Genomic DNA, 56,550 nt, shown 5'->3' with positions numbered 1-56,550 from the left:
AGTGAGTCAGCCGTGTGCGGTAAAAATCACTATCGCCGAGATTCAGAATTTGGGTCTTGCCCTGAAGGCGACGAAATGAGCCGGAGTGGATAACGCGCGCGTAATCAATGTCGCCGGGTGTGCGAGCGTCTTGTGGCTTCTTGGTCCAACCGGACTTGCGTTCTTGCCATATCATTCTCACGCCCCCAGACGTTGGCAGAGGCTGCGTCGTAGAAGGCGACCTCAAGCGGTGATTTGTGATGCCGTGCAGCGGCCAACGCGTTTGCCCTTGCCATGATCCGCTGGTTATCCGGCGCAAGTGGATCGCCGTAGATGCCAACGTACAGCTTCGGAAATCTGCCGCGAGCCAATCGGTTCAGGATATGGTCGTCGTTCTCGGCGAGCGAGTGGCCGAAGATGAAAAAGCAGTGCCTTCCCTGTTTCACGTTTGCTGTCAGCTGTTTGAAGCCTTGGTAGAGATAGGCGTTGTGGCGGATTTTCGCCTTCTTCTTCGCGCTCGTCCCTTCCGCAACGAATAGCGGATAGGCATCGGCGGCAATCGCGGCACGGGCCTGTTCGACCAGCGGAACACCTTTCCTGATCCAGGTGTATTTCTTCAGCTCGGCCCCAGAATCGAAGAGGTGAAGTGCGCCGTGCAGGAAGTGCACTCTGGCATCATGTGCGCCGGTTTCGCCCTGCCAGACAACGTAGTCGGCGTCCGGATCGTCCTCATCATTTCCGAAGCCGTCGTTCGTCGCCAAGGGGATCGGCTCATCGAACGGCATGTCGTCATGCATCAGCGTCCAGTAGAGCAGCAGGTCGTAGTTGAGCGTGAAAACCTGTCCGTCGCTCGCCAAGAAATGCGACAGGAACTGCCGACACGCCCAGAACTTCTGATCGGGAATGTCCGGTGGGATGTGCGGGTGGTTGCCTGCGATGGTCTCGACCAAGATTTCCTTCAGGGCAGTCGCGTGCTCAAGCATCTTGGCGATGGCGGCGGCTCCGTGTGGAACATAGGCAGGCAGAATTCGTGCGGCATTTTCCAACGCACGGATTGCCGCTTCGAAATCCTGGGTCCCGAGGGCTTCAAAAACGGCGACGACTTCCGGCACCTGGCTGAAGTCAGCTTGAGCGAACAGAGAGCCATAGTGGAATATATCGGCCCGGCAGGCGATGCTGAAGCCGTTGCCAAGTAGCAGGTGCCGCTTTGAAAACTGGTTCGAGTCGGCAATCGCCTGAGCGAAGGTCATCAATGGCATCAGGCCACCTCGCTTTCCGGGAGTTTGACCCGCCGTTTGCCGGTGAGCAGTTGCTGCATCAGCGCGGCCTTTTCCTGGCGGAGGGCGGTGAGTTGGGCTTGGTAGGATTGCTCTTCGGCCTCTGCTGCGTTGATGACTTTCGCGATGGCGGCTTGCTCGTCCGGCTGCGGGATGTGGAGCGAGGTCTCGAAGAACTCTACGACGCTGACGTTGAGCAAGCCATGGTTGCGCGCGCCTTCCTGCGCGATTGCCGCGATCTCGCGGTTGAAGAGGCCTGCTTCGAAATAGTGCCGGAAGAAATCGTGATCGCAACCACGCCGGGTCAGACGAAAGCAGATATAGAGGCTGGAAACGATGCCGCTGTCGTAGCGGTCGAGCGGCTTGATCGCGCCCATCGGATAGCCGTCGGAATAGCTTTTGTTGTAGGCGAAGTCGCCGCGCTGGAGCAGCGTGTAGCCCCGGACATCATCGCTCGCGACGCTCTTGTTGAAGTACTCCACCTGGCTGATGAGGCCATGCTGGGCCGAGATGGTGAGCACGTTCGTATTGCCTTCGGCGTTCTTGGTTTTCACCCGGTCGAACACATCCGCGAAGGCAGCCCATGCCCACGGCTCGGAGAAGCCGGGCAAGCGTCTTTTGCCACTCAGAAGCTGCTGCATCAGAGCCTGCTTTTGCGCGCGGGCGTTGGCGATCAGCGCCTCGACCGTGTCGATGGCCCGGTCCCAGGTTTGCAACGTTTCGGCAATGCGTTTTTGTTCCGAAATTGGTGGCAGCAAGACCGGCGCTTTTCGCAGCGTCGCGATGGAAATCTCCTGAAGTGCCGATCCGTTGGCCTGCCGATTGATCAAACTCTTGAACTCAGGGCCATTCAGGGATTGGAGAAGGAAATCTGAAGTGACAGTACCTGCCTTGGGAGAGATTCTCGCGATGCCCCTCGTCAGGTTGCATCCTTCAAGCTCCCGCGTCGCTTGTGCCGTCTGGCCGATAATGCCTCGTAGTGCGATCATTAGATCGCCTGTTTTCAAGACTGTTCGGCTGTATGCAGCGCTAATTTCGTGGCTAGTAGTGATCATCGAATCCCGTTTGAGATCACGACTGGCAATATCGACCACGCGCACGCACGGGACGCCGCCTTCAACTGGATCGCCCGTCTGCACCACACCATAAGAAACCGGGACCGAAGACACCCCGGCTATTGTCGTGCGGATCCACCCCTCAGGCATCATTTCGCACCGCTCTTGCCCTTGACGGGCTTGTCAGCGGCGAGCTTCTTCACCTTGGCGGTGGCCTCGATGAAATGCTGCTCGACCGCGCTCGGCGCATTGATCGCGCGGCTGTGCCAGCGGTCATATTCGGCATCGACATGGCGCTGCGCCTGTTTGGCGGTAACCCGGCCTGCGCCATCGAGCAGCGGGTGATCGCCCAGCTTGAGGAAGTCGTCCAGCTTGGCGATCCAGTCGGCCATATGCATCGGCTTGCGGTTCTTCGCCATCGCCTCGGCAAATTCCAGGAAGGCGACGGTGATGCGGTTCAGCGTCTCCATCTCCTCATCCTGCAGATAATTCTTGGCAATCTGCGCGTCCTGCTTGGTGGGCAGGCGCCCCCGCTTCTCGCCGGGCCAGCTGGTCAGCCCCATCATCGGTTTGGCGGCATCAGCCCGCGCCAGCTTGGTTTCCGCCGCCGTCTGGCCGTGGGCGGCATGGTGCATCTTGTTCTGCACCGTCTGGAAGAACTGCTGGCTCGCCTCTGCCCTGGGGTCATAGTCCACGGCGGTGGCGTAGATATCGAGCACCTTCTTGTAGAACAGCTTTTCCGACGCGCGGATATCGCGGATGCGGGCGAGCAGCTCTTCGAAATAGTCGTTGTCCGGCTCCTTCAGCCGGGCGTCGTCCATGACGAAGCCCTTGACCAGATATTCGCTCAGCGCCTCCGAAGCCCAGCGCCGGAACTGCATGCCCCGCAGCGACCGCACGCGGAAGCCCACCGCGAGGATCATTTGCAGGTTGTACAGCAAAATCTGGCGGGAAACCTTGCGTTTCCCTTCGGTTTGAACTGTCAAGTTTTCTTTGACAGTTGCCGCTTCCTCCAGCTCGCCCTCCTCCAGAATGTTCCGGACGTGAAGGCTGATGCTCTGCTTTGTGGTCTGGAACAGCTCGGCCATTTCGGCCTGGCTCAGCCAAACGCTGCCGTCGCTCGCCTGAAGGCGGATGACGGTGACACCGTCTTCCGTCTGGTACTGGATGATCTCGCCCGCCATCAGTAGCCAAGCTCCTTCAGGTAGCCGTCCATCTTCACCTCCAGCGCGGCAAGTTCAGCCTTCAGCTTCAGCCGCTCGGCGCGGACCGCGACCAGGTCGATTTCTTCCTCGTCCTCGAAGGTGTCGACATAGCGCGGGATGTTGAGGTTGTAGTCGTTCTCGGCCAGTTCATCGGGCGTGGCGAGATAGGCGTATTTATCGACGCTCTCGCGTTTGCGATAGGTTTCGACGATCTTCGCCAGATGGTTTGCATCAAGCTGGTTCTGGTTCTTGCCCGCTTTGAACTCGCGGCTGGCATCGATGAACAACACCTTGTCGTCCGTCTTGGTCTTGCGGAAGATGAGGACGCAAGCCGGGATGCCGGTGCCGTAAAACAGCTTTTCCGGCAGGCCGATCACGGCTTCGAGCAGGTTTTCCTCGATCAGCTTCCGCCGGATCGTGCCCTCGCTCGATCCCCGGAACAGCACGCCGTGCGGCGCGACCACGGCCATGCGCCCGGTCCTCGGCTTCATCGTCTCGATCATGTGGAGGATGAACGCATAGTCACCCTTGGTCTTGGGCGGCAGTCCGCGACGGAAGCGCCCGAACCGGTCGTTCTCCGCCGTGTCGATGCCCCACTTGTCCAAGCTGAAGGGCGGGTTGGCGACGACCACGTCAAAGTGCTTCAGCCGATCATCGGCATCCAGCAGCTTGGGGTTGCGGATGGTGTCGCCCCATTCGATGCGGTGGTTGTCCTCGCCGTGGAGGAACATGTTCATCTTGGCGAGGGCCCAGGTGCTGCCGATCGACTCCTGCCCATATAGTGCATAGCGCTTCGATCCGCCGAACTTGGCCTGCACGCGGCGTCCGCACTTCATGAGAAGCGAGCCGGAACCGCAGGTGGGGTCACAGGCTTCCTCGCCTTCGGCCATGTCCATGATCTCGGCCATCAGCTCGGAGACTTCCGGCGGCGTATAGAATTCGCCCGCCTTGCGGCCTGCATCGGCAGCGAAGTTCTTGATAAGGAATTCGTAGGCGTTGCCGATCACGTCGAGATTGCCGATGCGCGACGGGCGCATGTTCAACTCGGGACGCGAGAAGTCTTCCAGCAGGTGGCGCAGAATGTCGTTCTTCTGCTTCTCCTCACCCAGCTTGTTGGAGTTGAAGCTGATGTCCTGGAACACGTCGCGCAACTTACCGACGTTCGCCTCTTCAATGGCGTGGAGCGCCTTGTCGATCCGCTCACCGTTTCCCGGCTCGTGCCGCGCCTTGTATAGCGTGGTGAAGTTGGCGGATTCCGGCAGGACGAAGCGTTCGTTCGTCATCAGCTCCGCAATCAGCTCGGGCGTGTCACCATACTGCTTCTTGTATTCGTCGTAGTGGTCCTGCCACACGTCCGACAGGTACTTGAGGAACAGCATGGTGAGGACATAGTCCTTGTAGACGTCAGCCGAGACCGTCCCGCGGAAGGTGTCGCAGGCAGCCCAAACAGCCTTGTTCACTTCGTCCTGTTTGATCTGGTCGTTCATGATGCTCTCTGTTCGTGTCGGATTGACGAAGCTGCCAGCAAACGTTTTGCAATGGCGGCCATTTCGGCCGTTCTATTTTCAATAAGCCGAGTAAGGGTCGCGCGTTCAGCCTTCGCTGCTGCGTCCAGTTCGACAATGCGCTGCTGCTCGGCCAGCGGCGGAACCACTATCGGCAACTGCTCGACAACTTCACGCTTCAGATTCAGGATGTAGGAGCCAGTAGCACCAGCAGCGAAGTGGTCCTGGGCTGGCTTCTGGTTCAACTGCCAGGCAAGGAAATCCGGCAGGATTGCTTGCCGCTTGGTCCGAATGACAAAGAAGTGGGGAGAGCAAACAACCTGTTCCTGCCGTCCCTCCAGGCAGTACGCGGTATAGCGCCCGCCTCGCGTCGAAAGGATTACGTCCCCGTCGGCGAGAAACGCCTTTGCGCTGACGCGAGGTAGCGCCACTCGCGAAAGGTTGGGCCAGTCAATGCCATTAGCAGGGTCAGCGTTGCGCATCTGGATGACAGCAACCTCACCGTCGGGCAGCTCGTCAACCTTGCCACGAAACGGGTATCCCGCCGAGATCGTGGCAATCCTGGCCAACCAATTCGAATCATTTGCATCAACGGCTTTCATGCGCGTCATATCGCCCGCGTCGGCATTGGTGTCAACCCATCATATGCATCAATCTCTTTGCTGCAAAAGGCCGGGCCTCATCTTCTCTTCGTGTCCCATCTTTCCGTGTCGATGTTTTGCGCGATTCGCGCGCAATAAGTCGTCATACTTGGCACGAAATGCCGCCTCTTTCGCGCAAAGTATCGGCCCGGACACAAATAACAGCGTAGCTCGGAACATTTTCCGCCGCCCACAGCGCGATTACCCTGGCGTCCAAATCCGTCTCTAGCCTTTCGTAGCCGTCTCTATCCTTGGCTTTGTCTTTATAGTCGCCTGTTCGATGGCCTTCGCTGACCACGAATTGGCCTTGCATCCGGCGGTTGGGCAAACAAATCTTGCACTCAGAGGGTGCCAGAAACGACCAGCGAATGAAAATCTGTACCATGTCCGGCACCGACAAAATCATCCGCCTAAAAACCGTTCTCGCCCGCACCGGGCTGTCCCGCTCCACCATGTATCGCAAGATCGCCGAGGGAACTTTTCCATCCCAAGTGAAGATCAGCATTCACGGCGCAGGCTGGCGAGAGTCTGCGGTCAACCGTTGGATCGACGATCCGGTCTCGTGTCGCAACGAAGGTGCAGGGCAGTGACAGCGCCGGTTGCCGAACCAATCTGCATGAGGGTCAACGAGGCCGCACGCGTGATCGGCGTCGGGCGAACCAAGCTGTATGCGCTGACCGCTACCGGTGATGTCGAAGCGGTAAAGCTCGGCAAATCGACACGCATAGTTACCGCCAGCCTTCACCGCCTGATTATGCGGCAGCGCGAACCGGAATAGGTTCGCCTGCCGCCTCGGCTGTGTCGATGCTGGCAATAGCCTTTCCGGCGTCAAGGAACTCAGCCCAACGCGCCATCAGATCGCGCCGCTTGTCGAAAAAGTCTGTCCGCCGATAGGCGGCTTCGACCTGATTGCTCAGCTTGTGCGCCAATGCCTTGTCGGCAACCTCCTTCGGGAAATCCGTCTTCTCCGCTGCCCAAGCTGTGACGGAAGAGCGGAAGCCGTGAACCGTTGCTCCGGTGATCCCGTCGTTGCGGAGCAATTTGGTCATGGTCATGTCGCTGATCGGCTTTTCGCCGTCTGCCGAAAACACCAACCCGTCATCGCTGGTCCGTTCATCCCACCGCTTGCGCAGCAACGCGACGGCGGGCGGCGACAGCGGCACGACATGGGTTTCACGCGCTTTCATGCGCTCGCCGGGGATTGTCCAAATGGCCTTGTCGAGGTCGGATTCGTTCCAAACCGCGAAGCGCGTCTCGTTAGAGCGCACAGCGTTGTAGATCGTGGAGCGAAGTGCATCTCTGCCGGTCGTAGGCGAAGCTGCTGCCAATTAGGCCAAAAGTGCTCGCACCTCGACAAACGGCATCGCTTCAAGGTGCACCGCTTTCGCTGTCTGGCGCGGAAGGCCCTTTCGCACCGAACGCAGGGAAACCTCCTCGGCTCGCCAGCCCTTGATATGGGCGAAGTCAAGCACCGCGACTATGCGTTGTAGCAGGCGACGTGCCGTTTCCGGTATTTCCAGCCAAATGGGTGACAGCACGGTGACAACGCAGGCGCTGAGCGACGGTCGCTGACCGCGCACGGGATGTAACAATTCGCCGACAACCGTCGGCGTTGTCCGCTAAGCCGAGGCGTTGCGTGGGCCGTCCTAGGCGCGCGATAGCGCCCTATGGGCGCTGCGCATGGGGGCGTGGCCCTCGCCAGCGCAATCAGTCTGACATACCCGCCGCCTTGGACATGACCCGCAAGCATTTGGAGCCTGGATCGCCGACCACCTCAGTGGGGATCAGCGATCCAGGCGCAGATATCGCTCTCCCGCCACACGACCATGGTCTTCGACACGGGGATCTGCCGCGGAAATGTCCCCGCGCTGATCTTGGCGTAGATCGTCGACCGGCTGAGCCCGGTGCGGGCCATGACTTCCGGCAGGCGCAGCAGGGTCTCGGGACGCGATGCCCCGTGGCGTTCGGACGCCATCTGCGTCAGGACGGCTGCCACCGCCTGCCGGAGGACGTGCTCGTCAAGCAAGCTGTTGATGTTGTCAGCCAGACCTGACTGCCTTGCCGACGGAGTCGATCGGTCGGAAGCGGCGGTCCTGGCTGGGGCGGTGTGATGATTTCGGCGCATACCCCGTGTTACCCCGATTCTTCGGCTTCGCAGGGGGGGCGCACTTTTCGGCTCTTTCCGACGCGCGACAAGAAAGTCGGGCAGACAGTCGAACCGCTGTGCGGCGACCAGCTTATCATCATTGCGGCACTTGATGACCGGACGGCGGAAAGGCGGCTCGTTCCGCTTCATCGGCCGACGCACCTCCTTGACCACCGTGTCCAGCCCGACCGGATCACCATTTGCCGTCGCATCGTCCCACGCAGCGGCGATATCGACGGGCGTGGCGCCGCCCGGCCAGTCGAAGATGTTCTCGTAGGCAAAGGCCAGCTTCAAGACACTCGAGTCCTTGAACGGTGGCAGGATCTTGAAATTCTTCATCCACAGAATGCCACGCTTGGGTTTCCCGTCTGCAAGCTGTCCCGCAATATGCCTCTGCAACCCGACGAGACGGGTGCAAGCAAAAAGCAACGCCTGCTTCTTCGTGACATCGTAAACCGATGTCGTAAAACTCCTGCGGTCATATGTTTGAGCGCTTTCGAGCGCCCATTTCATCAGTTTGTCAATCTCTTCAGGGTGGGATTCGAAAAAGAATCTTTTAGCGCTTTCAATAAAACCCTGCTGATCCTGGATGTTGCTGGCGATCTGACTTGTCAATTCGACGAGCGGCTTCATGTCCGGATGCGGCTCAAAGTTTTCAGCACCGGACTTGAGGTGTTCAAGGCAGCGGGCGAGCTCCTTGCTCAGGAAGCTCACATTCTTGTCGAACTGCCCCTTGGTCAGCTCGCCCGCACCCGGAAGCAGCCGATCATCGCTGCGGCTCAGCGCCGTGAAGTTCGCGGCAATAATCTGCAGCTGCAGGCAGCAGTGATAGAGCAACATCCGTGCGACGATCGCACTCGTCTGATTGTCCCATTGCCGTTTCCTGCGAAGCCACGCAATCAGGTCACGCAGCCGCGAGAAATTCCCCCTGATGCAGAAATCAAATGTCTGCTTGGACCTCTCGCGCAGATCAAGCAGATGCCGAGCATCCGCGATCGGGTCGAGATTGAGTGCGGAGGTAATCAGATCGAGCGCGCCTCTGCTGGCGGTCGTGTCAACCATTTTCTGCAGACGTTCAACCGTAAGCGAGAGCATAACGTCATAGCTGGCGCCCGAGGGAAACCTGACTGGCGGCAAAACAACGCGATGATCCGACAGGTGCTGGGGTGGGAGCTTGCTGATATCATCCTTCGTCAGCAATGCTCGTGAGAATGCGATGCGGCTCATATTGCCGAGCAGCGCATTGCGCTCCCGTTCAGCGACAAACTCTTCGATCGGGATACCATCGAGTCGATATGGGGGACGAATCAACGGAAGAATTGGTTGCACGTCTTTCTCCAATGGCTGGGTGACGCAGCGGTTTATGAGGCCGTCTCGTAACCATCAGATCAACGCAACCATATGAATATATACGATATTTGAAAAACACTCGAGCAACGTTATATGGCTGCGCTCTCGCCGGTTGAACGCAAAAGTGCGCCCCCCCTCCACGATCCAGCGAATCATGCAAAAACCCTGCTCGTCAGCGAGGTGCTGACAGAGCAGGAGTATCCATATGGACAGTGAAGAACTCGGGAGGCTTGTGGCGTCAGCGACTGCTTTGATCCACGCGCAGCAGCGCATCAAATCGGTGCCGCGCGACGTTGCGAATAAATTTGTTTCGCCGATCTTTGATGTTTGTCCGACCATCAAGCTTCCGGCCTTGCTGGCGCTCGATGAAACACAGCAGGTGATGGCGGCAGCGAGCATCACCAAATCAATGCTCGCTGATGAACTGAAGCGTGCACGCAAGGCCCGCAAAGAGCAGATCAGCAAAGAACAGGTTGTCGTGCCGAAGCGCACGCGAAAGCGTCCCAAATCGCAGGCGGTTTACACCGCGCCGTCATCGCCAGGTCCCTATCGTCCTGCCGGGCAACTGCCCATGCCGGGGCTGGTCCCGAACGGCCCGATCTCGGATCTCTGATCCCCAGGCCGAACACTCCAAAACAATCAGGAAACAGTCATGACAGACGACCGCAAACCGCCTCTCGGCGGTGGCGCCGACGCGCGCCTTGAACACGGCAAATGCCGTGGCCCGCCCGGCTTTCTGCCGCCACCCCATCTTCTCAGCACAAAGGGCGCATAACCAAATGACGCAGTCCTATCATTACCATAATGGTTCGGAGGTCGCTGGCTGCATCGTCCTTGTCGATGGCGACAAGGGCGGGGTCGGCAAGAGCTTCACGGCCAGGTCGATCACCGGCCACCTGCTGAGCAGCGGAACCCGGGTCCATTGCTTTGACGGCGACTATCGCAATGGCTCGCTCGAGAGGCATTACCGCAACCACTGTGCGGTGCAGCGGCTCGACCTCCGGTCCGAAGACGGTTTCTCCGACTTCTACGACACGCTCGACATGATCGAGCCGCGCACGGTCGTCCTCTGCGACCTGCCGGCTGGTGCCGGGGCGCGTGTCGAAAGCGAGGCGGAGCGCCTGCGGCTCAACCGCCAGTTCGGCCGCGAAATCATCCATGTCTGGGTCGCCGACCCGGGCGAGGACTCGGTCAGGCAGTTCAAGGAACTGCAGTTTGTTGCCGATCCGACCCGCACCGTGTTCATCATTAACATGCGCGGCAGGAGCGAACCCGAACGGTTCACGATCTGGCTGCGGTCACAGGTGCGTGCGTCGTTCATCGCGGCGGGCGGTCATGAGCTCAAGCTGCCGCACATGCCGGTGCGACTGCACGACCGGATCGCGCTCGCCCAGGCCCCGTTCCTCGTCGATCCGGTGCCGAGCGGCCTGTGCCGTTCCGACATCCTGTCGCTGCGGATCTTCAACCAGCAGGTCGCGACCGAACTCGCGCCCCTCTTCAACCTCATCCTCGGAGCCTCTTCATGAAAAGTATCAAAGCCACCTTTGTCGATGTCGTCGGCCGCGAGCCGGAGCAGTTCGAAATCGAGAGCATCGAGGCGATGCTTGCCCGCGCGCCCGATGCACTCAAGGAAGATCCGGCCTTCCTCGTCGAACAGGTGCTGAGGGGGCACCATCTGGGCGAGATCAACCGCAGCATCGACAAGCTCATGATCACCTCGCGCGAATATGCGACGTCGCAGGGCGAAACCTATGCGATGGCGGTCGCAGACAAGGTCTGGCGACGGGTCATGGACAATCTGCCCTGGCACGCGCAGACCGATGCGGCGAGCCGCTTCCAGCGCTATTCGGTGATCCTCGCGATCCTCTTCCTGCTCGGCTTCATCTCCGGCTGGTCCTGTCTGCGCTTCGCCTATGCATATGACCGGCAGAGCAATCAGGTTCTCTCTGAAACCGCCTTCGCGGCGTGCATCGACGGCGCGGTCGGTGCATCGGTGACCGCTTCCGGGAAGGCCGCGAGGACCGGCGCGATCCGCAGCGATGTGTTCGTGAACCGCGCCCGCCTGTGCGCTGCGGACTATGCGGACCGGCGCGCAACCGGTCTCTGATCGCCAGCCGGTCGTTGAGTGCCCGGCCACAATCCGTGGCCGGGCCTCCCCCTGAAACACCCGCTAATCCGAATAAGGAGGAAAGGAGCAAGGGCTGGCCAACGACTACCGCGCCGCCGAGCGCGGCGCATGGCCCAGGCTCTGTCGCTCCGCTCTGTCGCCTGGCCTGCGTTGGCCCGACCTTGCCGGGGAGGGTTTTTCCCTCCCCGGACCCCTCCCGCCGCCCCCGGACAATCAGCAGATGCAGAGGGAAGAAACATGCCCGGCAAATCCGGATCCGAGACCCGGCAGCGCCAGATCGTTCGCTCCACCCGCTGGAGCGCTGCCGAGTTTGCCCGCCTTGCCGAACTGGCGCGCTATTCCGGCTGCAGCGAGGCCGAGCTGCTGCGCCGCCTCGTCAACCGCGCGTCACGCCAGATCATCCCGTCCCGCGAGCTCGTGACCGAGATCCGCCGCCTGGGCGGGAACATCAACCAGATCGCCCGTCGCCTCAATGGCGGCGGCCAGGTGACGGCAGCCGAACTGCGCGCCGTCTATGATGACCTCCTCGCCGCAGCGCGGATCGCCCGGTCATGATCCCCAACATCACCCGGGGTGCGAACTTTGCCGGCCTGGTCGATTATCTCGTCGACAACCGCGATCATGAACTGCTCGATCTCGACGGCGTGTCGAGCATCGATGCAGCCGCCGGCGAGATGGCCGCGATCGCCTCACTCAGCGCACGGGTGCGCAGCCCGCTCATGCATCTGTCGCTGTCGGCGGCGCACGAGGATGGTCAGCTGTCGAGGGACGAGTGGATGCTCGCGGTCGACAAGGTCGGCCGGGAACTGTGCCTTGCCGGGCATCCGCGCGTTGTGGTGCGCCACCGCGACAAGCAGCATGACCATGTGCATGTGTTCTGGTGCACGGTCGATCCCGACACCGGCAAGACACCGCCCAAGCGCTGGTTCCTGCGCAAGGGTGCCCGCACCACCGGCTTTGGGGCACACCCGATCCCCGAGGACCGGGTGCGCGACGTGCCCGAGCGCGAGCGTGCACGCCGCACCTATGACTTCCGCGCGCTGATGCGCGTGCAGGCGCTGTGCCGCAGGCTTGAAGATGAGCTTGGCCTGCGCCGGCTCATGACGCCGCAGGAGGCGGCCAGACACCGTGCTCTGCGCGGACCGGCACCCGTTCGCGCGCCCGCCGAACGCCGGCAGCAACGCATCGGGTCGGTCGCGCTGCTCGACCGCGCCGATGACATTCGCGCCGCACTCGACCAGCCCAACTGGCCCGCCAAACGGCGCGTGCTTGCCGGTCTGGGGCTCGATCTGGAGCCGGTGTTCCGTGACACAAAGGCCGGCCCCGAACTGCGCGGTCTGGTGATTGTCGACGTCTGGGACCGTGGCAACCGGATCAGGGCGTCCGACCTTGATCGCGCCGATCGGCGTTACGGCCTGCGCCAGATCGAGGCACGTCATGGGCCCGGCGTCGAGCGCCTGATGGACTGGTGGCCGAAACGTGCAGCAGAGGTGCCGGCGCGGCCAGACGTGAAGGATGCCGCACTGCGCGCCCAGTATCGGCAGATGCTCGCCGAACATCGTGTCGACGCGTTGCACCGCGCCGCCGAACGCAAGGCGCTGCGCGCGCGGCAGAAGCTTGAATTGGACCGCGCGCGCAATGCGCTCAACCGGGAGCGCAAGGCGCGCGCGCAGGCGCTGCCGGTCCATGAGCGCAGGGCCTTTTACAGCCGGTTCAAGCTGGAGCGGGCCGAGGCGCTGGGCGCGATCATCAGCCGCCACCGGAGCGAGGCGCGGCCGCTTGCGCGGGTGGCAAAGCCGAGCTGGGACGCGTTTCTTGCTACAGTGCGGCCTGACCTCGCACGACCAAAGCCACGGCCTGTGGCTGCGCCCGTGCGGCGGCGGGCACCCGTCTCGCAGGCGCAGGAGCGGCCCCGCGCGATCCAGCCACCTGTACCGTCCGTCGCGGTCGCGCGCGTGCGATCGCAGCCGGTGCGCGCTGCGCCGGTCGCGGACCAGCACGTCGAGAGGGTTCGCAGCATGCGGGCTGAAGTGGATCCCGAGGCGGCGCGCAAGGCACGGGCCGAGCAGGAGGCCGAGGCAGCCCGCAAGGCGCAGGCCGAAGCGCAGGCCAAGGCCCGGGCCGAGGCCGAAGCACAGGCCAAACTGCTCCAGCTGCAGATGGCCTGGGCGCACCGCAACCAGCGCGGGCGGTGATCCCTCGGGGCGAGGTGGGTGAGGTCGAAGGGGAAGAGGTCGGGAAGTGAGGAAAAGCGCTTCGCGACAGCCACACCCCGGAGCCGAGCGTGCCGAAGAAAAACACCAATGCGCGTTATCGAACAGAAGCGTTCGAGCGTCAGAATGGCCGCTGCATCTACTGCGATGCCCAGATGTGGCTTGGCGGCGCGCTGGCCCAGCGGGCGTTTGGCGAGGCGCATGGCATCCGCCCCCGCGCTGCCAGAGCCTTCAAGGCCACGGCCGAGCACCTGGTGCCGCGGCAGAACGGCGGCCGCACCGATCGCGACAACATCGCCGCCGCCTGTCGCCTCTGCAACATGCGACGCCACCGCCGCAAATGGCAGCTCACCCCCGAACAGTTCCGCGCCCATGTCCAGCGCCGCCTCGCCGCAGGCAGGTGGCGATAGGGGGCAGGTCAACAGCTCTCCACTGGCCTGTCATGGATTGCATGATGCACCGCGTCGGGTTTGCCGGACCTTGATTGGTTTGAGGTAACCGGCGGGAGACATCTCGTCTGGGCGTCTGGCATGGCCGGATCGAAGCGACCGCTGGAAGGGGGCAGGTGCGCAAAGCGAGCAGCGCCTGGCCAGGATCAGCCATGGACCTATGACCGCGCTTCGATGATGCGGCCAGGACCGGCCAGGTGATCGACAGCTTCGCGTGTTTCTCTCATTCGGTCATCGGGCCACCGCTCGCCGGAACCCGCATCCCGGAAATGAATGACCCATTTCCCTTACGCTCAGCCATTCTCAAACTGCCCCTCAAGGGCTGGAGCCGCTCGCAGCCCCGGCGCGGTCGAGACGGGCGGATTGGTCGACGGATGAATGCGACGACCTTATCCAACGCGATGGCTGAATATCCCGTTCACTCTGGATTGATTCCCATCTGGTCTATGGGGCTAGATCGTGCAAATCATGTCGCAAAGGGCGCAGTTTATGAACCGACGACTTCTTCCACTGGCCCCGATTGTTGCGCTCATGGCGAGCTGCAGCGATCTTGGGTCGGTTAACTTCAGATATACGGTCGAGGTGAACACTCCGGACGGCCTGCGTTCCGGCTCATCTGTCATGAATATTCATGGTTACAATATTCCTATGCCTGAAAACATCGGCGGTGGCCAGAAGATAGATTTAACCGGAGACGTCCCCTTCGTGGATCTCCCGAATGGGATAACCTTGTTTGCGCTTGTTTCTCGTCGGTCTGGCGGCAGAGGGCCTCTATACACACTGATCTGGTCTCAGCGACGGCCTCATTCGCAAGGCGATCCGAAAACGGCGATTTCGGACCTCAAAGACAGGCCGGTCTGCAAGATCGTTGAAAAGGAGTACCAACCCGATCTTATATATTTTTCCAACATAAACAATATAAAGTCTGCAAGGAGAATGAGATCCGATGAATTGAAAACAAAGTTCGGCGAAAAATACAGCCTACGCCGCGCCTATGTTTGCACAACATCCGCACAGCCACAACGAACTCTTGATAACAAGATACCTTGGATTAATGATGTTGGTCTTTTGGACTTCGATTTGATAGAGATATCTGGTCTAAGGCACGGAGTTTAGGTATCATGGATGACCTACTGCTTGCCGTATTGGCAATGGACGCATATAATCGCGGTAATAGCCCGACACTATCTATGGGGTCCGCGCATATCGGGGATGCAACATATATAGACACAATAGTCCAAGACAATATCTCTTTTTCGGCTTCGGTGTACATTATAAGTTCCGAAAATAATAATCTCGCGAATTCCGATCGCGTCATATCATACAGAGGGACAGACAGCTTTCTTTATGACCCAATTGCTGGTTGGCCCACTCAACTTGGGGGACTATCCGCACAGGCAGTTGAGGCGTTACGCGTTTACAATGACTATGGAAGAGGGTTCGCGGGTTCGACGATTATTACAGGGCATTCACTAGGAGGAGGACTTGCCGGATATGTGGCTGCGCTGCATGGCTTGCCTGCGACCCTGATAGCCAACATGGCGTTTGAGGCCGCGGCGGCGACGGTCCGACAGACCGCAATCGCCCAAGATGAACTCGGACTTAGCGAACTCCGAAATGCTATCTACGGAGACGGTCCGATAACGGATCTGAATACGTCGCGAATAAAGACATTATTTGTTGATGGAGAAGTTAATCAGATTCTGAGAATCGCGCAGACAACGCCGCAGGTCGCTCTGCCGTTTCAGTCTCCATATCTATACCCCAACCAGTCCATAAATCTACATAGTAGCGCGCTGCACGCTCTACTCACGTATGCAAGACATCAAGATATTGGATTCTCGAGTTGGGAGTCCGCCGCGCAAATCGTTCTTGATTCATTCTTTTCCAACGAGATTGCGAATAGGATTGGGTTCTCGGATCTCCTTGGCACCGGAAGTGCCTCAACTAAGATGAATATGGCAATCGCATATTCGGTGGTCGATGGACCTGATTCGCGGAAGCCCTGGGGCGACACTGCAGCCAGATCATTCTTTAATGATGCGCAGGACTTGGCCGTTGCGCAAAGTTCCTCGTCCGCGCCATCCGTATACACTGTGTCGGCTCCGTTGCTTGCCAACACTGCCATTGAGTATGCCGGTTTATTGGCCAAGAACTCGATCCTTATATCTCAGGACCAGGAGAGATCTCTCGGAGCGTTAAGGGTTTCAGATAATCAAGCCAGCATAACTGTCGACTTTCGCGAAAGAATGTGGACATTTGGAAACTCAGCCGTCGACCCATCCGAGCGGTCAAACTTGATTGATCAGGCATTGTCAAGCTCAGGGGTTGAAGATGGGCTGGACCAGGCCTTTTCGTGGTTCAGCTGGCTGAGCAGAAACGACATCAAGCAGATTACATATCAAATTGCCCCCGCAGCAACTGCCAATTCATCTCTTATACTCGAGACCTCAAGCGAAATATCGATGCTTGTACTGGCCCCGTATTATCAAAGCGTTGTTCTAAACGACAATTCGGGAACTCACATAACCGTCGGGAGCGTGGCTGGCGATATAGTCCAAGGATCATCAAACATTGATATTATTCTCGGAGGAGACGGTAACGACACGTTGTTTGGCAACGACGGATGGGATTTTCTTCGCGGCGATGCGGGGGATGACGAAATATGGGGCGGCAGCGGGTGGAATTACCTTGACGGCGGCGCCGGTGACGACAGGCTGATATCTCAGGGGGATGGTGACTATATATTTGGTGGGAATGGTAACGACACAATCATTATTATGAGTCAGGGCAAATATAATGCAATAGAGGGCGGGAGTGGGAACGACATAATCGAAGCATATGATTCAGCGCTGATCGGATTTTGGTCAGATTCGCCTAACTATGTTATGTTTGACTACGGAGGCGGACAAGACATAATCCGGCAGGCAAATGTCGGTGCGTTCTTTGAGCTGTCGGACGGGTCCATTGTCGAACGAAAGACATGGGGCATAAGCAGTATTGATATGGGGTCTATTCCCATGTCCGACGTAACTATATTCTACGATCCAATCATTATATATGCAGACTGGCATCCAGAAATAGGTACCGCGCACGATTTGGTTGGGAACCTCACAGTGAGAGTAAACAGCACCGGGGACTCTATAGAACTTGGCGAGGTCTTTTCGACTGTATATGACTCTTATGCATATGGAAATCCATACAACCTACTCAATAGCACATGGTACCTAAAAATGCCTCCGCTCATATTTAATGGAGTCTTTTTTCATACAGCTGGGGAGGAAGGTATCAATCTCGTCTTGGGGGCGGCGCCTGGATTGCCTTCACTTCCTTTGACGGCTATGGTTAGCCACTCTGTCGTTGATTATGGTTATCAGACTGAACAGTTTGGTGCATTGCTCGTCAACCATTCCCCGGAAATCTCATGGTTCAATATTGCGTAGTCACGCTTGATAGAGACTCGTAGGTGTATTGAATACGCAGCGCAGGCCGAAATAATATTATTATATTTCTTGTTCTATTTATATATTTGGTCATGTTCAGCACCGATCAGGGTGTCGGGTGCTTCGGCGCCGGTCTAGGTAAGCGATGATGCGCAGCTACGGCAGTGGGTCCCCCTGCCATGCAGGCAACCGGGCTGACCGGCGCGCCGTAGCTGGCCTGGTTCTCTCCGGCAGCAGAGTGGACGCTCGCCATGATCACCGCGCACGACGCGAAAATCGTAGCGTCGTTGGCAGGTAAGTCAGGGAACCGGAACAGCGGTCTTGGTACAAGCGGTGACCTGGCTGGCGCAGAGAAACCCTGCTTGGCCGGGGTGGGACTAAAGACAGACCAAGGGTGGCGGATTGCGTCGAGCTCCGCCAGTCAGCCATCGTGGTCGCTGCCCCCGGTTGCACATCGAAGTCGGGGCTGCTCTTGCTGCAACTGCGTCACTACCGAATGTTAAGCGTGACGCCGCACGCAGTCGCGTGCAGGCTCGGATTTGCCGCATAGAGTATGGCGATTATGCACCTTACAAACCCATGGCGGAATTGCGTGGGCCGCAGGATTTTAGGGCTAACCGGGTTGGTTGGTGATCCCGCAAAAAGCGGGGGTCGACTCTCCGCGCTCGTCTGCCATGTTTAGGCTCCTAACGTGGGGGCGTAGTATGGCCGAATTCCAAATCGCATTACCGCTTGTGACTTATGAAATTGCCCGCGAGGTTGTCCATCAACGGGTGAGAGACGGCTATGTTAATGCCACTGCTATGTGCAAGGCAGCCGGTCGCGAATGGTCGTCCTATAGGCGTAGCGCCGACGCGTTCATAGCGGCTCTAGAGGGGTCCCTGCAGATTCGCAGGGACCTCCTAATTCAGACTATAACCACTGGGGCAAACGAGCTTCGCGGCACGTGGGTTCATCCACAAGTGGCGATAAACCTAGCGCAATGGCTATCACCTGAGTTCGCCGTCAAGGTGACACAGTGGGTCTTTGACTGGATGTCCGGCCAAATTCCTGGCGGCAATCTTCCCTATCACTTGCGCCGCTATATGGCGAACCTGACTAACGTGCCCAATGGCCATTTCTCAATGCTCAACGAAATGACCATCGCTCTGATCGCGCCACTTGAGCAAATGGGATACGTAATGCCAGACACAATGGTGCCTGACATTTCCGAGGGCCGCATGTTCTCAAAATGGCTGCGAGAGAACGGGCACGATCCTGATTCGATGCCTAGCTACCAGCACCGCTACGAGGACGGCCGCATTGTCAACGCGCGCGCCTATCCTATTCGCGTGCTCCCAGATTTCAGACGTCATTTCGTGGAGGAGTGGATGCACAAGCGCGCAATCGACTACTTTGGTAGTCGCGACACCAATGCCATCCCCCATCTTCAAAATCTTCTGGCGCTACCAAATTACAACGACATTGTCGGATTCATCGAGGACAGAACCAATGGGTAAGGCAAGACAAATCTCAATCCGCACTCGCACATTCGCGAAGGCTGGCGACGCGACTGCTCACTTTAGCGGGATGTTGAACCGATACCCCCTTGACAACAGGGTATCAGACACAGATGCCCTTGATCTCATGGCCCTGCTTGATCGTCATGACGAACGAGTTGAAAAGGTGGGTTGCGGGATAGCGTATTTTTCGGTGAACGCAGCACCGGACTACCCCGGCCAGCGATGCTTCTGGATCACACGTACAGATGGCACTCACATCGACTGGTCATACCAACACTGCCTTGAAAAAAAGTCTTACGACTGATCGGGCTTCTCTACCGGCTTATGCTTCACCAGCTTGCCTAGCCGTTCTGCAAAGCGCTTGGGGTCATCGTCTGTTTCTAGTTCGCGCCCGGCCTGCTTGAACTTGTCTAGTTGACTCTGGTGCATGGGTTCGGTCTCTTTGGCTGTCATGACGCGCAATCTATCAACATTTACGGCCTACGTCGACGAGAGCGGCTGCTCTGGCAGCAAGTTTGGCGATGGGTCTAGCCAGTTCCTTGGGATCGCCGCTGTCATCGTGCGTGACAGCCGCCTTAGTGAGGTCATGGGGCTGTTCGACAAATCGCGTGAGCTTTTGAACAGTGCCAAGCCTTTTCGCAAATTTTCCGAAGAAAACGCGAAGGGCCGATTTGCCCTTAGCCAGCAAATGGGCAAGGCCAAAATCTGCACGTGCATGGTAGCAATTCACAAGCCATCCTTGGCGGGAACGCATATCAGAGAAAATCATGCCAACGAGTATAACTATCTGTTAAAAATGCTCATTGAGCGAATTTCCTGGGCGGTCCGTGATGCTGCGCAGATGCCAGGAGGGCAGAATGGCAAATGTTCCCTCGTTCTGTCTGAGCAACGAATGTATCCATACGACGAAATGTTCGCTTACCTCAAAAAGCTCAGGCTTGGCGCACATAACTGCCGTGCGGAATGGGGGGTGATCTCCGAAGCCGAGCCTGTGGTATTAAAGCATGAGAACGAAAAACCGCTGCACTTAGCTGACATTGCTGCGTCTTCATTTACGGCAGCCATCGAGCCGAAATCACTGGGCATGACCGACGACAGGTTCTTTAGGAACATTAGCCCCACGCTATACCAGAAGCACGGCAAGAGATTCGGCCTTAAGCTCTTCCCGGACAAGCATATGAAAAGTGTTTCCGAAGCACTAAACAAGCTGCTTTGATGGTCTGCCCGCCCTCATCGTCCACACTCAAGCTGGGACAAATCGCAGGGCGGGCAGTGCCCGAATAGTCAGTCGCGAACAGACCCTTTCTGACCTACCTTAGATAGCTGATTCAGAAGGAAAATTCAAGCTGAAATGGCTTAAGCGCAAGGTCTTGTTCTGACGGGATTTTTCGAGCGTTACCGCTCGTGAGATATCCGATACGTGAGCCGCTTGCCGACAATTCCCGCAACCGCATTACGCGACCTTTGGCGATCATCAACACCGTTGGCGACGCGGTTGTTATAGCGGAACTCATATTCTGCCAGATAGCGGTGCAGATGCTGCTCGCCGCAGTGCTGATAGATGCCCTTCATGCCGCGCTTGAAAATGCTGAAATAGCCCTCGACGGTGTTGCTGTGGATCACGGGATATTCCGGGTCCACATACTCGCCTGCGCTATGGTTGGTGGTGCCATGACCGGCAAAGTGCTTGCCGATGGTGCGATAGGCCTTGTGTTCGTCCGTCATGATGATCGCTTCGCGGGCAACGTTGGCAATCACGATGGGCATCAGGGTCTTGGCGGTCACGTCATCGACAACCATGGTGCGAGCCTTGCCGCTATCACGGTCAACCAGCGCCAGCACCTTCATCTTGTGGTGAAACGCGCGCTTCTTGGGAGCGCCCTTGATGCGACCGATGAAGGTTTCATCGACTTCAACGATGCCACCTTCGCCGCCAAATGGTGCCAGATCACCAGAGCGCATGGCTTCGCGGATACGGTGGGCGAGAAACCACGCGCTCTTATACTGCACTTCGAGAATGCGGCTAAGCTGGTGGGCGCTGATGCCCTCCTTGCTCGACACCATCAGATGCACGGCCTGGAGCATCTTGTGCAGCGGCATGCGGGCATGCTCAAACACAGTGCCAACCTTGACGGTGAACTGCTTGCGGCACTCACCGCACTTTTTCAAACCGTGGCGAACGACGCCTTCTGGGTTCTTGGCGCTGGGCTTCGAACGAACGCCCGACAGATCATAGACGCGACCGCCGACCGTGCCACAGTGCGGGCAGGCAACTCCATCCGCCCACACGACGCTTTCCAGATACTCGAAAGCCTTGGCTTCATCGTGGAAGTAGGGGGAAGAGAGAACCGACATGGTGAAATGCTCCGTTGATGAGCGTTCTATCCCAAATCGGCTTGGGTTTGTAAAGTGCATAATCGCCTAGAGTATCGCCGCCATGAAGGCGTGCGCGTTCGCCGCGGGACCGGCGCAGACCCCGGTAAAGGAAAGGAAGGTGGAGGGTAGCTGAGCGAAAGAGATGAAAATCCTCCCGCCGCGACCGTGAAGCTCAGCCGTCGCGCGCCAACCGAGAGCATATAATGAAAATGACGTGTCAGCAGGCATTTGCGCCTGCGCCTACCCCCCGCAAGCTGGTGCGCCGCCTGATGGATGCCGCCGCACTCACCATCGGCGGCCCCGTGCTGCGCGATGCCGGAATCGAAGATCCGCGCCTCGCAAACTGCCTGATCATGCCGCTGGCCCGGCTGCTGATCTGCGGCACGGCCTGCCACGCCCCGTTGCTGCATTATGAAGCCGGGATGCTGCAAAAGCTCATCGATCTCGATGCGCTGATCGTGCGGCCAGATGCGGGCCATGAAGCGGTGTTCGACATCCGCCTGCGGGGCGACGGCGCGTGGCACTGCGGCTACCGGCTGTGGCTCGAGACCGCCGATGCCGGCGTCTGGCTCGTGCCGCCAGAGGGGCAGGGCAGATGCTTCCTGATCGGCAAGCAGGGGATCGAGGCCAGCGACCATGGCCCATTTGCGCATGACGAGCGCGTCCGGCAGCAGGGCCATGCCCGCGCCCGGCTCCTGCTCGCCGTTGCCCGGCAGGGATGGTATTGATGGCGAAGCATCGCTGGAAGACACCGGCCGCCGCACGGGGACCGGAACCCGCTGCTCCCCGACCCGTCACGCACGTGCCGCCCGCCCGGCTGCGCACCTTTCCCGACGGGGGCGGCGTGTTCGACGATTTCGGCTTTGTGCGCGGCTATTATGTCGGCGAAGGCCCCCGGACCGGGCTCCTCGATTATGTCGAGCGCAAGCTCTGTCCGGTTCCGGACACGGCCGGATCACACCGCCATACCGCGCCCAAAATCGATCTGCTGCTGCCGCCGCGCGCATCGTCCGATTACATGGCGATCGAGCATCTCGTGCGCATGTACGAGCTGGCGCTGCCCGGCTGGGAAGCAAGCGCGTTCGCGCAGATCACGCTGCGGTTCCCGCATGCGGCCAACTTTCATGTGCCATGGGAGCTGGCGCGCGGTTTCGCCCATGCCGTGCTGGTCGGCGCGCGCGAGGTGCCGGTGATCGCCATATTGCACACGCCCAGCGTGAGCGGTTCGCCCAACCCGCCGCATGTCCACCTCATCGCCCTGCCGCGCAGGCTGGGACAATTCGGCTTTGCCGAGTTCGATCGGGAGTTGCCGACCGATATCGGCAACCGCGCGATGCATGCCGCCTGGCAGCACTATCGCGAGGCGCAGGACAGCCGCCCGTGCCCCAGCGATCTCCCCGCGGCAGTGCCGCGACGACCGAGCTCGGGAAGCCTGGCACACCGTGCGAGGTGACAACCGGCCCCCGCAAATGGCATAAATACGCATGGCGGTACCCCGGTGCCGCCATGCCATCCCCCAACCACCCGGATCAGGGGACGTGCCTGGGGGTATCGCTTTTGAAAATCTCCGGTCTTTTCTCAATCAAACAGTGAGTTATTAGAAATGTTCGAATCCCTCCCGCTCCGCCACCACCGTTCGCGGTCGCAAACATCCTGTGATATCCTGAACGGCAAGGGCCATTCTGCGGTTCGAACGCCCTCATTCCAGTCGATGCTCTTCGACGGCGGGAGTTACGGAAACTCGTCGAGAATATGAGGACATGCCAGACCTCACGAGCCTGAGAACCTTCGTCACGTCGTTCGCCGGACACATCGCAGCCGAAGCTGGCAGTATCGAAGTAATCGCTGGAAGTGGGCAGGTGCGCAAAGCGAGCAGCGCCTGGCCAGGATCAGCCATGGACCTATGACCGCGCTTCGATGATTCGGCCAGGACCGGCCAGGTGATCGACAGCTTCGCGTGTTTCTCTCATTCGGTCATCGGGCCACCGCTCGCCGGAACCTGCATCCCGGAAATGAATGACCCATTTCCCTGACGCTCACCCATTCTCAAACTGCCCCTCAAGGGCTGGAGCCGCTCGCAGACCCGGCGCGGTCGAGACGGCCGGATTGGTCGACGGATGAATGCGACGACCTCCGCCAACGCGATGGCTGAATATCCCGTTCAGTCCGGACTGAATCCCCTCTGGTCCGCAGTGCTAGATCGTGCAAACCATGCCGCAAAGGGCGCAGTTCATGAACCGACGGCTTCTTCCATTGGCCCCGATCATTGCACTCATGTCGAGCTGCAGCGATCTTGGGTCAGTTAACTTCCGATACACCGTCGAGGTGAGCACTCCGGATGGCCTGCGCTCCGGCTCGTCCGTCATGAATATTCATGGTTACAATATTCCTGTGCACGAAAACATCGACGGTGGCCAGAAGATATATTTAACCGGAGACGTCCCCTTCGTGGACCTCCCGAATGGGATAACCCTGTTTGCGCTTGTTTCTGGTCAATCTGGCAACAGCGGGCCTCTACACACACTGATCTGGTCTCAGCGACCTCTTCATTCGTTAGGCGATCCAAAAACGGCTATTTCTGACCTGAAAGCCAGGCCGGTCTGCAAGCTCGTCGAGCCAAAAAAACATCCAGACCTTATATACTTTTCGGACATAAATAATAGAAAGTCCGTGAAGAGGCTGAGTTCTGAGGAACTGAAAAATGAGTTTGGCGGTGTATACAAAATACGCCGTGCATATGTTTGCACAACATCAGACAAGCCACAAAAATCGATTGATAAAAAGATACCGTGGATGGATGATGTCGATCAATTCGACCCCGTTAATACGGAATTGGCCAATCTTAGATACGGCGGGCGGAATTAGTTAATGACGCAACCCTAAGTGTTCCGGGGAGCAGTGACGGTACACCTACCCACTGTCCCGCCTGGCTCGCACCGGATTACCCCCGCTCGCGGCCGCGTCACCGTCAGATGCGGCTCGTCCATTGCCACGCCCCGCCTCCGGGTCCGACACGCCGCCCGTCAATGCCACCAGCGCACCGAGCGCCAGAACGGAGCCAACCGTAGCCCGTGTCGGCCGGGGGGGGCTGCCGCCTTTAGCGCGCATCTTTTTCCCGCGCGCCGGGGCCGACATGCTCGTCGAGGAAATCCTGCAGATAGCCGAGCGTATAGGCGGCGTAATGTTCGCGGCCGGCCCACCAATGGCCGGTGTTGGAGGGGATGGCCATTTCGAACTTCTTGCCCAGGTGCATCAGCTTTTCCGACATCTGCAGCGTGGTGAGCAGCGGCACGATATCGTCGTGGAAACTGTGCAGGAACAGCAGCGGGTCCCGCAGATTTTCGCCATATTTCAGCAGGCTCTGTTCGGTGAACACTTCCGGCCTGTCCTTGGGATAGCGCGACAGATGCTGGTCGCTGCCGAGGAACCGGGGCGGATCGACGGCCGGCGCGCCGGCCACCCCTGCGGCGAACACGCCGGGATGCTTGAACAGCGCGGCCAGCGTCATCAGCCCGCCATAGCTGTTGCCCCAGATGCCGATCCGCTTGGGATCGACATAGGGCAGGCTGGTCAGGTAATCGACCGCGCCCAGCAGGTCGTCCAGATCCCCGCCGGCCCAATCCCCCTGGAACGCCTCGCGGAATGAGACGCCATAGCCCAGGCTGCCGCGCAGATCGACCTGGACGACGATATAGTCCTTGGCCAGCACCTGATGCTGCTGGAGCAGGCCGATCGGCCGCGCGGTCAGCCAGTTGTTGCGCGCGGTGTTCGAATAGATGTTGCCGATGATGACGGGATAGGATTTCGACGGATCGAGATCGGGCGGCGCGATGATCCGCGCATGAACCTGAAAGTCGCCGGCGCGGCTGGGAAAGCTGACATAGCGCGCGCCCGCCCATTTGAAATCATCGAACCCCTTGATCGGGGACCGCGTCAGCCGCCGCTCGCCACCGCCCCGCGCCGAGGTGACGAACAGCTCGGGCGGGCTCTGGTCGCTGCCGGAGACGAGCGCGATGTTCGCGCCGCTCGGGCTGTAGCTGGGCTCGTGCGTGCCTGCACTGCTGGTCACGCGCACCGGCGTGCCGCCCTTGGCCGGGATGCGGTAGAGCTGGCGCTCATAGGGTGTCGGGGCGGCGGCGAGGAACAGCAGGTCGCCGCTGCCGCGCATCGTCTTGATGTTGCCGGCAACGTCGAAACTGTCGGGGGTGACGGGGCGCAGCTTGCCGCCATCGGCCGGGATCGCGGCAATCCGGTAATATCGGTCGGCATCGGAGATCATGAAGATCTCCCGCCCGTCGGCGCTCCATTCGGCCTCGAACATCGAATAAATGCGCCGCGGCCGCTGATCGTGATGGATTTCGCGGACGCTCAGGTCGCGCGCATCGGCGACATGGATCCAGCGATGTTCGGCATCGTCGGAATCGCTCTGGATCAGCAGCCGGTCGCCGCGCGGAGACCATTCGCAGTCGAGGATCGAGCGCTTGTCCGCGTCAGGCAGGCTGACAAAGGCCGGATCCTGCGCGCCCAGCGTCAGCACCCCGACGCGGCGGGTTTCGAGCGTGTCGCCGGGATAGGAGCGCCGGACCTTGTGCAGGATCGGCTCATCGCCCTGCAGATAGGACGGAAACGGCACCACGCGGACCTGGCGGCGATCGGTGTGCACAAAGGCGATCCGGTCCGACGCCGGCGACCACTCATAGGCGGTGATCGCCGCATCGGGGCCGACCATCGCACCGATCGCGACCGTGCCGATGCCCGGCGCGCCGATGCGGGTCGCCTGCCGGGTTTCGCCGGTCGCCAGGTTGAGCAGCCACAGGTCGCCGACCTCGACATAGGACAGCCAGCGCCCGTCGGGGGACAGTCGCAGGGCCGATTTGCCCGCCCCGGCGCTGGTGATCGCCTTGACCTCGCCGCCCGTCACGCCGACCCGGTGGATCGCGCCGCCAAAGGCGAAATAGATGCTCTTGCCGTCCGGTGCCCAGACGAGGTCGCCAACGCCGCCGCGCTCGCGCTGGTCCATCTCGCGGGCAAGGGCATCAAGGCTGGTGCCGGTCGGCCGCTGGGTGCCGAAGGCGACCGACTTGGCGGGACTGTCCCCCTCCAGCCGGGTCAGCCGGCGCGGCGCGCCGCCGGCGGCGTCGGCCACCCACACATCGCGAAACGGCCAGCCGCCATCATTCCACAGGAACGCGATCTTCTTCTCGTCTGGGGACCAGCGCGGCGCCGACGGCGTCGTCCCGGTCAGCATCGGCAAGGTCGCGAGGCGCTGCACCGATGGCGCGGCCGCCGCTTTCGGGGCGGTTGCCTGTGCGTCGCCAGCGGGGGCGGGAGCGGGGGCGAAGGCGAATGCCGGGGCCGCCGCGAGGCCCAGGGCACCGGCGGCCAGCACATGCGGCCAGTGGCGCAGCCGCTTGCCAAAGGGCCCGAACGCGCGATCCAGCCTGTGTGTGTGCATGATGATCCTCTGACTTATGGCCTGTGACGTCGTGCAGCAAAGCCGGTTGCAGGGCCAAGGGAAACCGGCATGTGACCGGCAGCACCCACCGGCCGGTTCTGCCCTAATCCACCGACAATGATGCGGCTGTTGCGGCGCGCACGTCATCGGCGCTGATCCCCGGCGCACATTCGATCAGGCGCAGCCCCGGCTTGTCGCAGGCAAGCACGCACAGATCGGTGACGATCAGATCGACGCAGCCGGCGCCGGTGAGGGGCAGGGTGCAGCGTTCAACGATCTTGGGCAGGCCATCGCGCGTCAGATGCTCCATCACCACGATCACGCGGCGCACCCCCGCGACCAGATCCATCGCGCCGCCAATCCCCTTCACCTTCTTGCCCGGGATTGCCCAGTTGGCGAGGTCGCCGGCGGCCGACACCTGCATCCCGCCGAGCACGGCCAGATCGATATGGCCGCCGCGGATCATCGCGAAGCTGTCGGCCGAGGAGAAAAAGCTGGCATCGTCGGTCGCGGTCACCGTCTGCTTGCCGGCATTGACCAGATCGGGATCAACCTCCTCCTCCAGCGGGAACGGCCCGATCCCCAGCAGCCCGTTTTCCGACTGGAATGTCACGTCGATGCCGGCCGGGACATGGTTGGCGACCAGTGTCGGAATGCCGATGCCAAGGTTGACGTAAAAACCGTCGCGCAGCTCCTGCGCCGCGCGCGCGGCCATCTGGTCACGGGTCCAGGGCATCAGGCGGTCTCCGCCGGGCGGGTCGTGCGTTTTTCGATCAGCTTGGCGTTGATCGTGCTTTTGACGACGCGGTCGACATAGATCCCAGGCGTATGGACATGATCGGGGTCGATGCTGCCCACCGGCACAATCTCCTCTGCTTCGACGACCGTGACGCGGGCGGCGGTCGCCATGTCGGGGTTGAAGTTGCGCGCGGTGCGCCGGAACACCAGGTTGCCGGCCGCATCGGCGCGCCACGCCTTGATGATCGCCAGATCGGCGCGCAGCCAGCGTTCGCGCACATAGGCAATGCCGTCGAACGTCTCGACCGGCTTGCCTTCGGCCGCGAGCGTGCCGACGCCGGTTGGCGTGTAGAATGCGGGAATGCCCGCGCCACCGGCCCGGATCCGTTCCGCCAGCGTGCCCTGCGGAGTCAGCTCAAGCTCCAGTTCGCCAGACAGATATTGCTGTTCGAACAATGTGTTGTCACCGATGTAAGAGGCGATCATCTTGGCGATCTGGCGGCTTTCGAGCAGCATCCACAAACCAAATCGGTTCGCCCCGGCATTGTTCGAGATGACCGTCAGCCGCTGCACACCGGCCGCGCGGATTTCCGGGATCAGGCTTTCGGGATTGCCGGTCAGCCCGAAGCCGCCCGACATGATCGTCATCCCGTCGAACAGCACGCCGTCCAGCGCGGCGGCAGGCGAGTCATAGATTTTGTTGCGCATCGGCGTTCCCCGCTCAGGCCTGGTGGATCGCCTTGACGAACAGGAACGGGTCCAGTCCCTCGCGGCCGCCCTCACTGCCAAAGCCGCTGTCCTTGACGCCGCCGAACGGCGAATCCGCATTGCTGATCGCAAAGCCGTTCACGCCGACCATACCGGCCTCGATCGCGTCGGCAACGCGGTTGGCGCGGCGGCCATTTTCCGTGAACAGGAACGAGGCCAGGCCATAAGGCAGCCGGTTCGCCTCGGCGATCGCCTCCGCCTCGTCGGCAAAGGGGCGGATCAGCGCGACCGGCCCGAACGGCTCCTGGCGCATCACCTCCGCATCGGCGGGCACTCCGGCCAGCACGGTCGGCTGGTAGAAATAGCCGTCGCCGGACCGCTGGCCGCCCGCTGCCAGCACGGCACCGCGCAGCACCGCATCCTCGACCAGCGCGCCGACCGCCGCCGGCCGGCGCTGATGGGCGAGCGGCCCCATCGCCGTCGCCGGATCCAGCCCGTCGCCGATGCGGATCGCGCGGGTGCGGTCGGCAAAGCCGGCGACGAACCGATCATAGATGCCGGCCTGGACATAGAAGCGCGTCGGCGACACGCAGACCTGCCCGGCATTGCGGAACTTCTGCGGGACGACGAGATCAAGCGTGCGTTCCAGATCGCAATCGTCGAACACCAGCACCGGGGCATGGCCGCCCAGTTCCATCGTCACCCGCTTCAGCCCGTCGGCGGCAAGCTTCATCAGATGCCGGCCAACCGGCACCGACCCGGTAAAGCTGATCGCGCGGATCACCGGCGAGCCGAGCAGATGGCGGCTGACCATGTCCGGATCGCCGAACACCAGTTGCGCAACGTCGGCCGGCACCCCGGCATCGATCAGGCAGGCCATCGCCGCCGTGGTGCAGCCGGGCGTTTCCTCCGGCGGCTTGGCGATCACCGAACAGCCGGCGGCAAGCGCCGGGGCCAGTTTCTTGATCATCAGATAGACGGGGAAGTTCCACGGCGTGAACGACGCGACCGGGCCGACCGGCTGGCGGATGACGATCGAGCGCGCGCCGGTCGGGCGCATCAGCACCCGGCCCTCGATGCGCGTCGCTTCGCCCGCATAGAAATCGAGCAGCTGGGCGCTTGCCTCCACCTCGCCGCGCGCTTCGCCGATGGGCTTGCCCTGTTCGCGCGTCAGCGTCGTCGCAATCGCATCGGCGCGGTTCCGCATCAGCGCCGCCGCCGCGCGCAACACGCGCGCCCGCTCGCCCGGATCGGTGTCGCGCCACCGCACAAAGCCCCGCGCGCTGGCTGCCAGGGCCCGATCCAGATCGGCCGGGGTGGCGAGCGGCACCTCGCCCAGCACCGCGCCCGTGGCGGGGTTCATGACCGGGCGCGCTTCCCGCCCTTCGACGCCCTGCCATGCGCCATCGACAAACAGCTTTGCTTCGGCTTCGTACGTCATGCCATCCTCGTTGCGCCGGCCGATGCCGGCCGATGTTTTTTTGTTCACATAGCGCCCAAAAGTTCGCTTTACGAGCAAAATGCGTTCGTCTAGGTTTTGTCACATGACCGCATCGCTGCATGGCAAAACCATTCTCGTCACCGGCGCATCCAAGGGGATCGGCGCTGAAATCGCGCGCGAACTGCTCGGCGGCGGGGCGTTTGTCGTGGCCCATTATGGCGGCGACCTGGCCGGGGCCGAGCGCGCGATCGCGACCGCCGCACCCGGCCAGGCGATCGCCATTCCAGCCGATCTTGGCGAGCGCGCGGCGACGCTGGAGCTTTGGCGTCGCGCGCTCGACTGGCGCGGGCGCATCGACGTGCTGATCAACAATGCCGCGACCATGCCGTTCGACGGCGGCTTTGATGCTGACGACGCCGCGTTTGAAGGGGCATGGGATCGGGCGCTCGACGTCAATGTCCGCGCCCCGGCACGGCTGATCCGCGCCGCGGTCAATCATTTTCTGGAGGCGGGCGGCGGCGACATCGTCACCATCTCCAGCTGGGCGGCGCAGCGCGGCGTGACCAATCCGGCGACGATTGCCTATGGGGCGTCCAAGGCGGCGGTCCGCTCGGCCACCCAGTCGGTCGCGCGCAGCTATGCCCGGCAGAATATCCGCGCCTATGTGGTCGCTCCCGGTGTCGTGCGCACGCGCCTGTCGGAAGAGTTTGCCGCGACCCAGGGCGGCGAAGACAAGGTGTCGGCGACGCTGGCGAGCGGCGAATGGGTCGATCCGGCCGAAGTCGCACGGATCGTCGCGTTCCTCGCCAGCGGTGCCGCCCCGCAGCTGTCCGGCGCGACGCTCGACGTCAATGGCGCGACCTATATCCGCTGAATGCGTGTCGACCTGCCTGGACTCGCGCGCCGCGACCGGTTCTCGATCAGCTTCGAGGGGCGGGACATCGATGCGTGGCCCGGCGAAAGCGTCGCTGCGGCCCTGATCAATGCCGGCGAAGCCGCGATGCGGACGACCGCGGGCGGCGCGCCGCGCGGCCTGTGGTGCGGGATGGGCGTGTGCGGCGAATGCCGCGTCGTGATCGACGGCGAGGTCGCCCGGGCCTGCATGGCGATGGCCCGGCCCGGACAGGTCGTCGCGCGCGCGCCGGCACGGACCGCATCGCCGCCCGCAGCGGAGGGCCTGGAACCCGATACGGCGTTGACGCCTGACGTGCTGGTCATCGGGGCGGGGCCGGCCGGGCTGGCGGCGGCGCGGGGGCTGGCGCGGGCTGGCCTTGCGGTCATTGTGGCCGATGAACGGAACAAGGCCGGCGGCCAGTATTTCAAGCAGCCCGGCACCGGTTTTGCCGTCGACGAGGCCAGGCTCGACCGCCAGTCGCGCGAGGGCGGCAGCTGGTCGCCGAGGCCGGGGCTGCGGGCGTCACCTCCCTGCACGGCGCGACCTTGTGGGCGGCCAGCCTGGCGGCGGATGGGGCGCCGGTCGTGTATCTGGCCGATGGGCAGCGCGCCCGCGCCGTCCGGCCCCGGCGGCTGGTGCTTGCCATGGGCGCTTATGAGCGGCCCTGGGCCGTGCCCGGCTGGACGTTGCCGGGGGTGATGACATCGGGTGCCGCACAGACGCTGCTGCGTGCCTATGCAAGCGCGCCCGGCCGCCGCGTGCTTGTGGCCGGCAACGGCCCGCTCAACGTGCAGGTCGCGAGCGAACTGGCGGGGCGGGTGTCGAGGTGGTGGCTCTGGTCGAGGCGGCGGCGGCCCCCGGTGCCCGGAACGCTGCCGATCTGGCGCGGATGGCGCTGTCCGCCCCCCGGCTGGTCGCCGATGGCGTGCGGATGACCGCCCGGCTGCGCCTGAACGGCGTGCCGACATTTCATGGCCATGTGGTGACGCGCATGGCCGGCGAGGGGCGCGTCCAGTCGGTCGAGATTGCCCGGATCGGCGCGGATGGCGCGCCTGATCCGGCCACGGTCCGCAGCTTTGCGGTCGATGCCGTGTGCCTTGGCTATGGTTTCCTGCCGCAGGTCGAGGCGGCACGCGCGCTCGGCTGCGCGGTTGCCACCGATCCGCGCGGCGGGCTGATGGTCGTGCGCGACGATGATGGCGCGACGTCGGTGCCAGGCGTGCGGGTGATCGGCGATGGCGGCGGCCTTGGCGGCGCCCGCATTGCGCTTGCTCAGGGCGTGATCGCCGCCGCTGCCATCGCCGCCGAACTCGGGGTTTCACTGCCCGCGCCGGATGTCGGCCGGGCGCGGGCCGATCTGGCCCGGCACCGCCGGTTTCAGGCGGCGCTGTGGCGTGTCTATGCCGTGCCGCGCCTGCCCGAACCGCAGGGTGAGGCACTGGTCTGCCGGTGCGAAAGCGTGACCGCCGCAGCCGTCGACGCGCTGGTTGAGACTGGGGCTGCCGATCTGGCGGCGATCAAGCGGGCGACGCGGGCCGGCATGGGGGCCTGTGGCGGGCGTTATTGCACGACGCTGATCGAGGCGCGGCTGGCGGCGGCGCAGGGGCCGGCCGGATTTGCGCCGCGCGCGCCGTTCAAGCCGGTGACCATCGGCGAAATCGCATCGCTGGCGCGGCCATGATCGTCCGGCTGTTGCGCCTGATGCTGGTTGCGCTGGCGATCCTTGCGACCGTGCCGGCGTCGGCGCGCACGATCGACGAGATCCGCCGGTCGGGCGAGATCCGGATCGGCGTCAATCCCAATTTCCCGCCGATGAGCAGCTATGGCGACGACAATCAGCTGAGCGGCTTTGACGTCGATATTGCCCGCCGGCTGGCGGCCGCGCTCGGCGTCCGGCTCGCGCTGGTGCCGACCGAGGCCGCCCAGCGGGTGCCGTTCCTCGTTTCGGGCCGGATCGATGCGTCGATGGGCGCGCTGACGATCACGCCGGAGCGGCAGGCGCTCATCGATTTCACCATCCCGCTTCATTCCGAGGCAATGGGCGTGATCACCACCGATCGCGTCACCGCGTCGCGCTGGCAAGATCTGAACCGCGCCGACATCACCCTGGTCAACATGCGCGGCAACCAGTCGGTCGAGGTGCTGCGCGGCAAGCTGCCGGCACCGCGCCGCCTGCTTGTCGACGGCAATGCCGATGCGATCCGCGCCATCGCCCAGGGGCGGGCGGATGCGCTGGTCGAGAATACCGATTTCTTCCTCGGCTTCACCCGGCTTTACCCCGATGTGAAATGGCGCGTCCTGCCCGAACCGATCTTTGCCGCCTGGTGCGGGATCGGCGTCGCCAAGGGCAATCAGGGGCTGCAGGTCGCGCTCGACCGGGCGCTGCACCGCCTGCACCGCGACGGCACCGTCGCCGGGCTGTGGCGGCGTCATTACGGCGCGGACATGAGCGTGGCCGTGGGCGCGGCGCAGATCGCACCGGCGCTGCTGCCGCGCCCGGCCGCTGCGGCGACCGCGCCCGGATACCGGCTCGACTGGGCACCGGTGCTGGCCCGGCTGCCCTATCTGCTGGGCGGGGCGCTGGTGTCGTTGCAGATCGCGTTCATCGCCTTCTGGGCAGGGGCGGCGATCGGCCTCGCCGGTGCGGTGGCGCTGCTGTACGGCGGCGCGGGGCTGCGGCGCGGCGTCGGCGGCTATGTCGCGCTGTTCACCAACACGCCCGCGCTCGTGCAGATTTTCCTGCTTTATTACGCGCTGCCCGATGCGGGGATCAAACTCGGCTCGTTCACGGCGGTCGCCATCGGCCTGACGCTCAATGCCGGTGCCTATCTGACCGAAATCATCCGGGCGGGTGTCGCCTCGGTGCGCCGGTCGGAACTGGAGGCGGCCGCGGTGCTGGGGCTGGGCCGGGCCGATCTGCTCGTCCACGTCATCCTGCCGCACGTCATGCGCACCGTCTATCGCCCGCTCGCGTCCTTCTTCATCGTGCTGGTGCTGGGCAGTTCGATGGCCGCGCTGTTCGGGGTCGAGGAACTGACCGGCCGGGCGATCAACATCAGCACCGCCAGCCTGCGCACGATCGAGACGTTCACGATCGCCGGGCTGATCTACATCGCGCTGACCCTGATCGCCTCGGCCGCGCTGGCCTCGGTCGGCCGGGCGCTGTTCCGGGTCCCGGCGGGAGGCGGCCGATGATCGATGCGATCCTGGCCGCCGCGCCGCGTTTCTTTTCGCTCGGCACCGCCGAGTTCCTGTTTGGCGCGCTCATCCGCACGCTGTGGATGACGGTGATCGGCTGCGGCCTCGGTTTCATGCTGGGCATGGGGATTGCCGTGCTGCGGCGGTCGCGGCTGCGCGCGCTGGCCCCGGCGCGGTTCATCGCCATGCTGGCGGTCGAGACATTCCGCCGGCTGCCGTTTCTCGTCATCCTGATCCTGGTGCTGTTCGCGACCCAGATCCTCGCGCCCGGGCTGTCGCTGCTGGGGATTGCGACGGTCGCGATCACGCTGGCGGCAACGGCCTATCTGTCCGAAATCATCCGCGCCGGGCTGGATTCGGTCCCGCGCCAGCAGGTCGAAGGGGCCGAAGCGCTCAACTTCTCGGCCGGCCAGACGCTGTTTCTGGTCGTGCTGCCGCAAAGCTGGCGGGTGATCCTGCCGCCGGCGGCGGCGTTCATGGTCATGTTCGTCAAGGACACGTCGCTCGCCTCTTATCTGGGCGTTGTCGAACTGACCTTTGCCGGCAAGATCCTTGTCAACCGCGGCTATCCGCCGTCGCTCGGCTTCGGCGCGGTCCTGCTGCTCTACTTCGCGCTGTCCTGGCCGCTCGGGCGGCTGGCGCGGCGGCTGGAGACCCGACTTGCACCATCTCGACATCCATGACCTGAAAGCCAGCTATGGCGGCAAACCGGTGCTGCACGGCGTCACCCTGTCCGCCGACAAGGGCGAGGTGGTCAGCCTGATCGGCCCGTCCGGATCGGGCAAGAGCACGTTGCTGCGCGTGCTGATCGGCCTGACGCCGCCCGATGGCGGCACCGTCTGCGTGGCGGGCGAGGGGGTGGATTACGGGCATCGGGCGGGGCTGCGCGCGCTGCGGCGGCGCATGTCGATCGTGTTCCAGCAGTTCAATCTGTTCCAGAACATGACTGCGCTCGGCAATGTCGCGATCGCGCCGATCAAGGTGCATGGCGTGCCCCGGCGCGAGGCAGAGGCGCGCGCGCTCGAACTGCTCGCCAGTGTCGGCATGGCCGATCACCGCAACCATTATCCCGAACAGCTGTCAGGCGGGCAGCAGCAGCGGGTGGCGATCGCCCGCGCGCTGGCGGTCGAGCCGGAAATCCTGCTGCTCGATGAAGTCACCTCGGCGCTCGACCCCGAACGCGTGGGCGAGGTGCTCGACACCATCCGGACGCTCGCCGGCAGCGGCATCACCATGCTGCTCGTCAGCCATGAAATGGCGTTCGTGCGTGAAATCTCGACCCGCGTGGTGATGATGGATGCAGGCCAGGTCGTCGAGACCGGCACGTCGGAGCAGATTTTTGCCGCGCCCGTTCAGGCGCGGACGCGGTCGTTCATCGGCTCGATCATCCGCCACGCGGGCTGAAGGCCGGCAGATCGAGCCCCAGCGGGCAGGGCTTGCCCTGGACAAGGCTGGCAATCGACCGGGCAGCCGCCGGGCCGCCGGTAAAGCCCATCCACGGAACATAGTTGACGAACGCGCCCGGCGACTGGGGCAGTTCGCCGAGGATCGGCAGCCAGTCCGCCGTGCCGTTCACGAACGCCGCCCAGCTGCGCACCAGGCGCAGGCCGGCAATGCCCGGCACGACGCCGCAGGCAACCGCCAGGTTGCGCGACAGATTGTCGATGCTGACGACCGGGCGTCCGGCCTGATCGAGATCCGCCGCCCAGCCGCCGCCGATCAGGATGCTGCCGATACGGGTCTGCTTCATCGTCAGCTTTTCACCGGCACAATAGACGAGGTGCGGGACCAGCGGCTCCGCCGGCTCGGTCACGCTCACCTGGATCGGAAACGCCTCGATCGCCAGCTTTGCCCCAAGCGCCGCCGCCAGCGTGCCGGTTTCGGACCCGGCCGCGATCACGATGCGCGGGGCCTGCCATGCGCGCCCGCCGGCGGCGACGGTGTAGAGCTGCCCGTCGCGCCGGATCGTTGCCGGGCCGCCATGCGTTTCGATCACCGCACCGGCGGCGCGGGCGGCCGTGGCATAGGCGGTGGCAACGAGCAGCGGGTTGGCCTTGCCTTCGATGGGGCAAAAGGCACCGCCGATGATCTTTTGCGCCAGATAGGGCGCGCGCGCCCGCACGGCGCGTTCGTCGAGCAGCTCGACCGGCAGGCCAGCCGCCCGCTCGATCTCCGCCTTCTCTTCGATCTCCGCCATTTCGGTCGCATCGGCACCGACCAGCAACCCGCCGCCAAAGCCGATTTCCAGATCGGCCCCAGATCGGTCTCAAGCGTCTTCCAGATGCCGAGCGAGGCGATGAACAGCCGGACGGCCGGGCTGAAGCGGCGTGCCCAGTCGGCCCCCAGATGCCGGAACGGATCGTGCGGGATCTGGGCATGCAGGCTGCCGGCATTGGCGCTCGAGGCCAGGCCGTTGACCGCCGCCTGTTCGACCAGCCGGACGCGGACGCCGTCGCGCGCCAGATAGCAGGCGGTCGCGCAGCCGGCGATCCCGCCGCCGATGACGATCACATCATCGGCGCCGGCACCGCCGCCGACCGTGATCAAGCCGTCAGCGGCCATCAAATCTTGCCTGGGCTGGCAGCATTTGCATCGATCCCGTCTTGTCAGCCAAAAAGTGGGCGCTATTGTTACAAATGTTCGCAGAACGCATCAATGGGCAAAGCCATCGGGACAGGATGGCCGAGCCGCAGCTCAGAAAGCAGGGACCAATGAAGACATTCCGCGGCAGCTACACCGTCGCGGTCACGCCGTTCAATGCGGACGGCGCTGCGGTGGATACGGGGGCGCTCAAGGGGTTTATCGACTGGCAGCTGGAATGCGGGGTGCCCGGCATCATCATGCTCGGCACGACCGGCGAGTTCCTGACCATCAGCCCGGAAGAACGGCGGACGATCGTCGAGGAAACGGTGCGTCATGTCGACGGGCGGATGGATGTGCTGGTGGGCACGATGGATGCCTATACGCCGCGCGCGGTCGCGTTCAGCCGCGAGGCCGAGGCGCTGGGCGCCGACGGGCTGATGATCATTCCCCCTTACTACTACACGCCGACCGATGACGAGATCTTCGCCTATTACCGCGCGATCTGCGAGGCGGTGAGCGTGCCGATCATGCTCTACAACAACCCGGTCACGTCCAACCGCGACATGAGCGCGGCGCTGGTCGCCAAGCTGACCGACGCGTTCGAGCAGGTCCGCTACATCAAGGAAGCGAGCATGGACGTCGCCCGCGTGTTCGACATTGTCGAGCAGACGCATGGCAAGATGAACGTGTTCGCCGGCGAACGCCCGGTCGAGAGCTTCCTGCTCGGCGCGGTCGGCTATGTGAACCCCTATGGCAATTATCTGCCCTATTCGACGACGCGGATGTGGCAGCTGCTGGAGCAGGGCCGCATTCATGATGCGACCGCGATCCAGGCGCTGGTTCACAAGGCTGACAAGATCATCGCCGAAGGCCATCCGACCTATGGTCATCAATGCTATTCCAAGGCGTTGGCGGCGGCGGTCGGCCATCCGGTCGGCGATGTGCGCCCGCCGCTGACCCGCTTTTCGGAGCTGGGCGACGAGGGCCGGCAGCGGCTGAAGGCGATCCTGGCGATTTTCGAGCGGATCGACGCGCTGATGGCCGATATCGACGCGCGCTCCGCTGACATGGAAAGCGCCGCCGCGTGAACCCGGACACGGCGCTGTTCGCGCCCTTTGCCTGTCGCGGCGTGACCTTCCGCAACCGCATCATGCTGTCGCCAATGTGCCAGTATGTTGCCGAGGATGGTCACGCCACGGCCTGGCACCGCGCCCATCATGCCCGTTTCGCACTGGGCGGGATCGGCGGCGCGGTGCTGGAGGCGACGGCGGTGACGCCCGCAGGGCGGATCACGCCGGGCTGTCTGGGCATCTGGTCCGACGCGCATGTCGCCGGGCTGGCGGAGATTGTCGGCACCTATCACGATCACGGCGTCACCGTCGGGATCCAGCTTGCCCATGCCGGCCGCAAGGCCAGCGCTGCGGTGCCGTGGGAGGGCGCGCAGCCGCTTGCCGCCGACGATCCCCGGGCGTGGCAGGCGCTGGCGCCGAGCGCCGAGCCGTTCCTTGATGGCTGGCCGGTGCCGCTGGCGATGGACGAGGCGGCGATCGAGGCGGTGATCGACGCGTTCGTCGCCGCCGGGCTGCGCGCCGTTGCCGCCGGGTTCGATTTTGTCGAGGTGCATGGCGCGCACGGCTATCTGCTGCACAGTTTCGTCTCGCCGCTCAGCAATCGCCGAAATGATGGCTGGGGCGGGGACGAGGCGGGACGCTTCCGCCTGCCGCTCGCCATCGTGGCGCGGCTGCGCGCGGCGCTGCCGCCGACCATGCCGATCTTCTACCGCCTGTCGCTTTATGACGGCGTCGAAGGCGGGCTGGTGGTCGATGACATGGTCCGCCTGGCTGCCGCGCTCAGGGCGGCCGGGGTCGATGTGGTCGATTGTTCGTCGGGCGGGGTGCGGGGCAGTTCGGGCGTGGCCGATATGCCGCCTGCCCCGGGATATCTGGTGCCGGCGGCGGGGCGGGTGCGCCGCGAGGCCGAGGTGGCGACGATGGCGGTCGGGCTGATCGTCACGTCGCAGATCGCGGCGGCGGCGGTCGATCAGGGGCAGGCCGATCTGGTCGCCATCGGCCGCGAGCTGCTGGCCGACAGCAACTTTGCCTATCGTGCAGCCATGGAGCTGGGCGTGCCCGAGGCACACAAGCTGCTGCCGCGCAATTATGCGTTTTTCCTCGAACGTCGCAAACTTCGCGAAAGGTGACGCGATGACCCGTCTGGCCGCGCTTCTTCTCGGTTCTCTGTGTCTTGGGTCTGGTCCCGCCGCGCTGGCGGAGGTGGCGACCCCCATGCTGCGCCAGCGCGCCGAGGCGCAGGACCGGCTGGTCAGGGCGCGGCTGGATCAGCTGGTGCCGCAGCTGATGCGCCGCCACGGCGTCGATATGTGGATCGTGGTCGCGCGCGAATATGCCGAGGATCCGGTGCTGCGCACGATGCTGCCGGCCACCTGGATGTCGGCGCGGCGGCGGATGGTGCTGGTGTTTCACGATGCCGGGCCGGAGCGCGGGGTCGAACGCTTCGCGGTCGCGCGCTATCCGGTCGGCGATTTCTTCGCCGCCGCCTGGGATCCCGAAACCCAGCCCGATCAATGGGCGCGGCTGGGCGAGCTGGTGCGCGCGCGCGACCCGAAGAAGATCGCCGTCAACATTTCCGACGAAACCGGGCTGGCCGACGGGCTGACCGTCAGCCAGCACCGCCAGCTGCTCGCCGCGCTGGGGCCGCTGGCGGACCGGGTGGTCAGCCACGACACGCTGGCGATCGGCTGGCTAGAAACACGCACGCCCGAGGACATGGCCGTTTACCCCGCGATCATGCGCGCGGCGCATGAGCTGCTTGAGGAAGGGCTGTCGGAACGGGCGATCGTGCCCGGCGTCACGACCACCGCCGATCTGGTCTGGTGGTATCGCGAGCAGCTGGCGGCGCGGAAAATGGATGGCTGGTGCCAGCCCAGCGTCTCGATCCAGCGGCCCGCAAAGGGCGGCCCGGCCATCGGCAACCAGACGGTGCCGCGCGTCGACACGATCGAGCCGGGCGATCTCGTCCATGTCGATTTCTGTGCCGGCTATCTGGGGCTGAAGACCGATACCCAGCAGCTGGCCTATGTGCTGCGCCCCGGCGAAACCGCCGCCCCGGCCGGGCTGGTCGCGGGCATGGCGGCGGCCAACCGGCTGCAGGACATTGTTGTGCGCCATTACCGCGCCGGCATCACCGGCAACGCCCTGCTGGCGGCGGCGCGCAAGGACGCGCTGGCAGCGGGGCTGACGCCGATCATCTACAGCCATCCGATCGGCCAGCACGGCCATGGCGCCGGCCCGTGGATCGGGCGGTGGGAAAACCAGGCGCCGCTGGCCGGTCTGGGCGATTACCGGATCAACGCCAACACCGCCTGGTCGATCGAGCTGGCCGCGATGCACAAGGTGCCCGAATGGGGCGGGCAGGAGGTGCGGTTCGCGCTCGAGGTCGACGGGTTTTTCGACGGCAACAGCTTCCGCTGGATCGACGGCCGCCAGACGCGCCTGCACCTGATCCCGCGCCAGCCCGCGCCCTGAACCGGGCGACCCTGAAGCCCGGACGGCCGATCCGACGCCGTCGGATCGGCCGCTTCATATGGACGGTCAGCGCATCTTCCTGACCTGATCGTCCTTGCCGGTCATTTCCCAGCGGATGAGCGCGATCGGGATCACGCCGGCGGCGATGAAACGGTCGTGAAACGCCGTCAGGTCAAACGCATCCCCTTTGGCATGGCGTTCCTCGGCCAGCAGCTGTTCGACCTGCAGCTTGCCGAAATAATAATTCAGCCCCAGCCCCGGCTGCCGCAGATAGAGCGCCATGTCGTAGATCGCCGTATCGTCGGTCAGCTCCATCCATTTCGGCGTCCGCCCGGTCAGCGAGGCGAGTGCTTCGTCGAAGCTCCATTCATTCGCCTGGGCGAGCAGCTCGGCGCGCAGCCGCGCGGCCCGGTTCGCCTGTAGCACATAATGGATCTCGCGCGCCTTGGGCCGGGTGTCGAGCCAGCCGGCCTGGAGCAGCATTTCCTCCAGATAAAAGGCCCAGCCCTCAAGCCGGCCACTGTCGAGAAAGCCCAGTCGCTCGCCCCCGCGCAGCGGACGCCGGTCGCGCTGCTGATAGGCGCTGTCAAAGATATGGCCGGGCAGATTGTGCGCGCGCAGGCTGCGCGGATCACGGTCCTCGGCCTCGCGGAAGAAATTGCGCGTGACCGGCGGATCGAACGGGCCGGGTGCCGCGGGATCCTGATTGGCGGGCATGATATAGGGGCCCTCGGGCGGCGGCACGGTCAGCCAGTCGGGCACGGTGAAGATCTTCCTGGCCTTCAAAAAGGCGAGCAGCTCGGTGTCCGCCTCCCGGCGCAGCGCCTCGAAGGCCTCGAGGCTCGTCACTGGCGCGATCATCGGGCTGCCGCGATGCTCATGCTCCTCGATCGCCAGGAACGCCATGCTGCGTTCCCATTCGCGCTCGCCGAGCACCATCATCTCGTCGGTGGTCCAGGGATAGAGAAGGACGTGGCGCAGATACCAGTCGAACTCGGCCTTGCCGATCCCCGCTTTGGCCGGAACATGGGGCAGCCGGCCCTCCAGCCACAGCGCGAATGCGTCGGACGCGCGGGCGGCGGCCTCGGCCGACGGGGCGAGTTCGGGGTGGTGGGTCTTGAGCTGCCCGGCCAGGCGGCGCAGCACGCGCGCCTCGATCCGGTGATGGGCGATGCCGAGCTTCGCCAGATCGCCGCGCAGGTCGACGAGCGCGGTTCGCGCGGTCGCCAGCACCCCCGGGATGGCGCGCAGCTGGGCGGCAAGCGTCGCGCGCGCGGTGCGGTCGCTGACCGGCAGGCGGGGCGGGGTGAAGGCGCTTGGTGCCTTGGGCCCCCAGCCCAGATCGAGCGTCGACCACCAGACCGGATCGCGCGCCCAGGGCCTGAGCGTCCGGTGTTCAAACGCCACGCCGCGCATTTCAGCCAGCGCGATCATCAGGTCGACCCGTTCGGAGATCGGCCAGGCGCTGTCGTCCATCGCGGTGATCCGCCTGACCGCATCCTCTGCCGCGCGCGCGCGGGCCGCGAGCGCCGCCTCCGACACGTCCGGCGCATGGTCGAGGACCCGGATCGTCACCGCCGCGCGCGCCGACTGGTAAAGGCTGACCAGATCCGCATGGCTGGCGGCGTCGGCCGCGCCGGCGCTCGCGACCAGCATGGTCGTCGTCGCCAGGGCGTGGAGAAAACCTGTCTTCATCTGTCGAATCCCCTGTTGCGGTCACAGGGAAACATGCCCACGATGCGAACGCAAGTTCGCAGTGCGGCTAAATCGGAGGTTGGCGACATGGAAAATCCGCCCTGGGCGATCGATGCGGGGGAATGGCGCGCGCTGATCGGCCGCGTCCGCGCCGGCCAGTCGCTGCAGCCGGCATCCTGGCCGGGCAATGCGCCCTTCGCCGTCGCGCTGTCGTTCGACTGCGACCATGAGTCGTTTGAAATCGGCGGCGGCGGCCGGGCGATCGGCCGGCTGGCCTGGGGCGAGTTTGGCCGCCGCGTCGGCGTGCCGCGTGTCCTCGCGGCACTGGCCCGGCATCAGGTGCCGGCAAGCTTCTTCATGCCGGCTTTGTGCGCCGAGATTGATCCCGATGAAACGCGGCGCATCGTCGCGGCCGGCCATGAGGTCGGCCTGCATGGCTGGGTGCATGAGAATAACAGCCTGCTCGACCATGCTACCGAGCGTGACCTGATGCTGCGCGCGCGCGACGTGCTTGCGCCGCTGATCGGCGCGTCACCGGCGGGCTTCCGTTCGCCCAACTGGGATCTGTCGCCGCACACCATCGCCATCGTCGAGGAAATGGGGCTGCTCTACGACAGTTCGCTGATGGCCGACGAAACCCCCTATGAGCTGCTGCTCGACGGGCGGCGGACCGGGATCGTCGAGGTGCCGGTCGAGTGGCTGCGCGATGATGCCGTCTATCTGATGTTCAACCGCACGCCCGCCACCCGGCCGTGGATGACGCCCGACGATGTCCACCGCATCTTCCGCCGCGAACTGGAAGCAGCCCATGCCGAAGGCGGGCTGTTCCAGCTCGTGCTGCATCCGTTCGTGATCGGCTATCGCTCGCGCATCTGGATGCTCGAGGCGCTGATCGAACAGGCGCGCGACCTGGGGGCGTGGTTTGCCACCCACGAACAGGTCGCGCGCTGGTGCGGACGGAGCCTAAGCCCGGCCTAGCGCATTTTCGAGCCTGGCCGGACCTGCCGGCGACCCGGAAACTGCGCCAACTTAACGGTTCAGCGTTGCCGATCCGATGCAATCGGATCGGCGTCGCTGACGCCGATCTTGTCGAGCTCGTCGGTCGCGCCGAGCATCTGCCAGCGGATGAGCGGCACCGGGATCATGCCATAGCTGTTCAGCTCGTCGAAAAAGTCCTTCACCCGGAAGTCCTTGCCGCGCTTCTCCGCGACCTCGGTGATCAGCCGTTCGATCATCGCCTTGCCGGTGATGTAGCTCGGGCCATAGCCCGGCAGGCGCAGATACATTTGCTGTTCAAAGCCGAGCAGCGGCAGGTTCGGCGACATCCAGCCATTGGGCGTGCGGCTGACCTGCATCGCCATGGCGGCATCCAGATCGATCATGTTCGCCTGCGCATAGAGCGAGGCGAGACCGCGTGCCGCGCGCTGGGCCTGCATGATCCACACGATTTCGCGCGCGCGGGGATCATCGTCGAACAGGCCGGCATTGAGCATCAGCTCTTCCATCGCGGTCGCCATGCCCTCAGCCCGGCTCAGCCAGACATTGTAGAGCAGCGGGCCACGCCGGATCGCGCTCGGATGCGGGTCCGCCGCCATGTTGGCCAGATCCCACCAGTGATAGAAATGCGTCCACAGCGTCATCGGCGCGCGGTGCATGGCGATGTGGAAGAAGTTCTGCTGTTCGGGCGGAACATAGCTGCCGATGCGGGCGAGCAGTGCGGGCTTCATGTAATCGCGCACGGTCAGGATCTGGCGTTCGTCCATGAAGCGCAGATATTTGTCGACCGCGGCCCGCGCCTGCCGGTCATAGTCCGCCGGGCTCTGCGCGCCGGTGAGCGGGGGCAGGGCGCGGTTGCGATGCTCCTCCATCCGCAGTGCGGCGTGCGCGCGGTCAAGCTCGCGCTGGAGGATCGCGACCTCGTCCTCCCAGGTCAGCGGCGAACGCTGCACATGCTTGAGGAACCAGCTATATTCGGCCTTGCCGACGCCGGACGGGCCGGTTTTCTTCGGCGCTTCGGCCTTCACCCAGTCCAGAAAATCGCGGGTTGCGCCGGTCGCTGCGTCAACGGCGCGGCGCAGCGCCGGGTCGCCGCCGGCGACCTTCGTCTGCAGATCCTCGAGCGCGGCGAGCTGCTCGCCGATGGTGACGATGCTCGCCTTCCACAGATCGCGGGTGTTGCCGGTCAGGTTGCCGCGCGCCTGGGCAAGCAGAGCGGGGATGTGCGCCAGTTCGCCGGCCAGCTTGGTCTGCGCCGCCGCGTCGAGCGGGAAGCTGTAGGTCCACAGCTCGACCGGCATCGGATGCACCGGCCCTTCATGCGCGGGCGTATCGCTCTGCGCGGTCCAGACCGAAATGTACCAGGCCGGGTCGCGCCGCCAGGGCTGCGCGACGCGCAGGTCGAAATCCAGGCCGTTCATCTCCGAACGGATCAGTTCGCGGTCGACCTTGCGGGCGATCGACCATTGGGCGGCCGGCAGCCTGTCGAGCCGTGCGCGCAGCTGCTTGAGCGCCGCCGCCTGCCGGGCGAGTGCCGGGGCGGTGAAATCGGGCGCGCCGCCCCGCACCTCGCCCTTTTGCAGCTGGCGCCATTCGGTGAACAGGCTCTCCAGCGTGTCGGGCTGGGCCGCCAGCGCCGGCGGTGCCATGAGCACGGCCATCGCTGCCAAGATGACAAGCTTCATTCCAGTCGTTCCTCCCTTTGGTGGCCGCGCGGCGATCAGCATCGCCTGCGGCCTTTCAACCAGCGTCCGACCAACGCATCCGCGCTGCACAGGTCGGTCAGTTCCACGTCAAACCCGGCATCGGCCAGCCTTTTGCAGGCCCGGGCGGCCATGCCGGCATCGGGCGCTGCCCGCACCAGATCGGCCATGCGTGCGCGATGTTCGCGCCAGTCGGCGGCGAAGCGGTCGATCAGCGCCGGATCACCCTGCGCCGCCAGGGCCTGGGCATGATGGTAAAAGCCTTCGAGCAGGGCGGTGTTGGCCGCTGTGCGCGCCGCTTCGATCACCTCGCTGAGCAGCGGGCCCAGAGCAGCCGGGCCGCGCGCGATCGCCGTCAGGCCGCCAAGATCATGATCGATCCAGTCTGCCTGTGCGATCTGTTCGCGCGCCTGCTGCACGACCGCACCCTCGGCCGCATGCAGCAGCCAGGCGATCTCGCCGCCGGTGACGCGCGCGGCCTCGTCAACCGCTTCGTCCAGCCCGGCATATTCAAGCCCGAACTGGCTGACGACGAGATCGAAGCTGCGGTCGGCAAAGGGCAGGTGGCGCGCATCGACGCCCCCCAGAATCTGCGCGTCCGGCGACCCGATTGAGTCCCCGTCAGCCAGGTCGACACCGATGCGCGAGTCGATCCCGGCCTCTGCCGCGACGGCCAGCACCGCGCCGCGCCCGCACGCAATGTCGAGGATCCGGGTGGTGCGCGGCCGCCCGGCGAACAGGGCCTGCCAGCCGGCGCTGATCGCCTGTTGTGCGGCGGGTGGGAAGGCGGCGGTGCAGCCGTCGCGCGTGCTGCCGCGCCAGAAGGCGCTCCAGAGCATCATGCGCCCCGTGTCTGCGCTGCCGCCGGCCCGATTTGCCATGGCCAGTGTCTGGCACGGTGCGATCCGGTTCGCCAGTGCATTTTGTTCGCTGTGCGCAATTACGTGCGCATGGCGCGCAATGTGATTGACATGGTTTCGTAATGGAGCAACGGTGCGCATAGCGGCAGTTTGTTCGGCTGATGTGCGTAAAGCGAACAAATGGAAAAAGCCGCAGTCGTTTACGGCGGACGCAGCATCAACAGGATTAAAAAAGGGGGCGAATATGGTCAGTTCCAAACAAGGCGGCAGCGGGATCCGGCGCTTCACTCTTCGCGCCAGCCTGCTCGCATCCACGCTTGCCGGTGTGTTCGCCGGGACGCCGGCGCTGGCGCAGGACGCCGCGCCGCCCCAGACCGCCAGCACGGACACCGTGAACAGCGATATCGTCATCACCGGATCGCGCCTCCAGCGCCGCGACCTGGTGGCCAACAGCCCGATCACCACGGTCGGGGCCGAAACCCTGCAGGCGCAGGGCGCGGTGACCCTGGAACAGTCGCTGAACCAGTTTCCGCAGCTCGTGCCCGACACGACGAGCAGCACCAACCAGAGCGGCGGCTCGGGCATTCTGTCCGTCGACCTGCGCAGCCTTGGCGCGGTCCGCACGCTCGTGCTGGTCGATGGCCGCCGCTTCATGCCGGGCGACGTCACCGGCCTCACCGATCTGGCGCTGATCCCCGACCTGATGATCGAGCGCGCCGAAATCATCACCGGCGGTGCCTCGGCCGTCTATGGTTCGGACGCGGTCGCAGGTGCCGTCAACTTCGTCCTCAAGCGCAACTTCGAGGGCGTGGCCGCGCAATATCAATATGGCGAGGCGGACCGCGGCGACGGGGCGTCGCACAAGGCCGACCTGCTGCTCGGCGCCAATGTCTCCGAAGGGCGCGGCAACATCACCGGCTATTTCTCCTACACCACGCGCAACAGCGTGCTGATGGGCGACCGCGCCTTTTCGGCCAATCCAGTGCTGGCCGACGCGCAGGGGCGCTTCCAGCCCTTCGGCTCGGGCAACATTCCCGGCGGCCTGATCGGCATCAACAGCACCCAGATTCCGCAGCTGACCGGCGTGCCTGACCTGAACAATGCCAGCGGCGCGTGCCCGGTTGCCAATGTCGGCATCCGCTTCGGCGCGCAGGGCGAGCCCTTGCCCTTCTGCCGCCCGCGCGATCAGTTTAACTATGCCGCGCCCAATTTCCTGTTGCGCCCGCTCGAGCGGTATCAGGCGGCACTCAACGCGCGCTATGAAATCGCGCCGAATGTCGAGCTCTACAGCCAGTTCTTCTACGGCAAGAAGGTCAACTCGTTCCAGCAGGCGGCCGAGGCGGTCAACCCGTCCAGCTCGGGCCAGCAGGCCGGCACGGTCCTGATCCCCAATGCCGACACCAACCCGCTGTTCACCCCGGTTCAGCGGGCGTTTTTCGCCGCCAATCGCGGCTTTTTCGATCCCGATGGCGACGGCGTGTTCACGCTGCGCAACGTCGGCCGCCGGTTCGAGGAATTCGGCCCGCGCACCGTCGAGTTCACCACCGACGCCTTCATGATCTCGACCGGGCTGCGCGGCAGTCTCGATCTGTTCGGCAACAGCTGGCGGTGGGATACCTTCTATCAATATGCCCGCACCGATGAACGGCAGGTGCGGTTCAACCTGCTGTCGCGCTCGCGCACCACGGCGGGCCTCGATGTGGTGGTAGTGAACGGCCAGCCCGCCTGCCGCAATCGCGAGATTCCGGGCTGTATCCCGGTCAACATCTTCGGCACCCAGACGCTGACGCCGGCCCAGGCGAACTTCCTGAGCGTCAACACCTCGACCGACAGCCGCTTCACCCGCGAAGTCGCCGGCGGCACGCTGGCGGGCGACCTGTTCGACCTGCCGGCGGGCGCGGTGGCGACGGCGTTCGGCGTCGAATATCGCCGCGACGGGTTTTCGATCACGCCCGACGAAGTCGCGCTGAGCAACGATCTGGCGGCGATCAACGTCGCGCCGATCGTCAACTCCGGTGCGTTTACGGTCAAGGAAGTGTTCGGTGAAATCCGCATCCCGGTGCTGAAGGACCTGCCGCTGATCCAGTCGCTGGCGCTTGAGGGCGCGGTGCGCTTCTCCGATTATTCGACGATCGGCAGCGTCGTGACCTGGAAGGGCGCGGTCGACTGGGAAATTACCGACTGGGCGCGGTTCCGCGGCAATTACAGCCGGGCCATCCGCGCCCCCAATCTGAACGAGCTGTTTGCCCCGGTGTCGCAGGGCTTTATCGGCGGCCGCGACCCGTGCGTGCGCACCAGCAACCCGACCGCCGCGCAGAAACAGGTCTGTCTGGCCCAGGGGGTGCCCGCACAGTTCATCGACACGCTGGAGGTGGCGCAGAGCCAGGGCTTTGACGTCCAGTCGGGCGGCAACATCAATCTGCGCGAGGAAACGGCCGACACGCTGACGCTTGGCCTGGTGTTCACCCCGATGCGCGGCCTGTCGGTCACGCTCGATTATTTCGACATCACCGTCAAAAACGCGATCTCGCAAGTCGATGCACAGACGCTCGTCAACAACTGCTTCACGACGCTCGACACCCAGGGCCAGTCCTGCCAGGCGATCACGCGCAACAGCTCGGGCAACATCCTGTCGGTGCGCGCGCCGCTGCTCAACATCGCCGAACGGCAGGTGCGCGGTCTCGACGTCGGCGTAAACTACACCTCGGCGACCCCGTGGCTGAACTTCTGGGCTGAAGACAGCCGGCTGACCGTCCAGTTCGTCGGGTCGTTCCAGTTCAAGGACAGCAACATCCCGCTGCCCGGCGTCGCCTCGGTCGAGTGCGCGGGCTTTTACGGCGGCCCGTGCTCGAGCGATGCGGTGCGCATCACGCCCGATTTCCGCGCCTTTGCCGGGCTGACCTACACATCGGGGCCGGTCACCATCAACAATCAGCTGCGCTACATCGACGATCTGGAGCTGTCGCCCCTGTCGCCGCCGACACAGAGCGGGACGCTGGGTGCCGAGACCTATTGGGATCTGTCGGTCCGGGCCAAGGTGTACAAGAATATCGAGCTGTTCGGCGGCATCAACAATGTGCTCGACAACCAGCCGCCGGTGATGGGCTTTGCCGCGGGCGGCGACTCCAACACCAACCCGCAGCTCTATGACGTGATCGGCCGCCAGTATTTCATCGGCGCGTCGCTCAAGTTCTGATCTCGGCAACCAGAAGGGGAGGAACCATGGCTGCTCTGCGCTTCAAACTGCGGCACGCGCTCGCGCTTGCCCTGGCTGTGACCGGGGCGGTGTCCCTGCCGGCACCGGTGCTGGCGGCGACTGCGGTCGCCGATCAGGCCGGACCGCCGGCCGGGCAGGGCAGCTATGGTGACCTGCTCGCGCTCTGGTCGGACTTTCTGGCCTGGCGCGACGCCCCGGCGGCCTCGCAGGATTTCAGTGCTGCCGCCGTGGCTGCGCGGCGCACCGCCATCGCCGGCTATCTGCGCCGGATGGAGGACATGAATGTCGCCAGCTGGGACCGGTCGCGGCGTGCCGACTGGCTGGCGGCGCGCAGCAAGATGGACGAGGTCAACTTCCTGCTGAACGTGTCAAAGCCATGGGAGCGTGATCCCGGCTTTTATGTCGATCAGATGCTGGAGGTGACGTTCACGACGCTGCCGGTGAAGGGTGAGGCGCTTGCCCGGCTGCAGGCCGATCTGCGCGCGATCCCGCTGCTTGTCGCCCGCGCCAAGACGCAGCTCAGGGACATCCCCGGCGACTACGCCGATCTGGCGCTGCACAACCTGTCCAATGCCGATGGCGTCGGCCATGGCCACCCGTATCGCAAGGTTCCGCCGGCGGGGGTGATCGGCTGGTATGACGATCTGGAGGCGCGGGCGCGCACCGCGCAGCCGGCGCTGCTCAAGGACATTCGCGCCGCCCGTGCCGCCGCGCTCGACATGAAGGCGTGGCTGACCGCCGGGCGGCCGCAGATGACCGCGCTCGCCGGTGTCGGCAAGGCGAACTTCGACTGGTATCTGAAGAATGTGAAGCTGCTGCCCTATACGGCGGACCAGCTGATGGTGCTTGGCGACCGCGAGACCAAGCGGCTCTGGTCGATCCATGCGCTTGAGGAACATCGCAACCGCAAGCTGCCCCGGCTGACGCTGCCGCAGTCCGAGGCCGAATATGAAGCGCGCCGGGCGGAAACCGACAAGCGCATCCGCGCCTTTCTGACCGGTGAGGAGATCATCACCATCCCGAGCGACATTGGCGAGCTTTACGTCAATGTGCCGTGGATCGTGCGCCCCAAGGGGCCGAATTTCTGGGAACAGGTGCAGTATCGCGATCCCAGCCCCGACTGGCTGCACGCGACGATCCCCGGCCACGCCTTTGACGGGCAGATGGCCAAGCGCGACACCCATCCGATCCGCGGCCGGATCAGCGACGGCGTGCGCGCCGAGGGCTGGGCCGTCTATCTGGAGGAAGGCGCGCAGCGTCTGGGCCTGTTCGAGGACACGCCCCGCGTGCGCGAGCTGATCGACATTTTCGGCATTTTCCGCGCCGTGCGGATCGCCGGCGACGTGAAGCTGCAGCTCAACCAGGCCAAGGTCGCCGACATCGTGCGCGAATGGCAGGCCTGGACGCCCTGGCTTGATCCCGACGTCGCGCGGGTCGATGCCGAAATCTATCTGCGCCGGCCGCCCGGCTATGGCCTTGGCTATACGGTCGGCATGATCGAGATGCAGAAGCTGCTGGCCGATGTCCGTCACCAGCAGGGTGACGCGTTCGTGCTCAGGGATTTCCACGACCGCATCATGACCATCGGCCGCATCCCGATGTCGCTCATCCGCTATGACATGACCGGCTATGACGACGAGGTTCGACAGTTCTGGAGGCGCGATCCGCTCCCCGGCAGCTGAACCCCGGCAGCACGACGGACGACGCGTCAAAAGAGCGGGGGCGGGAGATCTGGATCTCCCGCCCCCTTGCTTGTCCCCCGCCCCTTGCCTGTCGGTTTCGGTCAGAGGCCGCGGGTGATCGTCTGCGAAGCCGCCGTCAGTTCCGGCAGGATCTGCCGGCGCATGTCCTCGACCGTCATCCGCGCCGAGGGGCAGCAGACGTTGAGCGCCGCCAGCACCCGGCCTTCGCCATTGCGGACCGGCACGGAGATCGACCCCAGCCCGACCTCAAGCTCCTGGTCGACAATGCTGTAATTCTCCAGCCTGACCCGGTCGATCTCGGCGCGCAGCTTGACCTTCGACACCACGGTATGCGGCGTCAGCGGTTCCAGCTTCACCCGTTCCAGATAGCGGTGCAGCGCCTCGATCGGCTCTGCGGCCAGCAGCACGCGCCCGGTCGACACCGCATGGGCCGGCGTCCGGCTGCCCACGGTGATGCTGACATTGACCAGCCGTTCGGACGTCGCCCGCGCGATATAGGTCACGTAATCGCCGGTCAGCACGGCGGCGAACACCGATTCCTGCAGCGTGCGCGACAGATCGTTCATCACCGGCTGGACCACGTCCAGAATGCCCATCGACGACAGCGCCGAATAGCCCAGTTCGAGCACCTTGGGCTTCAGACTGAACAGCTTGTTGTCCTTCTCCGCATAGCCTTCGCGGACAAGGGTGAGCAGGAAACGGCGCGCCGTCGCCCGCGTCATGCCGGTTTCCCGCGCAATCTCGCTCAGCGTCATGCGCGGCCGTGCGCGGGTGAATGCCGAGATGACCTCCAGCCCGCGCGCCAGCGAGTTCACATAGTCCCGGTCGCTGCCTTCAGTTTCGAGGTCCGCTGCGTCCATTTCCACTCCCGTCATCCTCTCCGCCGCCGCTGCTCGTGCGGCTGGCCGCGCTCAGCCTCGATACTGCGCTTCCCGCGCCGCGTCGATTCCTGTCCCCGACGCCGGTTGCAACCTTGCAACGCGGGATCAGGCGTCGCATACCGTCCACAATGCGCACAGATGTTCGTATAACGCGCTGACGATGTGAGAGCAAAGGACAAGCGATGATCGACCTCGCACCCCCGGCACTGCCGAACTCGACCGGCGGTTCGTATTCCACCCGTTCACGATGCTCGCCGACCATGAACAGGCGGGACCGCCGGTGGTGATCACCGAAGGCAAGGGGCCGTGCTCGTCGATGACCGTGGCCGCAGCTATGTCGATGCGATGGCCGGCCTGTGGTGCGTCAATGTCGGCTATGGCCGGAGCGAGATTGCCGAGGCGCTGCGCGATCAGGCCGAACAGCTGTCCTACTGCCATGCCTTTTCATCGATGAGCAGCGACAAGCCGGCGCTGCTGGCGGCGCGGCTGATCGCGATGGCCCCGCCGGGCATGTCGAAGGTGTTTTTCGGGAACTCGGGGTCCGACGCCAATGACACCCAGGTCAAGATCGCCTGGTATTACAACAATGCGCTCGGCCGCCCGGCGAAGAAGAAGATCATCGCCCGCCAGCGCGGCTATCACGGCGTGACCGTCATGACGGCGGGCATGACCGGCCTGCCCGGGCTGCATGCCGGGTTCGACCTGCCGCTGCCGATGATCCGCCACACGCTGCCGCCGCGCCGGCTGTGGGAAGGACATGGGCTGAGCGATGCCCAGCTGGTGGCAAAGCTGGTCGATGATCTGGAGGCGCTGATCGCCCGCGAAGGGGCCGACACGATCGCCGCGATGATCGTCGAGCCGGTGATGGGCGCGGGCGGGGTGGTGCTGCCGCCCGAAGGCTATATGCCTGCCATCCGCGACATCCTGCGCCGCCACGACATTCTGATGATCGCCGATGAGGTCATTTGCGGCTTCGGGCGGCTGGGATCGATGTTCGGATCGCTGCTCTATGACATGCAGCCCGATCTGATCACCGTCGCCAAGGGGCTGACCTCTGCCTATTTCCCGCTGTCGGCCTGCATCGTGTCCGACCGGGTGTGGTCGGTCCTGAAGGATGGCGGCGCGCAATATGGTGCCTTTGGTCATGGCTATACCTATTCGGCGCATCCGCTGGGGGCGGCGGCCGCGCTCGCCAATCTCAACCTGATCGAGAATGAGCGGCTGGTCGACCGGGTGGTCGATCTTGGCGCGCATATGCAGCAGCAGCTGCGCGCGGCGTTCAGCGATCATCCGCTGGTGGGCGAAGTGCGCGGACATGCGCTGATCGGCGCGGTGGAGTTCGTTGCGGGCATCGGGGCTGACGGGCCGGTCGCGTTCGATCCGGCGCTCAAGGTCGCGCCGCGGATCGTCAAGGGCGCGCTGGAGCGTGGGGTGATCGGCCGGGCGCTGCCATCGGCGGACACGATCGCCTTTTCGCCACCTTTCGTGATCGAACGCTATGAGATCGACCGCGCTGTCCAGGCATTCCGGGACGCGGCCGATCAGGTGCTTGGTGAACTGCGCGCGGCCGGGGCCTTCTGACAGGCAGCCGGCCGCGCAAACCCCGCAAGTCGCCCTGTCGACACGGCAGGGCGTCGGTTCGTTGAAGGGAGCGGGCAGCGGGATGGGGCGCTCCGGCATGGCCGGGGCGCCCCTCTTTTTGTCAGCGCTTCACCGCGTGCCGCGCTTGCGCAGATAGGCGGCCCAGGTGGTGGCGCCGATCGCGGGATCATCGAGGTTGCGCGGCGCGGGCGGCGGTGCGGCCTGATGATGCGGTGCCGTGCGCACCAGATCGGGGTCGCGCCGCGCCTCGTCGCAGACATGGGCGAGCACATCGATCCAATAGTCGATGTCTTCGCGCGACCACATCTCGCCGGCTTCGGGCGTGAAGGGCTGCGGCACGATCCAGGGTTCATGGCTGAGCCAGAAGGCGTCGATGCCGAAATCCGCCATGCGGTTCTGCACCTCGACCGCGCTGATGCCGGTCTCCTCGAACAGTTCTTCAAGGCTGAACCGGGTCATTTCCAGCCGATAGCCCGGCATGTCGGGGTGCGACCGGGTGACGCCCGGGATCGCGAGCAGGCGCTTTTCCATGTAATTGTTCAGGATGACCGACATGTCGGACGCTTCCGAAATGCCCTCGGCCCCCATCGCCCGCGCCCAGACATAGGCTTTGAACACCTGCTGCAGATTGCCCATGAACTCGCGCACCCTGGGGGCTGCGGCATCGCCATGGACAAGATCGAACCGTTCGCCGTCGGCAACCACGCGCGGCCCGGGCAGGAAGCGCGCCAGCTCTGCCGAGCAGCCATAGGCACCGACCGCCGGCCCACCGCCCCCTTCGACACGCCGAAGGTCTTGTGGAGCATGAACATGCAGGCATCAAAGCCCAGATCGCGGGCGCGGATCTTGCTCATCACGCCGTTGAAGTTGGCGTGATCGTAAAAGGCAAGGCCGCCCGCCGCCTTCACCTTCCTGACCCAGACGTCGATTTCGGGATTATAGACCCCCATGTCATCGGGATTGTTGATCATCAGCGCCGCGGTGCGCGGCGACAGCGCCGCCTCCAGGCTTTCGAGCGTCGGATAGCCATTGGGACCAAGCGGCAGGGTGATGACCTGAAAACCGGCGGTCGCGGCGGTCGCCGGGTTGCAGGGATGCGACTGGATGCTGGTGATGATCTCGGTGCGCTGGCCGGCCTCGCCGCGCGCGGCGTGATAAGCGCGGGTGATGCAGGCCTGGGTATAGGCCGCATCCGCCCCGCCCGCCGCCTGGAAGGTGAACGCGTCCATCCCCGACAGCCCGCAGAGGATCTGCTCAAGCCCGTGCACCGCCTCCAGCAGGCCCTGCATCGTCTCGGGATGCTGGGCCGGATGCAGATCGGCGATTTCGGGGCGCGCGGCATGTTGTTCGCCGCGGCGCGGATTGTATTTCATCGTGCAGGTGCCGAACAGGCTGACGCCGATCATGCCCATCGTCTGCTGCGACAGGCGCAGATAATGGCGCAGCACGTCCGGCTCGGCATTTTCCGGCAGCGCGGGCGGCGCGGCCCGGCGCAGCGCCGGCGGCACCAGGGCCGCGCCTTCGGGGGCGAGCGGGAACAGCTGACCCCGGCGGCCCGGGGCACCGGTCGCCATGATGACGGGTTCGTCCCAGACCGGCGCGTGATAGCGGCGCAGCGTCATGCGAGCAGCTCCTCAAGGGTGGTGGCGAGCCGCTCGATCGCGGCATGGTCATGAACCTCGGTAAAGGCGTAGAGCGCCGAATTGCCCATGCCGGGCAGCGCGCCGGTGAGCGGCAACCCGCCCAGGATCCCGGCACCGCGCAGCGCCCGGTCGACCGCCTCGACCGGTACCCGGTCGAAGGTGACCGTGAACTCCTTGAAGAAGCCCCCGGTCGCCGCCACGCTCAGCCCCGGCACGCGGGCAAGGCGCTCGGCGGCGGCATGCGAGCGGGCGAGGATCAGCTCGCCCACTTCGCGAAAACCGGCAGGGCCGAGCAGCGCCATGTAAACGCTGGCCCCGATCGCCCAGAGATAGGTGGAGTTGCCCGTCCAGTCCTTGCCTTCTTCGCGTGACCCGTAGGAGGATTGGTGGAACCGCATCAGGCCGAACTGCAGCGACCCGTCGACCGCCTCGGTGATGCTGTTGAGCAGCGTTGGATATTCGGCCGCATAGCGGTCTTCGTCGCGCGAGGCGATGAACCCGCCAAGGCCGCCGCCGGCATGCATGTGGATGCCAAGCGTCTGGATGGTGCCGACCGCGATATCGGCGCCATAGGCCCCGGGCGGGGCGACCACGCCTAGGCTGATCGGATCGACGCCGACCACCGCTTCGGCCCCGGCGGCATGGGCGATGTCGACGATGTCCGCCGCGCGGTGCTCCAGCCCGCCGAGAAAGGCGGGATTTTCAAAATAGATCGCGGCGATGTCCGGCCCGGCAAGCGCCTTCAGCGCATCGATGTCGGCGCGGCCCAGCCGGTCGCACGGATAGGTGTCGATCAGGATCGCGTGCTGTTCGGTCGCCGAGGCGCAATAGCTGTCGATGACGGCGCGCCGTTCGGGGCAGAGCAGGGCGGGGACCAGAACGCGCCGCCGTCCGTTCAGCCGCGCGGCCATGCGCAGCGCATGGCCCGCCGCACACCCCCAGCTGTAGACCGGCAGGCCGACCAGATCGAGGTCGAGCAGCGCGCCAAGCTGGCTGGTGAACTCGAACCAGGCCTGGTTGCGCCCGAAATCCGATGATGGCGTGCCCCAGACGGGGGTCAGAAACTCCGACCGGGTGACGATTTCGTCGACAACGGCGGGCACATGATGCTGCCAGCACCCGGCCCCCAGAAAGCTCAGCATCTTGCCGGCCGGCCGGTTGCGGGCGATCAGTCCGTCCAGATGACGCGTCAGCTCGATCTCGCTTGCGAGCGCGGGCGGCAGCGCCAAAGGTGTCCGCAGCCGGTGAGCAGGCGGGATCTGCCCGAACAGGGGTTCGGCATCGGGGACGCCGATCGCGTCGAGCAGCGCGGTGCGCTGTGCGGCGGTGGAGTTGGGCATGAACGGATGGGCGCGGGGGTCTGGGTCATCGGCAGCCTTGGAAAAATGTGCTAACAGCGAACGCAGTGTCCATTATGCGAACGGAGAGTGCGTGCGGGTCGGACTGATTGTCAACCCGATCGCGGGGGTTGGCGGCGAACTGGCGCTCAAGGGCAGCGACGGTGATCTGGCGCATCGCGCGATCGCGGCCGGGGCGGTGCCGGCGGCGGGCGCACGTGCGGCGCAGGCGCTTGCCGCGCTGTCCGGGCGGGCGCTGCCGATCCTGACGAGCGCCGGGCAGATGGGCGAGGCGAGCGCGGCGGCGGCGGGGCTGGCCGCCGAGATCGTTCACCGTGCCGGGGCGGTGACCGATTCGGCCGATACGGTTGCGTGCGCGCGTGCGCTTGTGCGCGCGGGCGCAGATCTGTTGCTCTTTGCGGGCGGCGACGGCACCGCGCGGGATGTGCTCGCGGCTCTGGGGGCCGACAGCCCGGTGCCCGTGCTCGGCATCCCGAGCGGGGTGAAGATGCTGAGCGGCGTGTTCGCGACCAGCCCGCGCGCGGCCGGCGCGGCGCTGGCGACATGGGTCGAGCGGGGGCTGCCGCCGAATCGGCTTGTCGATATTCTTGACCGTGATGCTGATGGCGGCATCCGGTTGCACGGCGCGCTGTTGGCCCCTGAAACCATGATGCGTCAGCCGGCCAAGGCCGCGCGTGACGGCACGCCCGAGGCCGGGCTCAGGGCAGCGGCGCGATTGCTGGCGGCGGAGCTGCGCACGGCACGGCTTGTCGTTGTCGGCCCGGGGGCAACGATGATGATGGTCAAGCAGGAGCTGGCGGGCATGGGGACGCTGCTCGGCGTCGATGCCTATTGTGATGGCATGCCGATCGCGCTCGATGCCGATGCCGCCACGCTGCGCCGGCTGGCCTGCGACACGCCGGCGCGAATCGTGCTTGGCGTGATTGGGGGGCAGGGCTTTCTGCTCGGCCGGGGCAATCAGCAGATTCCGGCCGCGATTCTTGCCCCGCACGTGCGCGCTGGCCTGGATATCATCGCTTCGGCCGACAAGCTGGCCGCGCTCCGGGCCGGGGAATTGCTG

The 56,550-nt window shown here is 64.1% G+C and carries 52 protein-coding genes and 1 pseudogene (2 of these 53 running past the window's edge); 30 read left to right on the top strand and 23 right to left on the bottom strand.

Annotated features, from left to right (window positions below; translation table 11 throughout):
* From GVO57_RS13610 to GVO57_RS13580, 7 genes are all read right to left on the bottom strand, one after another.
* A protein-coding gene (locus GVO57_RS13610) for an anti-phage deoxyguanosine triphosphatase (protein ID WP_160593681.1) crosses the window boundary here: on the bottom strand, positions 1-175 show its 5' portion. 1,166 nt of this gene lie to the left of the window's left edge; the window shows 175 of its 1,341 coding nt (coding positions 1-175); the start codon lies at positions 173-175; its stop codon lies off the left edge, out of view.
* Positions 105-1,229: a DUF4917 family protein gene (locus GVO57_RS13605; RefSeq protein ID WP_201752653.1), complete on the bottom strand. Its 1,125-nt coding sequence runs from the start codon at positions 1,227-1,229 to the stop codon at positions 105-107. The genes GVO57_RS13610 and GVO57_RS13605 overlap by 71 nt, the downstream gene beginning before the upstream one ends.
* A gap of 8 nt (positions 1,230-1,237) precedes the next feature.
* Positions 1,238-2,395: a restriction endonuclease subunit S gene (locus GVO57_RS13600; protein WP_233281392.1), complete on the bottom strand. Its 1,158-nt coding sequence runs from the start codon at positions 2,393-2,395 to the stop codon at positions 1,238-1,240.
* 65 nt (positions 2,396-2,460) lie between these two features.
* Entirely contained in the window at positions 2,461-3,495 is a 1,035-nt protein-coding gene (locus GVO57_RS13595) for a virulence RhuM family protein (protein ID WP_160593679.1), read from the bottom strand.
* Positions 3,495-5,003, bottom strand: coding sequence for a type I restriction-modification system subunit M (locus GVO57_RS13590; protein ID WP_160593678.1), 1,509 nt, complete (start codon positions 5,001-5,003; stop codon positions 3,495-3,497). The genes GVO57_RS13595 and GVO57_RS13590 overlap by 1 nt, the downstream gene beginning before the upstream one ends.
* Positions 5,000-5,623, bottom strand: a complete 624-nt coding sequence (locus tag GVO57_RS13585) for a restriction endonuclease subunit S (RefSeq protein WP_160593677.1) — start codon at positions 5,621-5,623, stop codon at positions 5,000-5,002. The genes GVO57_RS13590 and GVO57_RS13585 overlap by 4 nt, the downstream gene beginning before the upstream one ends.
* A gap of 142 nt (positions 5,624-5,765) precedes the next feature.
* A complete protein-coding gene (locus tag GVO57_RS13580) occupies positions 5,766-6,047 on the bottom strand; it encodes a hypothetical protein (RefSeq protein ID WP_160593676.1) in 282 nt (93 codons plus the stop codon).
* On the opposite strand from GVO57_RS13580, the gene GVO57_RS13575 reads away from it, so the two are divergent.
* Both GVO57_RS13575 and GVO57_RS13570 read left to right on the top strand, forming a co-directional pair.
* Positions 6,046-6,252: a helix-turn-helix transcriptional regulator gene (locus tag GVO57_RS13575; RefSeq protein WP_160593675.1), complete on the top strand. Its 207-nt coding sequence runs from the start codon at positions 6,046-6,048 to the stop codon at positions 6,250-6,252. The genes GVO57_RS13580 and GVO57_RS13575 overlap by 2 nt on opposite strands.
* Positions 6,253-6,278: 26 nt before the next feature.
* A complete protein-coding gene (locus tag GVO57_RS13570) occupies positions 6,279-6,440 on the top strand; it encodes a helix-turn-helix domain-containing protein (protein ID WP_160593674.1) in 162 nt (53 codons plus the stop codon).
* Here the strand turns inward: GVO57_RS13570 and GVO57_RS13565 are convergent.
* From GVO57_RS13565 to GVO57_RS15520, 3 genes are all read right to left on the bottom strand, one after another.
* On the bottom strand, positions 6,415-6,990 hold the full coding sequence (locus tag GVO57_RS13565) for a tyrosine-type recombinase/integrase (RefSeq protein ID WP_233281391.1): 576 nt from the start codon (positions 6,988-6,990) through the stop codon (positions 6,415-6,417). The genes GVO57_RS13570 and GVO57_RS13565 overlap by 26 nt on opposite strands.
* Positions 6,991-7,200, bottom strand: a complete 210-nt coding sequence (locus GVO57_RS15680) for a hypothetical protein (protein WP_407695695.1) — start codon at positions 7,198-7,200, stop codon at positions 6,991-6,993.
* 236 nt (positions 7,201-7,436) lie between these two features.
* A complete protein-coding gene (locus tag GVO57_RS15520) occupies positions 7,437-9,137 on the bottom strand; it encodes a helix-turn-helix transcriptional regulator (protein ID WP_327785527.1) in 1,701 nt (566 codons plus the stop codon).
* 226 nt (positions 9,138-9,363) lie between these two features.
* Between GVO57_RS15520 and GVO57_RS13555 the strand changes: the two genes are divergently transcribed.
* From GVO57_RS13555 to GVO57_RS13505, 11 genes are all read left to right on the top strand, one after another.
* Complete coding sequence (locus GVO57_RS13555) at positions 9,364-9,771, top strand: hypothetical protein (RefSeq protein ID WP_160593673.1); 408 nt, start codon at positions 9,364-9,366, stop codon at positions 9,769-9,771.
* 70 nt (positions 9,772-9,841) lie between these two features.
* Entirely contained in the window at positions 9,842-10,684 is an 843-nt protein-coding gene (locus GVO57_RS13550) for a division plane positioning ATPase MipZ (protein ID WP_160593672.1), read from the top strand.
* Positions 10,681-11,265 (top strand): hypothetical protein, encoded by a 585-nt coding sequence (locus GVO57_RS13545; protein ID WP_160593671.1) that lies wholly within the window; start codon positions 10,681-10,683, stop codon positions 11,263-11,265. Before GVO57_RS13550 ends, GVO57_RS13545 begins: the two co-directional genes overlap by 4 nt.
* A 258-nt stretch (positions 11,266-11,523) precedes the next feature.
* Complete coding sequence (locus tag GVO57_RS13540) at positions 11,524-11,841, top strand: plasmid mobilization protein (RefSeq protein ID WP_160593670.1); 318 nt, start codon at positions 11,524-11,526, stop codon at positions 11,839-11,841.
* Positions 11,838-13,481, top strand: a complete 1,644-nt coding sequence (locus tag GVO57_RS13535; protein ID WP_160593669.1) for a relaxase/mobilization nuclease domain-containing protein — start codon at positions 11,838-11,840, stop codon at positions 13,479-13,481. The genes GVO57_RS13540 and GVO57_RS13535 overlap by 4 nt, the downstream gene beginning before the upstream one ends.
* Before the next feature lie 89 nt (positions 13,482-13,570).
* The gene (locus tag GVO57_RS13530; protein WP_160593668.1) at positions 13,571-13,909 is read left to right on the top strand and encodes an HNH endonuclease; all 339 of its coding nucleotides are present in this window, start codon (positions 13,571-13,573) and stop codon (positions 13,907-13,909) included.
* 528 nt (positions 13,910-14,437) lie between these two features.
* On the top strand, positions 14,438-15,064 hold the full coding sequence (locus GVO57_RS13525) for a hypothetical protein (protein WP_160593667.1): 627 nt from the start codon (positions 14,438-14,440) through the stop codon (positions 15,062-15,064).
* Between the two features lie 5 nt (positions 15,065-15,069).
* Positions 15,070-17,391: an Mbeg1-like protein gene (locus tag GVO57_RS13520; RefSeq protein ID WP_160593666.1), complete on the top strand. Its 2,322-nt coding sequence runs from the start codon at positions 15,070-15,072 to the stop codon at positions 17,389-17,391.
* 704 nt (positions 17,392-18,095) lie between these two features.
* On the top strand, positions 18,096-18,890 hold the full coding sequence (locus GVO57_RS13515) for a KilA-N domain-containing protein (RefSeq protein WP_160593665.1): 795 nt from the start codon (positions 18,096-18,098) through the stop codon (positions 18,888-18,890).
* Positions 18,805-19,197 carry a DCL family protein gene (locus GVO57_RS15675; protein WP_407695694.1) on the top strand — a complete coding sequence of 131 codons (393 nt, stop codon included), beginning with the start codon at positions 18,805-18,807 and terminating at the stop codon, positions 19,195-19,197. The genes GVO57_RS13515 and GVO57_RS15675 overlap by 86 nt, the downstream gene beginning before the upstream one ends.
* A gap of 123 nt (positions 19,198-19,320) precedes the next feature.
* Complete coding sequence (locus tag GVO57_RS13505; protein ID WP_160593663.1) at positions 19,321-20,109, top strand: DUF3800 domain-containing protein; 789 nt, start codon at positions 19,321-19,323, stop codon at positions 20,107-20,109.
* Positions 20,110-20,288: 179 nt separating this feature from the next.
* Here GVO57_RS13505 and GVO57_RS13500 read toward each other — a convergent pair whose 3' ends face one another.
* Positions 20,289-21,248, bottom strand: coding sequence for an IS1595 family transposase (locus GVO57_RS13500; RefSeq protein WP_160593662.1), 960 nt, complete (start codon positions 21,246-21,248; stop codon positions 20,289-20,291).
* Between the two features lie 224 nt (positions 21,249-21,472).
* Between GVO57_RS13500 and GVO57_RS13495 the strand changes: the two genes are divergently transcribed.
* The 3 genes from GVO57_RS13495 (at position 21,473) to GVO57_RS13485 (ending at position 24,134) form a co-directional block, all read left to right on the top strand.
* Positions 21,473-21,997: a hypothetical protein gene (locus GVO57_RS13495; RefSeq protein ID WP_160593661.1), complete on the top strand. Its 525-nt coding sequence runs from the start codon at positions 21,473-21,475 to the stop codon at positions 21,995-21,997.
* Positions 21,997-22,722, top strand: coding sequence for a hypothetical protein (locus GVO57_RS13490; RefSeq protein WP_160593660.1), 726 nt, complete (start codon positions 21,997-21,999; stop codon positions 22,720-22,722). Before GVO57_RS13495 ends, GVO57_RS13490 begins: the two co-directional genes overlap by 1 nt.
* A gap of 779 nt (positions 22,723-23,501) precedes the next feature.
* Entirely contained in the window at positions 23,502-24,134 is a 633-nt protein-coding gene (locus GVO57_RS13485) for a hypothetical protein (protein ID WP_160593659.1), read from the top strand.
* A gap of 232 nt (positions 24,135-24,366) precedes the next feature.
* Here the strand turns inward: GVO57_RS13485 and GVO57_RS13480 are convergent, their stop codons facing one another.
* From GVO57_RS13480 to GVO57_RS13465, 4 genes are all read right to left on the bottom strand, one after another.
* Complete coding sequence (locus GVO57_RS13480; RefSeq protein ID WP_160593658.1) at positions 24,367-26,724, bottom strand: prolyl oligopeptidase family serine peptidase; 2,358 nt, start codon at positions 26,722-26,724, stop codon at positions 24,367-24,369.
* A gap of 103 nt (positions 26,725-26,827) precedes the next feature.
* Entirely contained in the window at positions 26,828-27,460 is a 633-nt protein-coding gene (locus tag GVO57_RS13475) for a CoA transferase subunit B (protein ID WP_160593657.1), read from the bottom strand.
* Entirely contained in the window at positions 27,460-28,170 is a 711-nt protein-coding gene (locus GVO57_RS13470; RefSeq protein ID WP_160593656.1) for a CoA transferase subunit A, read from the bottom strand. Before GVO57_RS13470 ends, GVO57_RS13475 begins: the two co-directional genes overlap by 1 nt.
* A 13-nt stretch (positions 28,171-28,183) precedes the next feature.
* The gene (locus GVO57_RS13465; RefSeq protein ID WP_160593655.1) at positions 28,184-29,611 is read right to left on the bottom strand and encodes an NAD-dependent succinate-semialdehyde dehydrogenase; all 1,428 of its coding nucleotides are present in this window, start codon (positions 29,609-29,611) and stop codon (positions 28,184-28,186) included.
* A gap of 103 nt (positions 29,612-29,714) precedes the next feature.
* On the opposite strand from GVO57_RS13465, the gene GVO57_RS13460 reads away from it, so the two are divergent.
* The 6 genes from GVO57_RS13460 (at position 29,715) to GVO57_RS13435 (ending at position 35,108) form a co-directional block, all read left to right on the top strand.
* Complete coding sequence (locus GVO57_RS13460; RefSeq protein ID WP_160593654.1) at positions 29,715-30,485, top strand: SDR family NAD(P)-dependent oxidoreductase; 771 nt, start codon at positions 29,715-29,717, stop codon at positions 30,483-30,485.
* Complete coding sequence (locus GVO57_RS13455) at positions 30,486-31,205, top strand: (2Fe-2S)-binding protein (protein WP_160593653.1); 720 nt, start codon at positions 30,486-30,488, stop codon at positions 31,203-31,205.
* A 127-nt stretch (positions 31,206-31,332) separates the two neighbouring features.
* A complete protein-coding gene (locus GVO57_RS13450; protein ID WP_160593652.1) occupies positions 31,333-32,187 on the top strand; it encodes an NAD(P)/FAD-dependent oxidoreductase in 855 nt (284 codons plus the stop codon).
* Complete coding sequence (locus GVO57_RS13445) at positions 32,184-33,701, top strand: ABC transporter substrate-binding protein/permease (RefSeq protein WP_160593651.1); 1,518 nt, start codon at positions 32,184-32,186, stop codon at positions 33,699-33,701. Before GVO57_RS13450 ends, GVO57_RS13445 begins: the two co-directional genes overlap by 4 nt.
* Positions 33,698-34,387: an amino acid ABC transporter permease gene (locus GVO57_RS13440; RefSeq protein ID WP_160593650.1), complete on the top strand. Its 690-nt coding sequence runs from the start codon at positions 33,698-33,700 to the stop codon at positions 34,385-34,387. Before GVO57_RS13445 ends, GVO57_RS13440 begins: the two co-directional genes overlap by 4 nt.
* Positions 34,365-35,108, top strand: a complete 744-nt coding sequence (locus tag GVO57_RS13435) for an amino acid ABC transporter ATP-binding protein (protein WP_160593649.1) — start codon at positions 34,365-34,367, stop codon at positions 35,106-35,108. The genes GVO57_RS13440 and GVO57_RS13435 overlap by 23 nt, the downstream gene beginning before the upstream one ends.
* Here GVO57_RS13435 and GVO57_RS15120 read toward each other — a convergent pair.
* Positions 35,089-36,266 (bottom strand): annotated as a pseudogene (locus tag GVO57_RS15120) (NAD(P)/FAD-dependent oxidoreductase). The gene GVO57_RS13435 and the pseudogene GVO57_RS15120 sit on opposite strands and share 20 nt — an antisense overlap.
* Before the next feature lie 149 nt (positions 36,267-36,415).
* Between GVO57_RS15120 and GVO57_RS13425 the strand changes: the two are divergent.
* The 3 genes from GVO57_RS13425 (at position 36,416) to GVO57_RS13415 (ending at position 39,832) form a co-directional block, all read left to right on the top strand.
* Positions 36,416-37,375 (top strand): dihydrodipicolinate synthase family protein, encoded by a 960-nt coding sequence (locus GVO57_RS13425; protein ID WP_160593647.1) that lies wholly within the window; start codon positions 36,416-36,418, stop codon positions 37,373-37,375.
* Positions 37,372-38,487, top strand: a complete 1,116-nt coding sequence (locus GVO57_RS13420; RefSeq protein ID WP_160593646.1) for an NADH:flavin oxidoreductase/NADH oxidase — start codon at positions 37,372-37,374, stop codon at positions 38,485-38,487. Before GVO57_RS13425 ends, GVO57_RS13420 begins: the two co-directional genes overlap by 4 nt.
* A gap of 73 nt (positions 38,488-38,560) precedes the next feature.
* Complete coding sequence (locus GVO57_RS13415) at positions 38,561-39,832, top strand: M24 family metallopeptidase (RefSeq protein ID WP_233281390.1); 1,272 nt, start codon at positions 38,561-38,563, stop codon at positions 39,830-39,832.
* A 66-nt stretch (positions 39,833-39,898) separates the two neighbouring features.
* On the opposite strand, the gene GVO57_RS13410 is transcribed toward GVO57_RS13415, so the two are convergent.
* Positions 39,899-41,527, bottom strand: a complete 1,629-nt coding sequence (locus tag GVO57_RS13410) for a DUF885 family protein (protein ID WP_160593644.1) — start codon at positions 41,525-41,527, stop codon at positions 39,899-39,901.
* An 87-nt stretch (positions 41,528-41,614) separates the two neighbouring features.
* Here GVO57_RS13410 and GVO57_RS13405 point away from each other — a divergent pair, with 87 nt between their 5' ends.
* Positions 41,615-42,505: a polysaccharide deacetylase family protein gene (locus GVO57_RS13405; RefSeq protein WP_160593643.1), complete on the top strand. Its 891-nt coding sequence runs from the start codon at positions 41,615-41,617 to the stop codon at positions 42,503-42,505.
* Between the two features lie 59 nt (positions 42,506-42,564).
* Here the strand turns inward: GVO57_RS13405 and GVO57_RS13400 are convergent, their stop codons facing one another.
* Positions 42,565-44,208: a DUF885 family protein gene (locus tag GVO57_RS13400; RefSeq protein ID WP_160593642.1), complete on the bottom strand. Its 1,644-nt coding sequence runs from the start codon at positions 44,206-44,208 to the stop codon at positions 42,565-42,567.
* A 35-nt stretch (positions 44,209-44,243) separates the two neighbouring features.
* Complete coding sequence (locus GVO57_RS13395) at positions 44,244-45,374, bottom strand: class I SAM-dependent methyltransferase (protein ID WP_233281389.1); 1,131 nt, start codon at positions 45,372-45,374, stop codon at positions 44,244-44,246.
* Here GVO57_RS13395 and GVO57_RS13390 point away from each other — a divergent pair.
* Both GVO57_RS13390 and GVO57_RS13385 read left to right on the top strand, forming a co-directional pair.
* Positions 45,331-48,282, top strand: coding sequence for a TonB-dependent receptor domain-containing protein (locus GVO57_RS13390; RefSeq protein WP_233281388.1), 2,952 nt, complete (start codon positions 45,331-45,333; stop codon positions 48,280-48,282). The two genes, GVO57_RS13395 and GVO57_RS13390, sit on opposite strands and share 44 nt — an antisense overlap.
* Before the next feature lie 26 nt (positions 48,283-48,308).
* Positions 48,309-49,985: a DUF885 family protein gene (locus GVO57_RS13385; protein ID WP_160593639.1), complete on the top strand. Its 1,677-nt coding sequence runs from the start codon at positions 48,309-48,311 to the stop codon at positions 49,983-49,985.
* A gap of 101 nt (positions 49,986-50,086) precedes the next feature.
* Here GVO57_RS13385 and GVO57_RS13380 read toward each other — a convergent pair whose 3' ends face one another.
* On the bottom strand, positions 50,087-50,866 hold the full coding sequence (locus tag GVO57_RS13380; protein ID WP_160593638.1) for an IclR family transcriptional regulator domain-containing protein: 780 nt from the start codon (positions 50,864-50,866) through the stop codon (positions 50,087-50,089).
* Positions 50,867-51,193: 327 nt separating this feature from the next.
* Here GVO57_RS13380 and GVO57_RS13375 point away from each other — a divergent pair, with 327 nt between their 5' ends.
* Positions 51,194-52,468 (top strand): aminotransferase class III-fold pyridoxal phosphate-dependent enzyme, encoded by a 1,275-nt coding sequence (locus GVO57_RS13375; RefSeq protein ID WP_233281387.1) that lies wholly within the window; start codon positions 51,194-51,196, stop codon positions 52,466-52,468.
* A gap of 129 nt (positions 52,469-52,597) precedes the next feature.
* On the opposite strand, the gene GVO57_RS14670 is transcribed toward GVO57_RS13375, so the two are convergent.
* Genes GVO57_RS14670 through gcvPA form a run of 3 tightly spaced genes read right to left on the bottom strand, consistent with a single transcriptional unit; the run spans position 52,598 to position 55,472 of the window.
* The gene (locus GVO57_RS14670) at positions 52,598-53,125 is read right to left on the bottom strand and encodes a PLP-dependent aminotransferase family protein (RefSeq protein WP_201752651.1); all 528 of its coding nucleotides are present in this window, start codon (positions 53,123-53,125) and stop codon (positions 52,598-52,600) included.
* Positions 53,029-54,111 carry an aminotransferase class V-fold PLP-dependent enzyme gene (locus tag GVO57_RS13370; protein ID WP_201752650.1) on the bottom strand — a complete coding sequence of 361 codons (1,083 nt, stop codon included), beginning with the start codon at positions 54,109-54,111 and terminating at the stop codon, positions 53,029-53,031. The genes GVO57_RS14670 and GVO57_RS13370 overlap by 97 nt, the downstream gene beginning before the upstream one ends.
* Positions 54,108-55,472 carry an aminomethyl-transferring glycine dehydrogenase subunit GcvPA gene (gene gcvPA, locus GVO57_RS13365; protein ID WP_160593637.1) on the bottom strand — a complete coding sequence of 455 codons (1,365 nt, stop codon included), beginning with the start codon at positions 55,470-55,472 and terminating at the stop codon, positions 54,108-54,110. The genes GVO57_RS13370 and gcvPA overlap by 4 nt, the downstream gene beginning before the upstream one ends.
* 91 nt (positions 55,473-55,563) lie before the next feature.
* Between gcvPA and GVO57_RS13360 the strand changes: the two genes are divergently transcribed.
* Positions 55,564-56,550 carry the 5' portion of an ATP-NAD kinase family protein gene (locus GVO57_RS13360; RefSeq protein WP_160593636.1) on the top strand. The gene runs 102 nt beyond the window's last position, so the window shows 987 of its 1,089 coding nt (coding positions 1-987); its start codon is at positions 55,564-55,566; its stop codon lies beyond the right edge, outside the window.

Origin of the sequence: Sphingomonas changnyeongensis (assembly GCF_009913435.1) — a bacterium.
Classification (GTDB): Bacteria; Pseudomonadota; Alphaproteobacteria; order Sphingomonadales; family Sphingomonadaceae; genus Sphingomonas_B; species Sphingomonas_B changnyeongensis.
The sequence above is the reverse complement of the archived record's forward strand: the minus strand, read 5'-3'. Positions and strand labels throughout refer to the sequence as shown.

What these genes read in the sequence shown, in the direction of transcription:
- GVO57_RS13570 (WP_160593674.1), top strand. Translation starts at nt 6,279, where the DNA reads ATGAGGGTCAACGAGGCCGCACGCGTGATCGGCGTCGGGCGAACCAAG.
- GVO57_RS13525 (WP_160593667.1), top strand. Translation starts at nt 14,438, where the DNA reads ATGAACCGACGACTTCTTCCACTGGCCCCGATTGTTGCGCTCATGGCG.
- GVO57_RS13520 (WP_160593666.1), top strand. Translation starts at nt 15,070, where the DNA reads ATGGATGACCTACTGCTTGCCGTATTGGCAATGGACGCATATAATCGC.
- GVO57_RS13575 (WP_160593675.1), top strand. Translation starts at nt 6,046, where the DNA reads ATGTCCGGCACCGACAAAATCATCCGCCTAAAAACCGTTCTCGCCCGC.
- GVO57_RS13380 (WP_160593638.1), bottom strand. Translation starts at nt 50,866, where the DNA reads ATGGACGCAGCGGACCTCGAAACTGAAGGCAGCGACCGGGACTATGTG.
- GVO57_RS15675 (WP_407695694.1), top strand. Translation starts at nt 18,805, where the DNA reads ATGCCATCCCCCATCTTCAAAATCTTCTGGCGCTACCAAATTACAACG.
- GVO57_RS13425 (WP_160593647.1), top strand. Translation starts at nt 36,416, where the DNA reads ATGAAGACATTCCGCGGCAGCTACACCGTCGCGGTCACGCCGTTCAAT.
- GVO57_RS13445 (WP_160593651.1), top strand. Translation starts at nt 32,184, where the DNA reads ATGATCGTCCGGCTGTTGCGCCTGATGCTGGTTGCGCTGGCGATCCTT.
- GVO57_RS13605 (WP_201752653.1), bottom strand. Translation starts at nt 1,229, where the DNA reads ATGACCTTCGCTCAGGCGATTGCCGACTCGAACCAGTTTTCAAAGCGG.
- GVO57_RS13480 (WP_160593658.1), bottom strand. Translation starts at nt 26,724, where the DNA reads ATGCACACACACAGGCTGGATCGCGCGTTCGGGCCCTTTGGCAAGCGG.
- GVO57_RS13455 (WP_160593653.1), top strand. Translation starts at nt 30,486, where the DNA reads ATGCGTGTCGACCTGCCTGGACTCGCGCGCCGCGACCGGTTCTCGATC.
- GVO57_RS13460 (WP_160593654.1), top strand. Translation starts at nt 29,715, where the DNA reads ATGACCGCATCGCTGCATGGCAAAACCATTCTCGTCACCGGCGCATCC.
- GVO57_RS13540 (WP_160593670.1), top strand. Translation starts at nt 11,524, where the DNA reads ATGCCCGGCAAATCCGGATCCGAGACCCGGCAGCGCCAGATCGTTCGC.
- GVO57_RS13390 (WP_233281388.1), top strand. Translation starts at nt 45,331, where the DNA reads ATGGTCAGTTCCAAACAAGGCGGCAGCGGGATCCGGCGCTTCACTCTT.
- GVO57_RS13580 (WP_160593676.1), bottom strand. Translation starts at nt 6,047, where the DNA reads ATGGTACAGATTTTCATTCGCTGGTCGTTTCTGGCACCCTCTGAGTGC.
- GVO57_RS13515 (WP_160593665.1), top strand. Translation starts at nt 18,096, where the DNA reads ATGGCCGAATTCCAAATCGCATTACCGCTTGTGACTTATGAAATTGCC.
- GVO57_RS13490 (WP_160593660.1), top strand. Translation starts at nt 21,997, where the DNA reads ATGGCGAAGCATCGCTGGAAGACACCGGCCGCCGCACGGGGACCGGAA.
- GVO57_RS13440 (WP_160593650.1), top strand. Translation starts at nt 33,698, where the DNA reads ATGATCGATGCGATCCTGGCCGCCGCGCCGCGTTTCTTTTCGCTCGGC.
- GVO57_RS13405 (WP_160593643.1), top strand. Translation starts at nt 41,615, where the DNA reads ATGGAAAATCCGCCCTGGGCGATCGATGCGGGGGAATGGCGCGCGCTG.
- GVO57_RS13590 (WP_160593678.1), bottom strand. Translation starts at nt 5,003, where the DNA reads ATGAACGACCAGATCAAACAGGACGAAGTGAACAAGGCTGTTTGGGCT.
- GVO57_RS13485 (WP_160593659.1), top strand. Translation starts at nt 23,502, where the DNA reads ATGAACCGACGGCTTCTTCCATTGGCCCCGATCATTGCACTCATGTCG.
- GVO57_RS13500 (WP_160593662.1), bottom strand. Translation starts at nt 21,248, where the DNA reads ATGTCGGTTCTCTCTTCCCCCTACTTCCACGATGAAGCCAAGGCTTTC.
- GVO57_RS13535 (WP_160593669.1), top strand. Translation starts at nt 11,838, where the DNA reads ATGATCCCCAACATCACCCGGGGTGCGAACTTTGCCGGCCTGGTCGAT.
- GVO57_RS13370 (WP_201752650.1), bottom strand. Translation starts at nt 54,111, where the DNA reads ATGACGCTGCGCCGCTATCACGCGCCGGTCTGGGACGAACCCGTCATC.
- GVO57_RS13385 (WP_160593639.1), top strand. Translation starts at nt 48,309, where the DNA reads ATGGCTGCTCTGCGCTTCAAACTGCGGCACGCGCTCGCGCTTGCCCTG.
- GVO57_RS14670 (WP_201752651.1), bottom strand. Translation starts at nt 53,125, where the DNA reads ATGGGCAATCTGCAGCAGGTGTTCAAAGCCTATGTCTGGGCGCGGGCG.
- GVO57_RS13475 (WP_160593657.1), bottom strand. Translation starts at nt 27,460, where the DNA reads ATGCCCTGGACCCGTGACCAGATGGCCGCGCGCGCGGCGCAGGAGCTG.
- GVO57_RS13495 (WP_160593661.1), top strand. Translation starts at nt 21,473, where the DNA reads ATGAAAATGACGTGTCAGCAGGCATTTGCGCCTGCGCCTACCCCCCGC.
- GVO57_RS13410 (WP_160593644.1), bottom strand. Translation starts at nt 41,527, where the DNA reads ATGAAGACAGGTTTTCTCCACGCCCTGGCGACGACGACCATGCTGGTC.
- GVO57_RS13400 (WP_160593642.1), bottom strand. Translation starts at nt 44,208, where the DNA reads ATGAAGCTTGTCATCTTGGCAGCGATGGCCGTGCTCATGGCACCGCCG.
- GVO57_RS13470 (WP_160593656.1), bottom strand. Translation starts at nt 28,170, where the DNA reads ATGCGCAACAAAATCTATGACTCGCCTGCCGCCGCGCTGGACGGCGTG.
- GVO57_RS13545 (WP_160593671.1), top strand. Translation starts at nt 10,681, where the DNA reads ATGAAAAGTATCAAAGCCACCTTTGTCGATGTCGTCGGCCGCGAGCCG.
- gcvPA (WP_160593637.1), bottom strand. Translation starts at nt 55,472, where the DNA reads ATGCCCAACTCCACCGCCGCACAGCGCACCGCGCTGCTCGACGCGATC.
- GVO57_RS13585 (WP_160593677.1), bottom strand. Translation starts at nt 5,623, where the DNA reads ATGAAAGCCGTTGATGCAAATGATTCGAATTGGTTGGCCAGGATTGCC.
- GVO57_RS13505 (WP_160593663.1), top strand. Translation starts at nt 19,321, where the DNA reads ATGGGTTCGGTCTCTTTGGCTGTCATGACGCGCAATCTATCAACATTT.
- GVO57_RS13595 (WP_160593679.1), bottom strand. Translation starts at nt 3,495, where the DNA reads ATGGCGGGCGAGATCATCCAGTACCAGACGGAAGACGGTGTCACCGTC.
- GVO57_RS13465 (WP_160593655.1), bottom strand. Translation starts at nt 29,611, where the DNA reads ATGACGTACGAAGCCGAAGCAAAGCTGTTTGTCGATGGCGCATGGCAG.
- GVO57_RS13555 (WP_160593673.1), top strand. Translation starts at nt 9,364, where the DNA reads ATGGACAGTGAAGAACTCGGGAGGCTTGTGGCGTCAGCGACTGCTTTG.